Origin of the sequence: Dactylosporangium sp. NPDC049742, from assembly GCF_040674675.1 — a bacterium.
Lineage (GTDB): Bacteria > Actinomycetota > Actinomycetes > Mycobacteriales > Micromonosporaceae > Dactylosporangium > Dactylosporangium maewongense.
Window position 1 is genome coordinate 1 of sequence record NZ_JBFANF010000030.1, and the last position, 57,671, is coordinate 57,671.

The 57,671-nt window shown below is 73.2% G+C and carries 49 protein-coding genes; 22 read left to right on the forward strand and 27 right to left on the reverse strand.

Translation table 11 applies throughout. From position 1 onward, the window contains the following. Window positions 1-1,420 (forward strand): BTAD domain-containing putative transcriptional regulator (locus AB0J72_RS31355; protein WP_363404842.1); only part of this gene is annotated, 1,420 nt, incomplete at its 5' end. Between the two features lie 54 nt (window positions 1,421-1,474). On the opposite strand, the gene AB0J72_RS31360 is transcribed toward AB0J72_RS31355, so the two are convergent. The 14 genes from AB0J72_RS31360 to AB0J72_RS31425 form a co-directional block, all read right to left on the reverse strand. After that, complete coding sequence (locus AB0J72_RS31360) at window positions 1,475-1,999, reverse strand: phage tail protein (RefSeq protein WP_363404844.1); 525 nt, start codon at window positions 1,997-1,999, stop codon at window positions 1,475-1,477. Continuing rightward, on the reverse strand, window positions 1,996-3,894 hold the full coding sequence (locus tag AB0J72_RS31365) for a putative baseplate assembly protein (RefSeq protein ID WP_363404846.1): 1,899 nt from the start codon (window positions 3,892-3,894) through the stop codon (window positions 1,996-1,998). The genes AB0J72_RS31360 and AB0J72_RS31365 overlap by 4 nt, the downstream gene beginning before the upstream one ends. 5 nt (window positions 3,895-3,899) lie before the next feature. Next, complete coding sequence (locus AB0J72_RS31370) at window positions 3,900-4,355, reverse strand: GPW/gp25 family protein (protein WP_363404848.1); 456 nt, start codon at window positions 4,353-4,355, stop codon at window positions 3,900-3,902. Further along, entirely contained in the window at window positions 4,352-4,627 is a 276-nt protein-coding gene (locus tag AB0J72_RS31375) for a PAAR domain-containing protein (protein ID WP_363404850.1), read from the reverse strand. Before AB0J72_RS31375 ends, AB0J72_RS31370 begins: the two co-directional genes overlap by 4 nt. Before the next feature lie 20 nt (window positions 4,628-4,647). After that, complete coding sequence (locus AB0J72_RS31380; RefSeq protein ID WP_363404852.1) at window positions 4,648-6,222, reverse strand: VgrG-related protein; 1,575 nt, start codon at window positions 6,220-6,222, stop codon at window positions 4,648-4,650. Next, entirely contained in the window at window positions 6,219-6,968 is a 750-nt protein-coding gene (locus AB0J72_RS31385; RefSeq protein ID WP_344506885.1) for a LysM peptidoglycan-binding domain-containing protein, read from the reverse strand. The genes AB0J72_RS31380 and AB0J72_RS31385 overlap by 4 nt, the downstream gene beginning before the upstream one ends. A gap of 27 nt (window positions 6,969-6,995) precedes the next feature. Next, complete coding sequence (locus AB0J72_RS31390; RefSeq protein ID WP_363404853.1) at window positions 6,996-7,430, reverse strand: phage tail protein; 435 nt, start codon at window positions 7,428-7,430, stop codon at window positions 6,996-6,998. Continuing rightward, the gene (locus AB0J72_RS31395) at window positions 7,427-7,882 is read right to left on the reverse strand and encodes a hypothetical protein (RefSeq protein WP_363404855.1); all 456 of its coding nucleotides are present in this window, start codon (window positions 7,880-7,882) and stop codon (window positions 7,427-7,429) included. The genes AB0J72_RS31390 and AB0J72_RS31395 overlap by 4 nt, the downstream gene beginning before the upstream one ends. After that, window positions 7,879-8,043, reverse strand: coding sequence for a DUF6760 family protein (locus AB0J72_RS31400; protein ID WP_363404857.1), 165 nt, complete (start codon window positions 8,041-8,043; stop codon window positions 7,879-7,881). The genes AB0J72_RS31395 and AB0J72_RS31400 overlap by 4 nt, the downstream gene beginning before the upstream one ends. Further along, window positions 8,040-8,426: a hypothetical protein gene (locus AB0J72_RS31405; protein ID WP_354903375.1), complete on the reverse strand. Its 387-nt coding sequence runs from the start codon at window positions 8,424-8,426 to the stop codon at window positions 8,040-8,042. Before AB0J72_RS31405 ends, AB0J72_RS31400 begins: the two co-directional genes overlap by 4 nt. Beyond that, entirely contained in the window at window positions 8,423-8,866 is a 444-nt protein-coding gene (locus AB0J72_RS31410) for a phage tail protein (protein WP_363404859.1), read from the reverse strand. The genes AB0J72_RS31405 and AB0J72_RS31410 overlap by 4 nt, the downstream gene beginning before the upstream one ends. A 9-nt stretch (window positions 8,867-8,875) precedes the next feature. Continuing rightward, on the reverse strand, window positions 8,876-10,303 hold the full coding sequence (locus AB0J72_RS31415; protein WP_363404860.1) for a phage tail sheath family protein: 1,428 nt from the start codon (window positions 10,301-10,303) through the stop codon (window positions 8,876-8,878). A 1-nt stretch (window position 10,304) separates the two neighbouring features. Further along, window positions 10,305-10,853: a Pvc16 family protein gene (locus tag AB0J72_RS31420; protein ID WP_363404862.1), complete on the reverse strand. Its 549-nt coding sequence runs from the start codon at window positions 10,851-10,853 to the stop codon at window positions 10,305-10,307. An 80-nt stretch (window positions 10,854-10,933) separates the two neighbouring features. After that, on the reverse strand, window positions 10,934-13,240 hold the full coding sequence (locus tag AB0J72_RS31425) for a transglycosylase domain-containing protein (RefSeq protein WP_363404864.1): 2,307 nt from the start codon (window positions 13,238-13,240) through the stop codon (window positions 10,934-10,936). A gap of 510 nt (window positions 13,241-13,750) precedes the next feature. Between AB0J72_RS31425 and AB0J72_RS31430 the strand changes: the two genes are divergently transcribed. Beyond that, the gene (locus AB0J72_RS31430; RefSeq protein WP_363404866.1) at window positions 13,751-14,233 is read left to right on the forward strand and encodes a hypothetical protein; all 483 of its coding nucleotides are present in this window, start codon (window positions 13,751-13,753) and stop codon (window positions 14,231-14,233) included. Between the two features lie 145 nt (window positions 14,234-14,378). Further along, window positions 14,379-14,885: a hypothetical protein gene (locus tag AB0J72_RS31435; protein WP_363404868.1), complete on the forward strand. Its 507-nt coding sequence runs from the start codon at window positions 14,379-14,381 to the stop codon at window positions 14,883-14,885. A 176-nt stretch (window positions 14,886-15,061) separates the two neighbouring features. Here the strand turns inward: AB0J72_RS31435 and AB0J72_RS31440 are convergent, their stop codons facing one another. Continuing rightward, window positions 15,062-16,150, reverse strand: coding sequence for a hypothetical protein (locus tag AB0J72_RS31440; protein WP_363404870.1), 1,089 nt, complete (start codon window positions 16,148-16,150; stop codon window positions 15,062-15,064). 71 nt (window positions 16,151-16,221) lie between these two features. Further along, the gene (locus tag AB0J72_RS31445; protein WP_363404872.1) at window positions 16,222-16,440 is read right to left on the reverse strand and encodes a hypothetical protein; all 219 of its coding nucleotides are present in this window, start codon (window positions 16,438-16,440) and stop codon (window positions 16,222-16,224) included. Between the two features lie 237 nt (window positions 16,441-16,677). On the opposite strand from AB0J72_RS31445, the gene AB0J72_RS31450 reads away from it, so the two are divergent. Next, window positions 16,678-17,847, forward strand: coding sequence for a lysylphosphatidylglycerol synthase transmembrane domain-containing protein (locus tag AB0J72_RS31450; RefSeq protein ID WP_363404874.1), 1,170 nt, complete (start codon window positions 16,678-16,680; stop codon window positions 17,845-17,847). Window positions 17,848-17,883: 36 nt separating this feature from the next. Here the strand turns inward: AB0J72_RS31450 and AB0J72_RS31455 are convergent, their stop codons facing one another. The 5 genes from AB0J72_RS31455 to AB0J72_RS31475 form a co-directional block, all read right to left on the reverse strand. After that, window positions 17,884-19,146, reverse strand: coding sequence for a hypothetical protein (locus AB0J72_RS31455; RefSeq protein ID WP_363404876.1), 1,263 nt, complete (start codon window positions 19,144-19,146; stop codon window positions 17,884-17,886). After that, on the reverse strand, window positions 19,134-19,673 hold the full coding sequence (locus tag AB0J72_RS31460) for a SigE family RNA polymerase sigma factor (protein ID WP_363404878.1): 540 nt from the start codon (window positions 19,671-19,673) through the stop codon (window positions 19,134-19,136). Before AB0J72_RS31460 ends, AB0J72_RS31455 begins: the two co-directional genes overlap by 13 nt. A 125-nt stretch (window positions 19,674-19,798) precedes the next feature. Continuing rightward, entirely contained in the window at window positions 19,799-21,391 is a 1,593-nt protein-coding gene (locus AB0J72_RS31465; RefSeq protein WP_363404880.1) for a family 10 glycosylhydrolase, read from the reverse strand. 11 nt (window positions 21,392-21,402) lie between these two features. Further along, entirely contained in the window at window positions 21,403-22,695 is a 1,293-nt protein-coding gene (locus AB0J72_RS31470) for a C39 family peptidase (protein WP_363404882.1), read from the reverse strand. A gap of 8 nt (window positions 22,696-22,703) precedes the next feature. Beyond that, the gene (locus tag AB0J72_RS31475) at window positions 22,704-24,656 is read right to left on the reverse strand and encodes an N-acetylmuramoyl-L-alanine amidase (protein WP_363404884.1); all 1,953 of its coding nucleotides are present in this window, start codon (window positions 24,654-24,656) and stop codon (window positions 22,704-22,706) included. 285 nt (window positions 24,657-24,941) lie between these two features. Here AB0J72_RS31475 and AB0J72_RS31480 point away from each other — a divergent pair, with 285 nt between their 5' ends. The 9 genes from AB0J72_RS31480 to AB0J72_RS31520 all read left to right on the forward strand — a co-directional run bounded on the left by AB0J72_RS31480 (window position 24,942) and on the right by AB0J72_RS31520 (window position 38,512). Beyond that, window positions 24,942-25,937 (forward strand): ABC transporter permease, encoded by a 996-nt coding sequence (locus AB0J72_RS31480; protein WP_363404886.1) that lies wholly within the window; start codon window positions 24,942-24,944, stop codon window positions 25,935-25,937. A gap of 7 nt (window positions 25,938-25,944) precedes the next feature. Next, complete coding sequence (locus AB0J72_RS31485) at window positions 25,945-26,931, forward strand: ABC transporter permease (protein ID WP_363404887.1); 987 nt, start codon at window positions 25,945-25,947, stop codon at window positions 26,929-26,931. A 19-nt stretch (window positions 26,932-26,950) separates the two neighbouring features. After that, window positions 26,951-28,699 carry an ABC transporter substrate-binding protein gene (locus tag AB0J72_RS31490; RefSeq protein ID WP_363404889.1) on the forward strand — a complete coding sequence of 583 codons (1,749 nt, stop codon included), beginning with the start codon at window positions 26,951-26,953 and terminating at the stop codon, window positions 28,697-28,699. Continuing rightward, window positions 28,696-29,439: a serine hydrolase gene (locus tag AB0J72_RS31495; protein ID WP_363404891.1), complete on the forward strand. Its 744-nt coding sequence runs from the start codon at window positions 28,696-28,698 to the stop codon at window positions 29,437-29,439. The genes AB0J72_RS31490 and AB0J72_RS31495 overlap by 4 nt, the downstream gene beginning before the upstream one ends. Further along, a complete protein-coding gene (locus AB0J72_RS31500) occupies window positions 29,436-30,497 on the forward strand; it encodes a dipeptide epimerase (RefSeq protein ID WP_363404893.1) in 1,062 nt (353 codons plus the stop codon). The genes AB0J72_RS31495 and AB0J72_RS31500 overlap by 4 nt, the downstream gene beginning before the upstream one ends. Window positions 30,498-30,499: 2 nt before the next feature. Then, window positions 30,500-31,174, forward strand: a complete 675-nt coding sequence (locus AB0J72_RS31505; RefSeq protein WP_363405057.1) for an NlpC/P60 family protein — start codon at window positions 30,500-30,502, stop codon at window positions 31,172-31,174. Window positions 31,175-31,196: 22 nt separating this feature from the next. Continuing rightward, the gene (locus AB0J72_RS31510; RefSeq protein ID WP_363404894.1) at window positions 31,197-33,356 is read left to right on the forward strand and encodes an MMPL family transporter; all 2,160 of its coding nucleotides are present in this window, start codon (window positions 31,197-31,199) and stop codon (window positions 33,354-33,356) included. Between the two features lie 4 nt (window positions 33,357-33,360). Beyond that, window positions 33,361-35,952, forward strand: coding sequence for a LuxR C-terminal-related transcriptional regulator (locus tag AB0J72_RS31515; RefSeq protein WP_363404896.1), 2,592 nt, complete (start codon window positions 33,361-33,363; stop codon window positions 35,950-35,952). 130 nt (window positions 35,953-36,082) lie between these two features. Then, on the forward strand, window positions 36,083-38,512 hold the full coding sequence (locus AB0J72_RS31520) for a tetratricopeptide repeat protein (RefSeq protein ID WP_363404898.1): 2,430 nt from the start codon (window positions 36,083-36,085) through the stop codon (window positions 38,510-38,512). A gap of 48 nt (window positions 38,513-38,560) precedes the next feature. Here the strand turns inward: AB0J72_RS31520 and AB0J72_RS31525 are convergent, their stop codons facing one another. Together AB0J72_RS31525 and AB0J72_RS31530 are read right to left on the reverse strand one after the other, a co-directional pair. Beyond that, window positions 38,561-40,516, reverse strand: a complete 1,956-nt coding sequence (locus tag AB0J72_RS31525; RefSeq protein ID WP_363404900.1) for a hypothetical protein — start codon at window positions 40,514-40,516, stop codon at window positions 38,561-38,563. Between the two features lie 10 nt (window positions 40,517-40,526). Continuing rightward, entirely contained in the window at window positions 40,527-41,408 is an 882-nt protein-coding gene (locus AB0J72_RS31530) for a hypothetical protein (protein ID WP_363404902.1), read from the reverse strand. 276 nt (window positions 41,409-41,684) lie between these two features. Between AB0J72_RS31530 and AB0J72_RS31535 the strand changes: the two genes are divergently transcribed. Further along, window positions 41,685-43,514: a CBM35 domain-containing protein gene (locus AB0J72_RS31535; RefSeq protein ID WP_363404904.1), complete on the forward strand. Its 1,830-nt coding sequence runs from the start codon at window positions 41,685-41,687 to the stop codon at window positions 43,512-43,514. 61 nt (window positions 43,515-43,575) lie between these two features. On the opposite strand, the gene AB0J72_RS31540 is transcribed toward AB0J72_RS31535, so the two are convergent. After that, window positions 43,576-44,796, reverse strand: a complete 1,221-nt coding sequence (locus AB0J72_RS31540; RefSeq protein WP_363404906.1) for a pectate lyase — start codon at window positions 44,794-44,796, stop codon at window positions 43,576-43,578. Between the two features lie 360 nt (window positions 44,797-45,156). Between AB0J72_RS31540 and AB0J72_RS31545 the strand changes: the two genes are divergently transcribed. The 3 genes from AB0J72_RS31545 to AB0J72_RS31555 all read left to right on the forward strand — a co-directional run bounded on the left by AB0J72_RS31545 (window position 45,157) and on the right by AB0J72_RS31555 (window position 48,649). Continuing rightward, window positions 45,157-46,260, forward strand: a complete 1,104-nt coding sequence (locus tag AB0J72_RS31545) for a hypothetical protein (protein ID WP_363404907.1) — start codon at window positions 45,157-45,159, stop codon at window positions 46,258-46,260. 195 nt (window positions 46,261-46,455) lie between these two features. Then, complete coding sequence (locus AB0J72_RS31550; protein ID WP_363405059.1) at window positions 46,456-46,842, forward strand: hypothetical protein; 387 nt, start codon at window positions 46,456-46,458, stop codon at window positions 46,840-46,842. Window position 46,843: 1 nt separating this feature from the next. Next, on the forward strand, window positions 46,844-48,649 hold the full coding sequence (locus AB0J72_RS31555) for a caspase family protein (RefSeq protein ID WP_363404909.1): 1,806 nt from the start codon (window positions 46,844-46,846) through the stop codon (window positions 48,647-48,649). A gap of 34 nt (window positions 48,650-48,683) precedes the next feature. Here the strand turns inward: AB0J72_RS31555 and AB0J72_RS31560 are convergent, their stop codons facing one another. Together AB0J72_RS31560 and AB0J72_RS31565 are read right to left on the reverse strand one after the other, a co-directional pair. Beyond that, window positions 48,684-49,484 (reverse strand): leucine-rich repeat domain-containing protein, encoded by an 801-nt coding sequence (locus tag AB0J72_RS31560; protein WP_363404910.1) that lies wholly within the window; start codon window positions 49,482-49,484, stop codon window positions 48,684-48,686. Between the two features lie 110 nt (window positions 49,485-49,594). Continuing rightward, the gene (locus AB0J72_RS31565) at window positions 49,595-51,865 is read right to left on the reverse strand and encodes a cellulose binding domain-containing protein (protein WP_363404912.1); all 2,271 of its coding nucleotides are present in this window, start codon (window positions 51,863-51,865) and stop codon (window positions 49,595-49,597) included. A gap of 230 nt (window positions 51,866-52,095) precedes the next feature. On the opposite strand from AB0J72_RS31565, the gene AB0J72_RS31570 reads away from it, so the two are divergent. From AB0J72_RS31570 to AB0J72_RS31590, 5 genes are all read left to right on the forward strand, one after another. After that, on the forward strand, window positions 52,096-52,425 hold the full coding sequence (locus AB0J72_RS31570) for a PadR family transcriptional regulator (protein ID WP_363404914.1): 330 nt from the start codon (window positions 52,096-52,098) through the stop codon (window positions 52,423-52,425). Continuing rightward, the gene (locus AB0J72_RS31575) at window positions 52,422-53,741 is read left to right on the forward strand and encodes a condensation domain-containing protein (protein ID WP_363404916.1); all 1,320 of its coding nucleotides are present in this window, start codon (window positions 52,422-52,424) and stop codon (window positions 53,739-53,741) included. The genes AB0J72_RS31570 and AB0J72_RS31575 overlap by 4 nt, the downstream gene beginning before the upstream one ends. A 79-nt stretch (window positions 53,742-53,820) precedes the next feature. Continuing rightward, complete coding sequence (locus tag AB0J72_RS31580; RefSeq protein ID WP_363404918.1) at window positions 53,821-54,765, forward strand: hypothetical protein; 945 nt, start codon at window positions 53,821-53,823, stop codon at window positions 54,763-54,765. After that, window positions 54,762-55,187 carry a hypothetical protein gene (locus AB0J72_RS31585; RefSeq protein WP_363404920.1) on the forward strand — a complete coding sequence of 142 codons (426 nt, stop codon included), beginning with the start codon at window positions 54,762-54,764 and terminating at the stop codon, window positions 55,185-55,187. The genes AB0J72_RS31580 and AB0J72_RS31585 overlap by 4 nt, the downstream gene beginning before the upstream one ends. Window positions 55,188-55,197: 10 nt before the next feature. After that, window positions 55,198-55,386, forward strand: coding sequence for a hypothetical protein (locus AB0J72_RS31590; protein ID WP_363404922.1), 189 nt, complete (start codon window positions 55,198-55,200; stop codon window positions 55,384-55,386). Between the two features lie 54 nt (window positions 55,387-55,440). Here AB0J72_RS31590 and katG read toward each other — a convergent pair whose 3' ends face one another. Then, window positions 55,441-57,663, reverse strand: a complete 2,223-nt coding sequence (katG, locus tag AB0J72_RS31595) for a catalase/peroxidase HPI (protein ID WP_363404924.1) — start codon at window positions 57,661-57,663, stop codon at window positions 55,441-55,443. Window positions 57,664-57,671 lie beyond the last annotated feature (8 nt).

Below are 57,671 nucleotides of genomic sequence, written 5' to 3' on the forward strand. Positions count from 1 at the left end.
GGCGCTGCCGCCCGACCCGCCGGCGGGCGTCGCCGTCGCCGACCTCGGGGTCCGGCTGTTGCACGCCTGCCTGGACGTCGCCGGCGCGTGGCCGACCGCCCGCGGCGAGCTCGACCGCCTGGCCGCCGACGCCGAGTGGGCCGGCCAGCCGTGGATCGTGCGGATGGCCCGGGCGCTGGGCGCGTTCGACGGCACCGCGCAGGGCCTGGCCGAGGCGCGCGCCGCCATCGCCGAGTGCGACCGCGACGGCGACCGCTGGGGCGCCGCCCTCGCGCAGGCGCTCGTCTGCCTGGTCGGCTCGCCGGTCCCGGGCACCGACGACGCCGCCGAGCTGCTGCGGCACTGCACGGCGCTGGACGCCCCGGTGCTGCGGGCGTGGGCGGAGTCGCTGCTGAGCGTGGCGCAGGCCGCGGCCGGCGACCCGGACGCCCCGGCGAGCGCGGCCCGCGCCGAACGCCTCGCCCGCGACGCCGGAGTTCCGGCCGCGGCCGCGCTCGCCACCGCGGCCGCCGCCCGCGCCAACACCGGCAGCGGCCCCGCGGAAACCGGTAACGACGAGCGCGACGCCGCCACCGGGCGCGGCGGGCGCGGCGGTGCAGGGCAGGAGGGTGCCGGGATCGCGCGGGTGGTCGAGGCGGGGCTGCCGGCCTCGGCGGTGCTGCGGTGGCTCGGGAAGCGACCCGGCGGCGACCCGGCCGGGGCGGTGCAGGCACCGCCGGTCGAGGTGTACTGCCTCGGCGGGTTCCAGCTGCGGCTGCACGGCCGGGAGCTCGACCTCGCCGGGGTGAAGCCGCGGACCCGGGTCGCGCTGCGGCTCCTCGCGATGCACGCCGGCCGGCCACTGCACCGGGAGACGATGCTGGAGGCGCTGTGGCCCGGCGTCGCGACCGCCTCGGCGACGCGGAGCCTGCACGTCACGCTGTCCAGCCTGCGGGCGGTCCTGCCGCCGGAGCCTCGGCTGCTGTCCCGCGACGGCGACGCGTACGAGCTGACGCTGCCGCCCGGCGGCTACAGCGACATCGGCAGCTTCGCCGCGGCGCTGCGCGAGGCGCGCCGGGCGGCCGTCGCCGGTGACGGCCACGCCCGGGCGGCGGCGCTGCACGAGGCGCTGTTCGCGTACGGCGGTGAGCTGCTGCCGGAGGACGGCCCGGCGGAGTGGGTGGTGCACGAGCGGGAGGTGCTGCGGCGGCGCGCCGCGGAGGCCGCCACGGAGCTCGCGACGGCGCTGCTGGCCGCGGGTGAGACCGCCGACGCGGTCGCCGCGGCCGAGCGGTGCGTGCAGATCGACCGGTACTGCGACGCCGGCTGGCGGCTCGTCGTGGACGGCTACCGGCAGCTGGGCAACCTCGCGGCGGCGGCCCGGGCCAGGCGCGAGTACGCCCACGTCCTCGCCTCCCTCGACGCCACCCCGGCCCACTGACCCGGCGGGCGCCCCGCGCACAGCCCCTCTACGACGCATCGACGGCCGGCCCGGCTACCACTCGCCGACGATCTCGATCGAGACGGCCGCCCGCAGGTGTGCCGGCACCTGGTCGCTCACGACCCGCTCGTACCAGGTGGTGTCCAGGCCCGCCGACGCCGGCACGAACACGCGGACCCGCACCGGGCCCGACCACTGACCGACCGCCTCCTCCTCAATGACGCAGCCGCCGTTGTCGTGCACCTCCACCCGGCCGCCGGTCGCGAGGGCGAGGAACCGTTCGAGACCCCACACAGTGCCCCGCCACCCGTACAGGTCGACGGCGTTCGCAAGCAGCTCCCGGCGCCGCTCGGCCGGAACCGCCGGGTCGCGCACGATCCCGAGCCAGGAGCCGAGCCAGTCCACGAAGTCGTCCGGCGCGAGCCGCGGGTCCAGGTACTCGGCCAGGGTGTCGATGCTCAGCAGAACCGGCGCGAGGAGGTCGTCGATGCCATGGGCGACGCCCGCCACGAACCGGTCCTCGGCGAGGACCGCCGGCAGGAAGGCGGCCACGGGATGCGGCGAGCCCGGCGATGTCACACGACCACCCGCACCTGGTGGGCGAAGGACAGCACCAGCGCGTTGCGCGGCACGTCGACCCGGTCCTGCGCCGCCAGCCGCTCGCCGGTGAGCACGTCGGCGGCATGCAGGGCCAGATGGTCCACGGTGTCCACGCCGGGCAGCGGCTGCAGCAGCGCGAACAGCTCGCCATGGCCGACGGCCCGGCCGAAGGGCCAGCCCGTGCCGGCGGGTCCGCCGCACAGCGGGTCCAGGTAGCGCTCCAGCGCCGCGACCGCCGCCGCCTGCAGCAGCTCCACATCCGTCGCGGGCAGGGCCCGGATCGCCGCGACAACCGTGACACCCACGTAGCTGGCCGACTCGATGGTGACCCGGGCGCCGATGCAGCGGCGCTGGTGCAGGTACTCCGCGATCCGCTGCGTGATGTCGCGGTCGACCCGCATGTCGTCGAGCCGCGGCGTGGTGCCGGCAGTGACCGCCGGCACGACGACGACGTGCACGAGACCCTGTTCGTCGCCGATGCACCGGACCCGGGCGATCTCCGGCGCGGCCTCCCGGGTGAGCACCTCGTAGTCCTCGGCGGTGACGGCGCGTCCCCTGGTCCGCAGGTGGATCTGCGTCCGCGCGGCGGCCTCGGCGACGCTCTCCGCGGGCACGCCACCGGCGGCCGGCCGGCGGTTCGTCACCCGGCTGACGAACGGGATCGCGTCGCGCAGGACGGTCAGCGTGCCGGCGGCGACGTTGCCGCGGCGACCCCCGCCACGGCGGTGCCCGGCGGCGCGGACCACCGCGCCCCGCCGCGGGACGGCGCCGAACTGCCGCATCGACCCGTCCGACTGGCGGATCGTCGGGCCGAACACCACCTCGTCGTGCTCGACGCGCACCGCCCGCTGCTCGGCGTCCAGGTCGGCGAACGTGGCGACCTCCGGCCACGCCTGCCACCCGTCGCCCTCGTCGACCTCGATCACGCCCGAGCCCGCCACGACCGGGCCGCGTTCGAGCCGGAAACGCTGGCCGGGCCGGCCCTCGCAGACACCGAGGGATTCGGGGTCCATGACGTCGGCGTGCGCGGCGGTCACGGTCACCCCGACCGCGACGGCGGAGCAGGCGCGGATCACCGGCGGATTGACGTAACCGGTCTCGTGGCCGAGGAGGCGGGCCCGCAGCCAGCTTGCGCGGCGGTCGATCAGGACCCGGTCGCGGTGCTTCGTCGGCACGTGCAGCAGCACGTCGCCGTCCCGGGTGAGCCCACCGGTGCCGTCGGCCTCCACGTCGCACGCGAGCCAGCCCTCGTCGGTGGACGCCTCCCACACGATCGGCGGCCGGTTGGGGTCGATGCCGTACCCGGGGGCGTCGAACCGGAGCTGCAGCAGCAGCGCCGCGTTCGCGGCCGGGGCCGCGAGCCCGAAGTAGAGCGCGTCGTCGGGCCGCGCAGGGTCGCCGAAGGCAGCCACGCCGACCCCGCTGGTCAGCTCGGCCGTCCGGTCGCTGAGCGGGCCGCCGGCGGCGGTCAGGACGTAGGCCAGCGCCGCCGGCAGGACCACGCCCTCGCGGGTCGTGGTGAAGACCGGCGGCCGCTCGTCGCCGGTGCGCACCGCGGTGACCTGCGTGCCGGTCGGGACCCGCACGGGCTGCCGCTGCGGCGCCGACAGCAGGAACGTCACCTCGGTCCGCGCCGCCTGAGCGGGGTACGGGACGATCCCGATGAGCTCCAGCAGCCGCCGCTCGTGCAGCTCCGGCACCCGGTTGAGCCGGTAGATCAGCTGGTCGACGAGGGTCGCCACGGCCTCCAGCAGCGTGACGCCCGGGTCGGACGGCTGGGTGGCCGTCCACTCGGGGCAGCGGGCGCGGACGTGCCGCAGCGCGTCGTCCAGCAGGCTCTCGAAGTCGCGGTCGTCGAGGTTGGGTGCGGGCATGGGCATCAGCGGCCCTCCGGTTCGGGCGCCGCCGCGGCGGGGGCCGGCGCGTCGGCGGGGAACAACTGGAACGGCACGGCCACGGCCTGCGGGTCGCGCTCGCCCACCACCGTGTACCGCAGCGTGATCGTCAACATGCCGGCCTCGGCGTGCTCGAAGCCGACGGTCACGTCGTGCAGCGCGATCCGCGGCTCCCAGCGTTCGATGCTGCGGCGCACCTCGTACGCGGCCCGGCCGGCGGTCGACGGGTCGGCGGGCGCGAACACCAGGTCGTGCAGCGCGCAGCCGAAGTCGGGGCGCATCGGCCGCTCGCCGGGCGCGGTGCCGAGGATGAGCCGGATGCTCTGCTCGATCTGCCGGTCGCCGCCGGCGAGCGCGACCGTGCCGAGCGCGTCGAGGCCCGCCGGGAACGCCCATCCGGCGCCGACATGCCTCTGCTGCCCCGCGTGCACGGCCCTCACCCGCCGATCAGGACGGTCGGGCAACCGAGCACGATCGGCGCGCCGCATGCCGTGATGTCGCCCATCCGGGCGGCCGGCTGGCCGCCGATCAACACCGTGGGCGCGCCCGTCGCCACCGGCGACGGCGGGTGCATCGCCGGCGGCGGGAACGAGCACACGTGCAGGTCGCCCTGGCGGGCGGCGGGCGCGCCGCCGATGAGGACGGTCGGCGCCCCGCTCACGAGCACGCCGGGGTGCCCGGTCGGGTCACCCATCCTTGCCGCGGGACGCATCGACCCTCTCCTTCCGATGGTCAGTTGAGCCTGATGACGGCCGCGCGCACGACGGCCTGCCCGTTCGCGGTGATCTCCGCTTCCGCTTCCGCCTCGACGCTGACCCGCCGGCCGCGCAGGGTCAGGTCGCCGGCGCCGGCGTCGAGGGTCACGCCGCGGCCGCTGACGTGGACGGCGCCGGTGGCGCTGTCCAGGCGCACTGTCGCGGCGCCGCCGGCGGTGGCGATCAGCACCCCGCCGTCCTCGATCAGCTCGACGCGGTGGCCGTGCCGGGACACGAACCCGCGGACCGCCACGGCGCCGCTGACCGGGTCGACCGGCTCCCGCGACAGCTGCGGCACGGGGTCGGTGCCGTTGTGCAGGCCGCCGACGACGTACGGCGCGTCGAGGTCGTCGCCCGCGAACCCGGCGAGGACCTCGTCGCCGACCTCCGGCAGGATCAGCGCGCCGCGGCCCGGGCCGGCGCCCGGCTGCACGGTGCGCGCCCAGCCGGTGGTGTAGCCGGGCGCGAGCCACGGCAGGATCAGCCGGACCCGGCCCAGGCCGAGCGGGTCGCGCACGTCGCCGACGACCGCCGGGACCAGGCCACGCACCGGGCCGGGCGGCCGCGGCGCCGGGGTGGGGCGGGCGACGGTGAAGGCGGTCGTGTACCCGGCCTGCGCGTCGAACGTGTGCCGCACGCCGGTCAGCACGTGCCGGCCCTCGAACGGCTCGCCCGCGTCGACGAGCTCGACCGCGACGCCGGGCCGCAGCGCCGGGTCGCCCTCGGCGAGGCCTTCCAGCTCGACGGCCGTGGCGGCGCGGGCCGCGGCCGCCTCCGCCGCCACGCGTACCAGGTCGGGCCGGTGCGCGACGCCGCCGACCCGCTGCTCGACGCCGCCGACGGTGCCAACGGTGCCCGGCACCGGCTCCGTCGCCTGCACGGCGCGCTTCGTCGTCAGGTCCCACGCGTGCGCGGCCACGGCACCGGCCGCCGGGCGGCCGCGGGTGGCCCGCAGCGCCAGCAGCGACCTGGCCGCCAGCGGCAGCGGCTCGGCGCCGTCGTCCGCGGGGGCGAACCGCAGCGCGCCGGCCACGACCGCCGGGCGCGCGCCGAACAGCTCGCCGAGGCGCAGCAGGAACTCCCAGTCGGTGACGTCGTCCTGGCTGAGCTGGCCGTCCCAGGCGGCGCGGGCGGCGGCGCCGGTCTCGGCGACCGGAACGGCGCGCAGCCCGGCCCGCCCGGCGATCGCGGCGACGATCTCCGACACGCTCATGCCGAGGTACGCGACGACCCGGCGGGCGCCCTGCAGCCGGTGGGTGGCGTCCAGCCCGCGCACCTCGGTGGTCGTGCCACCCGGCCCGAACTCGCGCTCGACGGAGGTCACCTCGCCGTCGGTGAGCGTGCGGGCGGGCCGCCCCGGCACCGGGACGCGGACGGAGACCTCGGCGCCGATGCGCAGGCCGGCCTTGTCGAGCGCGGCGTGCTGGGGGTCGCCGAACCGGAGGGTGAACATCGCCGGCAGCCCGGTGTCCTCGTCGACCCGCGCGTACGTCAGCATCGCCGCCACGTCGTCGGGCAGCGCGACCCCGTCGACCTCGATCAGGAACGTCACGGCGCACCGCCCCGCGGACCGGGGATCACCAGCCGCGTGCCCGGCGTGAGCCGCAGCGGGTCGTCGATCCCGCTGGCCTCGGCGATGCGCCGCCACGCCGCCGGGTCGCCGTACGCCTCGAACGCCACCGACGTGAGCGTGTCACCGGCGGCGACGACGTGGACGCGCTCGCCCGGCGGCGCGGCCCGCCGCAGCCCGGACGGCGCCTCCGTCGACAGTTCCTCCAGGGTCACCGCGCACGTGGCGCGCACCGGCGTCCCGTCCGGGGTGAAGAGGCTGTACCTGGCGGTGACGCTGCTGACGTACGCGGGGAAGCTCATCGTGCCGCCCCAGTGGAACAGCACCCACGGCGGGGATCCGCGCCGGCCCGCGCGGCTGCGCTCGGTCGGCACGCAGCACTCGAAGAGCCGCTCGACGGCCGCGACGACCCGGTCGTCCATCGTGTCGGTGGCGTCGAAGAACATCTCGACCTGCAGGCGGCTCGGCTCGGCGCCGGTGAACTGCGGCGGCCCGCTGCGCCGGGCGTCGCGCTGAGGGTCGCGGCGCCACCGCGTGTGCTTGGTGACGATCAGCTCGGTCGGGTTGAACTGGAACTCGATGACGCCGAGCACCGCGTCGCCGGGCGCGCCGGGGGTCCCGCCCGGCGCCGGCTCACGCAGCTCCAGGTAGGCCCGTTGCAGGCCGGCGGGCGCGGCGGCCGACGGGTGTCCGGAGTGGACGGTGCTCAGGCTGACGGGCGTCGTCACGCGCACCCACCTCCGGCCGTGGTCATCTCAGCCTGCCCAGGAGCCGATGAAGCCGTGGTGGGCGAACTCCACGGTCTCGGTGATGACGGCGGCGCGCCCCGGGTCCAGCCGCGGGCCGCTCCAGCGCACCGGCAGCACGTCGCGCAGCGCCCAGCGGGCGACGACCGCCCCCGACGCGCTGCGCGCCTCGATGACCGCGGTGGCCCGCCGCACGCCGCCGGGCGCGCCGGTGAACCACCGGGCCAGCTTCGCGCTGTCCGGCGTGACCGGGCGGGACAGCCGCACGTTGGAGTACCGCACCCCCGTCGGCAGCTGCCAGACCCAGCCGTTGTTGCCGCCCTCGGCCCGCTCCTCGACGACGACCTCCGCGCCGAGGCCCTCGCAGCTGTCGAAGGCGCCGAGGCTCTCGTCGTCGATGCTGACGACGAAGTACACCGCGTAGTCGTCGCTCCAGTCGCTCACCGGCGGCCGTGCCCGTCACGGCGGTCGCGTTCGGCCCGCTGCCGCGCGGTGATGCTGCGCAGCAACGGATCCAGCAGCCGGGCGGCGAGCGCGTCGAGGTCCGGCGGCGGGACCGGCGGCGCGGCGGCGGCCGGCGACGGAGGCGGGGCGGCCGGCGCCGGGAAGACCACGACCCGCTCGGCGGGCGCGGGGGCCGCCGGGAACGCCGCCGGCGGCGGGAACACCGCGGTGCGCGTGACGGGTACGACGCCCGCGGGCTCGAACACCACCGGCCGCGGCTGGGGCGGCGGCGCGGGCACGGCCAGGGGCAGCGGGATGCGGCGGCTGCCGCCGGGCGTCACCCGTACCCGGGCCGCCGGGACGGCCAGGACGGCCGGTGGCCGCGGGTCGACGACCGCCGGCCCGGCGCCGGCGAGCGCCCTCGGGTCCCGGTGCGTGGCGGGGCCGGTCACCGCACGCCGCCCGCGCTCAGCCGGGTGTTGATCCGCGCGATCTCGGTCGCGTAGCGGCGCCGGTCGGCGTGCTCCAGGTCCAGGATCGCGTCCAGGGACCAGTGGAAGTGGTAGGCGAGGTACGCGGTCTCCTCGTGGAGCCGGTCGGCCGCGTACGTCACGATTCCCCCAGGCGGCTGCCGGACAGGTCGACGGCGATCCCGGTGCCGCAGCCGGGGCAGGTCACCGAGGCGGTCGGCGGGCCGTCGGTGTTGAGCCGCCGGTACAGGTCCTGCAGGTGGGCGACGTCGACGGCGAACAGGTCCTCGACCAGCCCCGCGTGGATGTCGGTCACCGTGCCGATCCGCACGACGACCCGGGCCAGCAGCACCACCGTCAGGTACGCCGGGTTCTCCCGCACCCGGTCGTCGCGCAACGGCACCAGCTCGTCCCGCGCGGTGGCCAGCCGCATCACGCCGTCGCGGTGCACCACGCCGGCCGGGTCCACGTAGCCGCGCGGCAGCTCGAAGGGGAACTCGGTCCGCAGGCCGGCGGGCGCGCTCACTCGACCTCCATCTGCTCGTAGGTGACGACGAGGGTCTCGGTGAGCACGCCGGGGTCCCCCGCCCGCAGCGCGCCGATCTCGAGGCTGCGCGGCCAGGCGCCGCTGATCCGGTACCGCTTCAGGGGGCTGCCCTCCTGGTCGTACACGATGACCGCGCCGCCGCGGCGGGCCTCGCCGATCCGGCCGAACCGGGCCGCCTGCAGCCACTTCTCGAAGCCGTTGTCGGCGGTGAGCGGGCGCACCAGCGTGAGCTCGCCGCCGTGGCTGCGGCCGGGCAGCTTGCGCACCACGTAACGCCCGTCGGCGGTGTGCTGCCTGACCTCGATGACGTCGTGCTCCATCTTCAGCCCGCGCACCTCGGAGATCTGCTTGATGACGATCCCGTCGATCTCCAGGCCGAACGAGTGCCCGAGCGCCGCGTCGTAGTCCGCCAGTGCCATGAACCGCGCCTACCCTTCGAGGAACGCCGCGCCGGACGCGGACTGGGCCAGCCGGAACACGATGAACTCCGCCGGCCGTACCGGCGCGACACCGACCTCGCAGATCACCGCGCCGCTGTCGACGGACTCGGCCGGGTTGTTGCTCGCGTCGCAGACGACGAAGAACGCCTCGTCGGGGGTGCGGCCGAAGAGCGCGCCCCGCCGCCACTGCTCCGTGAGGAACGCCGCGACCGTGCGCCGCACCTTGGCCCAGAGTTCCGCGTCGTTCGGCTCGAACACCGCCCACTGGGTGCCGTACAGGATCGAGCGTTCGAGGTGGTTGAACAGCCGGCGGACGTTCAGGTGCCGCCACGCCGGGTCCGACGACAGCGTGCGGGCGCCCCACACCCGGATGCCCCGGCCCGGCTGCGCCATGAGCGCGTTGACCCCGACCGGGTTGAGCAGGCTGACCTCGCTCGCCGACAGCCGCACGTCGAGGTCGACGGCGCCGCGGATCGCCTCGTTGGCGGGCGCCTTGTGCACCCCCCGGGTCGCGTCGGTGCGCGCCCAGACCCCGGCGATGTGCCCGCTCGGCGGCACCGACCGCGTGCGCCCCTCGGCCGGGTCGAACACACGGATCCAGGGGTAGTAGAGGGCGGCGTACTTCGAGTCGAACCCGGCGGCGTCCCGGCGCCACTCCAGCGCCTGCATCGGCGACAGCCCCGGCGGCGGGTCCAGGACCGCCATCCGGTCGCCCATCAGCTCGCAGTGCGCGATCATCGACAGCTGCACGGCCTTCACCGCCTCGAGGTCGAGGTCGCCGCGCTGGTACAGCGCCATCAGGTCGGGCACGACGACCGTCGACACGTCCTGCACGGACTCCAGGCCGCCGAGCCCGGTCCGGTCGGCGGCGTCGCCGACGAAGTCGTCGGCGTGCGGCGCGGGCGCGTCGGCGTGCAGCGGGTAGCGGCCGGGACGCGGCGTGACCCGCCGTGACGAGCCGGACTCGACGCGGACGAGGCGCGAGGCCTCGTTCACGTGCTGCGGGCCGATGATCGTCTCGGCGAGCCGGTCGTCGAGGTACACGCGCACCTCGTCGTCCGCGACCTCGACGGTGACGCGACCGGCGCTCAGCCCGTCGCGGGCGACGAACCGGACGTCGCCGGCGGTGGCGGACGGCAGCTCCATCCGGCCCGCGCCGACCCGCACGATGTAGCAGTCGCCGCCGCCGTTGAGGAACCAGCCGTAGACCGCGTGACCCAGGTAGGTGCCGGCGACGAAGTCGCCGAAGGTGCGCTGGAACGAGGCCCAGTCGGCGACCATCGTCGGCGTGTTGAACGGCCCGTGTTCGGCGAGGCCCACGAACGCGGGGACCGAGGTGCCGATCGCCGCCACCGGGCGGCTCCCGCCCTCGATCTCCTCGACGTACACGCCGGGCGCGAGATAGCTGGGTGCCACGTCATGCCTCCGTCAGAGCCGGTCGGTGCTGGGGGTCGGCGATGCTCAGCCGCAGCCCGGACCCGACCGGCGGGCCCACGGGCCGGGCCGTGTCGGGGGTGACCGGGACGGTGACGGCGAGGCACACGGCCGCTTTCAGCGGGATGCCCAGCCCGGCGCACAGCCCCGGCGGCGCGTCCCGCAGCGCCATGGTCACGGGATCCGCGATCGCCGCGAGGTGCTCCGCGGGCAGCACCGGATGGCGCAGCGCCATCTGCAGGACCGCGCCGAGCAGCGTGTGCGCGTCGAGTGGGTCGTAGGTCCAGGCCGTCACGGCGTAGGACAGCACGATGTACCGCGGCGGCGGCCGCATCCCGACGACCCGCCCGTCCTCGTCGTGCAGGCGGATCGCGCCGTGCTGCCGCCGCGTCACGTCCTCGGCGAGGTCGAACAGGGACACGTCGACCCGCGCCGACATGTCCCCCACGGGCGCGTCGAGCGACAGCTGGACGTCGCGGCCCAGCTCCTCGCGCAGCAGCGCGCGCAGGGCGCGCCCCACCTCGGCGATCACCGGCGCCACCGCCCGGACCTCGTCACGGGGTGAGCATGCACCCCACCCCTCATCGACGAGTCATCGCCGGCTTAACGCCGCTACGGTTTCACCCCCGTGCCGAGCACCTTGTCGCCGGTGTGTGTCGCCGGCGGGAACGTGGCGACCGGGACGTTCAGCGCGGTCAGCGCGCCGTCGAGGAAGTCGCGCCAGATCGCGCCGGGCAGCGTGCCGCCGATGATCGCCCGGCCGTCCCGGTCGACGAGCTTCCGCTCCTCGCCCTTGTTGCCGACCCACACGGCGACGGCGAGACCGTTGGACTTCTTGGCGGGGTCGGAGGCCGCGTAGCCGGCCATCCACGCGTGCGCGTTGTCGGTGGTCTGGGCCAGCTGCCACGCCCCGGCGGTGCCGGCGAGCTGGCGGTCGTCGTGGGTGCGCAGGCCGTACCGCTTCGGCACGCCCTGCAGGACGGCGTTCAGGTCGTCGGCCATGGCCTCGGTGAAGCCCGGGATCCGCACCGGCTTGACGACCTCGCCGTAGGTCTTCTTGCCGTCGGTCCACACCTCCTTGAGGAAGTGCGCCTTCGTGGCGACCCCGCGGTTGGCGAACGTGGCCATGCCGGCGGCGTGGTCGAGCACCGTCACCGGGTACTGGCCGAAGCCGACCTCCGTGTTGAAGTACTTCGGGAAGAGGTCCTTGCCCGGCGCCTTCGCCAGGTCGACCTTCTCGAACCTGCCGTCGATCGAGGCCCACATGCTCCCGATCCCCGCGGCGTGGGCCGTGTCGATCACCTTGGCGGGGCCGACCGCCTCGGCGAGCGCGAAGTACGGCGTGTTGAGCGCCATGACGGTGGCCTCGTCGAGCGTGCACCACTTCGGCGAGCCCGACCGGCACGCCGGCGCCGCCGCGGGGTTCTCGCCGGCGTTCCTGACGGGGTTGCGGCTCGTCCGGCCGCTGCCCGGGAACTCCTGCGGCGACTCGCCGTTCCAGTACGAGTCGATGGAGTATCCGGCGCTCAGGCCGGCCGCGAGGGTGTACACGTCGAACGACGCGCCGGCGGGGTGCCCGCCGCAGCAGCTGTTGGCGCCGTTGTCGAGCACCGGGTCGGCGTAGGAGCCGGCGAAGTCGCCGCCGCTGCCGGTGTCGCCGCCGTAGTAGGCCTTGACCGCGCCGGTGCCGGGCTCGATCGCGACGAGCGCGGCCTGCAGGTTGGTGGGCTGCTTGTCCATGTTGGACTCGGCGTTGCGGCCCGCCTCGCGCACCGCGATCTGCTGTGCGGTCCTGTCGATCGTGGTGACGATCTTCAGGCCGCCGTTGCGGAGCCGGTCGAAGTGCTTCCGGCCGTCGGGCGCGGCGTCCTCGTACAGCGGCTGCCCGGTCTTCGGGTCGGTCAGCGCCGCCACCTCGCCGAGCACGTGGTGGACGATCAGGCCCTCGGGCGCGTCCATGCCGCCCGCCACCTTGGTCGCGTCCGCGCGGGCCTGCGCCGCGGTCAGCACCTTCGCCGGGTAGGCCAGCTTCTGGTCCGCGTCGGCCGGCATCACGAAGCCGAGCTCGACCATCTGCCGTTTGATCTCGTCGAAGCGCCCGTGGGCCCGCTCGGCGTCGACGGTCGGGTCGAACGGGCTGCCCTTGCCGTCGCCCTCGGGGTTGTCGACGAGCCCGGCGAGCACGGCGCCCTCGGCGGCCGTCAGGTCCTTCACGGACTTGCCGAAGTACGCCTGCGCCGCCGCCTGCACCCCGTACGCGCCGCGGCCGAAGTACATGATGTTCAGGTACTGCTCGAGGATCTGGTCCTTGCTGTACTGCTGGTTGAGCTTGGTCGCGATGACCGCCTCGCGCGCCTTCCGCGCGAACGACGTGCCTTCGAGCTCGGCCCAGCGCCGCGCGTACTGCTGGCTGATCGTCGATCCGCCGTGCCTGCCGTCGCCGGCGACATGGTTCCACACCGCGCCGGCCGCCTCCCAGTAGTCGACGCCGCCGTTGGTGTAGAACGTCGGGTCCTGCGCCGCGACGAACGCGTGCTGCACGTCGACGGGGATGTCCCCGATCGTGACCAGCGTCCGGTTGACCGCGCCGATCCGCGCCATCGGCGTCGTGCCGTCGGCGTAGTAGATCGTCGTCACCCGATCCATTGAGATGTCGTCGGGCATGGCGACGCTGTCGTAGTAGTACGTGCCCCCGGCCAGCCCGAGCCCGGCGATGACGGCGAGCACGAGCGCCGACCGGAGCAGGAACTTCCGCCACCGCCTCCGCCGGCCCTTGCCCGTTCGTGTCTCGGCGGCTTCCGGTGTACCGGCAGCGCCGGGCGCACGCTCGACCGCCTCCGGCGCCCCGGCGACCTCGGCCGTCTCGGGTGTGTCCGGCGTTTTCGGCGCCGGCCGCTCGCTGCTCTGGTCGTCGTCCATGTCGTCTGCCCCGTCGTCGAATGGCCATCGATCGCCACAGATCGTACAGACAGTGAACGGATCCGGGGGATCCTGCGTGTATCCGGACCTGACCGTGACAGCCAGCAACGACGCCGGCCCGCGGCGCTACTTGAGGCCCTCCTCGGCGCGGGCCTCCGTGCAGCTCGGCGGGCTTGCCGGCGATCGCCCGCAGTTGGCATGCGGCTCAGGCTACGCGCCAGCGGTCGTAGGCAACCGCCAACGCAACGACACCAGGAATCGAACCCTCACTCCGAGAAACCCGCAACATTGCCTGGGAGGTAGCCCTGAGTCAGTGGCGCGGCGGCAGTACCGTTCGGTGCATGATCCTTCCCCCGCCACGTTCGCTGCGTGCTCGGCCGTGGCCTCGGCCTCGACCGGGTAGCGCACCTCGCGGCCGAGGCCCCCGCCGGACCGTCTCGCAACGGGCCGACGACCGCTGCCCGGACGAGGACTTCTTCTACGACCGTTCGGGATCTGGATGCTGAGCCAGTGGGTCACAGCATCACCGCGTTGATCGTGACCGGGGAGCCCGATCGGGCGGCCGCGGCCGAGTGGGGAGTCGAGCCGGTGCCGCTGGGCGAGGGGCGGTGGCTGGTGCCGATCACCCACTATTTCACGGCGTACCAGCAGGCACGGCTGGGCGAGACGGAAGCGCTCGACGTGTCGGCGAGCTTCCCCGCCGTCTTCCCGCGCGAAGGAGTCGTCCTGCGCCTCGCCGCCGCCTTGACCGCAAACCCGTTCGCGCTCGTCATGACGGACTACTTCGGTGGCATGGGCGGCCAGTGGGCATGTGTGTTCGCCGGCGGGCGGCGGGTCGGCGGCATCGAGCGGATCAACGCAGCGCTGCGGGAGCTCGGCGTCGAACGCCGGGGTGAGCTCGACGAGTTCGACACCGTCGGGCTGGGTGCATACCGGCATCCGCCCGACGAGCTCGACCGCTATGAGGCGCTCTGCGACGAGCTCGGCGTCTGACCGAGGCGGCCGCGCCACGGCGGCCGACGAGTGGCCCACTCCCACTCCGGCGAGTTCGGCAGCATCCCGCCCGGGTCCATGGGCAGCAGATGCCGGTCCGGGGAGCCGGGTCCGGGTTCATCCCGCGAGGCGTATTCTCGGCGGGATGATCAGCGTCAACCCACGCCTCGTCCGAGACGACAAGCCGGTCGAGCGGGCGACGTCCCTCGCTCTTCCCGGCGAGTTGACCGCGCTCATCGTCGCGATCCATGGTGGTGCCGAGGCGGTCGAGATCCCCGCCGACTACGCCGAATTCGTCCGCACCGATGGTGGCGGCCTGTGGACCCTGGACCGGGACGGCGCTCCGGACCCGTACGGCTGGGAGGTCCACCGGTTCTCCACGGCGCTCGCGGCCACCGCGGGGCTGTACGAGCGGGCCGTCGCGGAGCGGGAGGACGCTCCGGACTGGGAGCACGACGCGTCGATCGCGGCGATGCGCAAGGCCGGCTTCTGGCTCGAGATCGGTGGGTACGGCTGGCGGCACCTGCACTACCTGTGCTGCGATCGGTCCCGGGAGCAGTTCGGCAAGGTCTACGACCTCAACGACGGCGACCTCACCACCGGCATGGTCCCCGATGCGGTCTGGGGCAGCTTCAGCGAGTACATCAGCTGACACCGAGCGCGCATCGTCAGTGAGCGCACAATCGTGCGGCTGGTCGAGTTGAGAGGTCTCGAACCCTGGACCCTCAACGGTCGCGCCGAGCACGACCCACGCGGCGCGACCGGGGTCGCCACCTGACCCCCTCTCCGGTGGCGGCTCCGGTCGCGCGCGCGTGCCCCCGTTGTGGGTCAGGTCTGGCGGAGCGGGGGCATTGGGATGGGGATCTGGTACGCGGTGGCGCCGGCGCCGATGCCCGCCTCGCAGGTGTTCGGGGGGACGGTGCCGATGCCGCGGGTGGCTGGGCGTTCGGCGGCCCAGAACATGTAGCCGAGCAGGCCGGCGGTGGTGCCGGCGCCATTGGGCGCGGCTGACTGCACGAACGTGCCGGTGGAGCGTTGCAGCGACGTCGAATAGCTGGTGCACTCGGGCAAGGGGCGGCTGCCCTGGGCGACGTACAGGCCGCCGGTGAACTTGGCCGGAGCGAGGGGCGGGACCACCGGGTTGTAGGTGGGTTTTCCGTCGATGTGTTCCTGCCAGTTGGCGATCGCCGCGCTCGCTGAGGGTTGCTTCGAGGGGACCATGGCGTTGGCGTAGTCGAGGACCGGGCGGTCGGTGCGCAGCCAGTCGGCGGTGGCCTTGCGGTTGAGGGCGATGAGCCACCGGTCGCCGGCCGCGACGTCGATGGTCAGGCGGGCCGCCGGGTCGGCGCCGGACGCGTCGTAGGGCAGGGCCGCGCGGTACGCGTCGATGAAGGCCTGCAGTCCGGTCAGGTTGGGGGCGGTGTTCTCCTCGTAGTCGATCTCGATGCCGACGCCGAGGCGGCGGGCTACGGCGGCGGCGTTGCGGCCGAGCTGGGCGGCGTTCGAGGCGAGGGCCGCGTTCCACGCGTCGGTGTACGTGATGCCGCCGATCGACAGCATGACGCGGATGCCGCGGCCGGTGAAGTAGCCGACGATCTCCGGGGTCATGCCGCGTGGGACGCCGGCCACCGTCGTGGCGTCGTCGGTGAGGTTCAGCAGCTTCCCCGGGTCGACGAAGCTCAGCACCACGACGTTGACCGACGGGCGGCCGTCGCCGCGGTCGACCAGCCAGTGGTTCTGGGCGTCGAACGCCGCCACGGTCCGGGCGGTGCCCCAGGTGCAGAAGTCGTTGCCGCAGTGCCACGCGCCGTAGATCTGCGGTGGCGTGACCGCCGCGGCCGCGGGCCGGGCGAGCGCGACGAGCACGGCGGTGACCAGGATGGGTAGCGCGGCGAGCACAGCGAGTATCCGACGCATGCAAAGAAGGTAATCACTGGATCGACGGCTGTACACGGCCGCGACCGGTAGCGATATACGGAGAGAATGCGTTACACCGCGGGGAGTCGCGCCGCGCGGACGAGGACCTGGAGCCGGCCCACCTCGGTGCCGTCGCGGCGCAGACGGACGCCGCGGACCTGGAGCCATGGCTCGCCGTCGAACTCGATGGGTCCGGCGCGGTCAATGGACTCGACCCGGAGGCGCAGCTCACCGGTGCCGTACCGGTAGTCCTGCTCGTCCAGCACGACGACGAAGACGCGTGCCGTCATGGCACCGGTAGGCCGCGTTCGGGTGCTGTCATGTGCATGGCGCCGAGCCTATGCCGGCGTCGTGCCCGGCGACCTCAGCTAAATCGATGCAACACTCGGCTTCTCGACAGGGCCGTGGTCGCCCGCGGGCAGTGGGCGGCTGCCTGATCGGACACATCCGCGCGACGATCGTGGCCGCCGGTGCTGCTCAGCGGGGGTGCGGGCAGGTCCGGCCGGACCGTTTGCAAAGATCGGATCATGCCGTCGTCACCGCCCGAGGAAGCAACACCGCCCGAGGAACTGGCGGCACCCGACGAGGAGGCGGCCCGCAGCGACGCTGCGACACCCGGCCAGAAGACGGCGCGCAGCGCCGTGACGGCGCCCGAGCAGAAGAACGACGTGGCGGCGGCCGAGAAGGTGGCGGCCGGGACCTGGCGGAGCCGGTGGCTGCGGCTGCTGCTCGTCGTCGTCTCCGTGGTGGTGCTGGCGGCGATCGGCCTGCGTGGGCGGCTCCCCGACCCGCAGGACCTGCTCGCCTCCCTGACCGGCGCCTCGTGGGGCTGGGTCGCCCTGGCCGCGCTGCTGCAGGCCGGGTCGGTCGCCGCGTTCGCGGGGCAGCAGCAGTACCTGTTCTCGGCGCTCGGCGTCCGGATCCGCCGCCGCCGGGTGCTGGCGATCACCCTGGCCCGCACCGCGATCTCGATCTCGGTCCCGGCCGGCGCCGCGGTCTCCACCGGCTACGCCATCCGCGAGTACGAGCGCGCCGGCGCCCCCAAGGAGCTCGGCGCGGTCACCGCGATCGTGTCCGGGCTCGCCTCGATCGGCGGCCTCGCGCTCATGTACGTCGCCGGCGGCGCCGCCCTGGCCGCGTACGGCACCACGACCTCCCTGACCTGGCGTCCTCTGGCGATCGTGGCCGGGATCGTCGCCCTGACGGCCGCCGTCGTCGTCCTCGGCCGGCGCCTCATCGACGCCAAGCCCGCCGACCCGCGGCGGCCCCCGCCGAAGGGCCGGATCCGCCGGTACGTGCAGCGCCTCCTCGCCTCGGCCCGGGAGGCGTGGCGGGCGGGTGCCGGCCTGCGCGCCCGCGACTGGTGGGCCGTCATCGCGTACGCCGCCGCGAACTGGCTGACCGACCTGTGCTGCCTGGCCGCCTGCACGTACGCGCTGGGCCTGCCGGTGACGCTGCCCGCGCTGGCCGGCATCTACCTCGGCGTCCAGATCGTCCGGCAGGTGCCGCTGTCCCCGGGCGGCATCGGCGTGATCGAGACCGCCCTGGTCGCGGGCCTGACCGCGTCGGGCGCGACCGCCATCGCCGCGACCGCCGCCGTCCTGCTCTACCGCCTGCTGTCGTGCTGGCTGCTCATCCCCCTCGGCGGCGCCGCCGCGGTCGTCCTGCGCCGCCCCCGACCAGAGCGGTCACCGTGAAGCGGCGCCGCCGGCAGCAACCCACCGGCACGTGACCTACCCCAGCGGGAACGGGGAGAAGTGCCGGCCGTCGGCCGACTGGAACAGCACCCCGCTGGGCTGGTCGAACGCGGAGAACACGCCGCCCACGGACCGGCGGACCGGCATCGCGGTCGCCGGCAGCCCGTCGAGGGCCACGGGCTCGTAGGCGCCCGCGCGCAGCCCCACGTACCGCAGCCGCGGCGGCGCGTCCCAGGGCACGCTCTGCAGGCCCATGAGGTGGGTGTTGTCCGCGGTGACGAACGAGCGGTAGAAGGACTCGGACGGGTCCAGGCCGATCGCGGCGCCGGCGCGCGCCCAGCCGTCGCCGGCCAGCAGGAAGTACACGTACGCCCGCCGCTCCTTGGTGTCGACGACCACCGCGAAGCCGGTCGTGCCGTCCGCGCGGGCCTGCACCGACACCACCGGCAGGTCCCTGCCGCAGTCCTGCGGCTCCGGGCACGGCAGGTCGGTGAACACGTGGGTGGACCAGGTCCGGCCCCGGTCGCCGGAGACCGCGACGGCCGGCCGCCCGGTCCGCCGGTCGGCGCCGGCGACCATGATCCGGTCGCCGGCCAGCTGGATCTGGCCGGCGGGGTCGACGACGTTGTACGCGGTCGCCATGATCAGGTCCGGTTGGTGGGTGAGCGGCGCGATCCGCCGGGACTGCGGGTCGACCGCCGACAGCTTGCAGCTCTGCCGCATGTCCGGCGTCCGGCACACCACCGCGCCACCGGCCGGCACGGCCGACACCGGCGCCGAGCCGTCCGGTAGGTCCGCCCAGTGCCGGCCGCCGTCGGTGCTCAGCCGCATCGGGGCCTCGCCGTCGCCGGCCAGGAGCGTGTCCCGGCCCAGCGCGGTGAGCACCTGCCGCGCGCTCACCACGCCACGGTCGGTCCAGGTGCGGCCGCCGTCGTCGGTGCCGCGCAGGATCGACTCCCGCGCCGAGCAGGTCCGCTCCCCCGGGTCGCACACGGGGACCGTGGCATACGCGTGGGCGGCGTCGACGACGGCGGCCCACGACAGGGCCGCGCCGGCCCGGGGCGCGGCGACGGACGACGCGCCGACGACCGGCGTGCCGCCCGAGGGGCGCCACCGCGCCGCGCCCGCCAGCACGAGCGCCAGCACCACCACCACGGCCAGAGCCGCGCCGGTGACCGCGCCGGCCCGGCGGCGCCGCCGGCGACGGCGGCCGAGGGTGAAGAGGTCGTCGGCGCGCAGGCCGTGCGGCGGGGCCGGCCGGGCCGCCAGGGCGTCCAGCAGGTCGGTCAGCTCAGCCATGACCCCTCCTTCGCGGCGGTGCCCGCCGTCAGCGCGGGCACGGCGTCGCCGAGCGCCACCCGCAGCGCCGCGAGGGCCTTGGCGGTCTGGCTCTTCACGGTCCCCTCGGAGCAGCCCAGCGCCGCCGCCGTCGCCGCGACGTCCATGCCCTGGTAGTACCGGCAGATGATGGTCGCCCGGCGGCGCGGCGGCAGCTGGCTGAGCGCGGCGGCGAACAGCATCCGCTCCGTGCCGTCGTCGTCGAAGGGCGTGTCCGGCGGCTCGGCGTACGGACGCTCCCGCCGCCGCCAGACCCGGCGCGTCTCGGACAGGTAGGTGCGCAACAGGCACGTGCGCGTGTAGGCGTCGAGCGCCTGCTGGTCCCGGACCCGCTGCCAGCCGGCGGCGACCTTGATGAAGGTCGCCTGGGTCAGGTCGTCGGCCCAGTGCCAGTCGCCGCACAGCAGGTACGCGGTGCGCCGCACCACGATGTGCCGGGCCGCGAAGTACTCACCGAACTGCCGACGGTCGTCGTCATCCAGGCGCATGGCACCTCCTCGCCCGCTTAGGTGCACCGGACCGCACCCAGGGGTTGCCCGCCGCCGGGAGATTGTCGCAAAGCGTCAGGCCCGCACCCGGTCCAGCGACCGGGTACGGGCCTGACGGCGTGCGGTCAGATCCAGCGGGGCGGGCTCGCGGGGCTCTCGTGCCAGCGGCGGTCCAGCGCCGTCACCACGTACGTGTAGTGCTTGCCGGGTTCGGCGGTGGTGTCGGTGAACGAGGTGCCGCGGACCGTGGCGATCAGGTTCGTGGCGTCGGCCAGGTCGCAGGCGCGGGCCGCGGTCGTGCCGTCGAGGCGGTACACCCCGTACGACGTGACCTCGGCGAACGGGCCGGCGCCGTTCGCGGTGGGGCGCCACCGCAGCTCCGCGCCGGCCGAGGTGCGCCGGGCGCCGGTGATGACCGGGAAGAGCAGCGGCTTGGCGGGACCCCAGGCCGGCGGGAACGCCGGGCGGGTGTGGTGCTCGGCGGCGAGGATGGTCTCGGACCCCAGCCGGTTCGCCCGGACCTGGACGGCGCTGAAGTGCACGTCGCCGAGGACCTGCGGGTACTGGCGGTTGAACGTGAGGTGGTTGGACAGCTCGTTGGGGTCGAACCAGGCGGCGGGCTGGCCCGCGGTGGCGACCTTGTAGTCGGCCTGGCCGATGTAGAGCTGCACGTCGGTGCCGGCGACGACGTCCGCCCACCATGGCACCAGCTTCGCGTAGTCGGCGACGGCGAAGCCGATGTTCCAGTACACCTGCGGCACGATGTAGTCGACCCAGCCTTCCTTCACCCACTTGCGGGTGTCGGCGGAGTTGGCGTCGTAGGACTGGGTGCCGTTCGTGTCGGAGCCGAGCGGGTCGGCGGCCTTGTTGCGCCAGATGCCGAACGGGCTGACACCGAAGCGGACCCACGGCTTGGCGGCGTGGATGCGGCCGTCGAGCTCCCGGATGAGCTGGTCGATGTTGTCGCGGCGCCAGTCGGCCTTCGTGGCGAAGCCGGCGCCGTACTGGGCGAACGTCGCATCGTCGCCGAAGTCCTGACCGGCGGCGGGGTACGGGTAGAAGTAGTCGTCGAAGTGCACGCCGTCGAGGTCGTACTTCGTGACGGCGTCCATGACGGCGTCCTCGACGAAGGCGCGCGCCTCGGGGATGCCGGGGTTGAAGTAGAGCCGGCCGGCGGCGTTGTTCACCGGGTAGGCCACGGCCCAGTCGGGGTGGACCCGCAGCGGGCTGTTCGCCGGCAGCTTCGACACGTCGGTGCCGGCGCCGCCGGGTGCGGGCATGCTCGCCCGGTACGGGTTGAACCAGGCGTGGAACTCCAGGTTGCGCGCGTGCGCCTCGGACACCAGGTACGCGAGCGGGTCCCAGCCGGGGTCCTGGCCGGCGACGCCGGTGAGGTACTGCGACCACGGCTCCAGCGGCGACGGCCAGAACGCGTCGGCGTGCGGGCGGACCTGCACGATGACGGTGTTGTAGTTGAGCGACTCGGCGAGGTCGAGCCAGCCGTCGTACTCGGCCTTCAGCTCGGCCTCGGTCTTGCCCTGCGCGGAGGGCCAGTCGATGTTGACGACGCTGGCGATCCACATGGCCCGCATCTGGTGCTTCGGCGTGGCCGGGTTTGTCACGCACACCACGGGTTCGGTGGCCACCGCGGCGGACGGCGGTGCGGTCGCCACGAACGCGGCGGCCAGGCAGAGTAAGGCGGAGAAACGGGCGAACATCACGGTCACCTTCACGAGAGCCAGTTGGAGGAGCCCGGGACCCGCGGCCAGTGCGCGGTGGACGGGGCGATCAGGTAGGCGATACCGCCGCTGCCGGAGGCGACGGTGCCGTTCGCGCGGTAGCGCTTCGTGCGCAGCCACACCTGCTCGAACTCGGTGCGGCTGTAGACGTTGCGGACCGCGTCGTTCGACGAGGACGCCGGGTCGTTGACGATCACGTCACCGGTGGCGGTGAAGCCGACGATGACGAACAGGTGCCCGGACGTGGAGTAGTTCGCGCCGGTCAGCTCGGTGGCGAGGAACGACTGCGAGGTGACGACGGGGATGCCGGCCGCGATGAAGCGCTCGGCCTCGTCGAGGGAGTGCAGCCGGGTCACGATGCCGGTCAGGCCGTAGGTCGCCGCGTAGGCGGTGTTGAACGGCCAGTTGCCGGCGCCCTCGTAGGTGTAGTCGTAGGTGCTGCGGGCCGCGTTGTCGACCTGCGGGTCCGGGTCGGTGGGGTCGACCCAGGCGAGGTCCTCCGGGCGGGGGTGCTTGCCCCAGTACTCGACGACCATCTCCGTGGACGTCGGTGAGCACCAGGCCTCGCCGCCGTTGTCGTACTCGGGGTAGTGGCCCTCGTGGATGTTCTGCGAGTAGCGCGGGACCGCCAGCTCCCTGCCCCAGGCGATGTGCCCGGCGCTGGCCGGCACGGTGAAGCGGTCCGGCACGTTGGAGGCCATGGCCCCGGCGAGGTAGACGCGCGGCGCCGCGGTCGTGCCCGCCTTGCGGTACAGGGTGAGCCGCAGCCGGTAGGACTGCAGCAGCACGCCGGCCGAGGCGTCGTCGATGGAGAAGGTGTCGGTCCAGATCGACGAGACGCCGTCGCTCTGGCCGTCGACGGTGGCGCGGTGGATGTCCTGGTCACCGCTCGCCCACTTGCCCATGACGTACCGCGGGGTCGCCCGGCCGTCGGTGTAGGTGCCCTCCAGCTCCACCTGCAGCCAGGTCCCGGCGGGGGTGTCGGCGTTCCAGGACGCGACGAGCTCGCTGGCGCCGAAGCCGACGCGCTGCACCGGCGAGGTCCAGGTCGCGTAGTCCCAGCCGTCGGCGGTCCCCGCGGCACCGCCGATGGTGAGGAACGGCTTGCGGCCCGGCACCGCCCGGGTGCCCTCGCTCCTGCCGCTGAGCCACTGCGGGAAGCTCTGCCAGGCGTGGAACGTGATCTGCTCGTCGTGGACCGGACTGCCCGGGTGTGCCACCGCGGGCGCCGCCGGGAACAGCGACGCGGCGGCGAGCACGACGACGGCGACAATGCGTCTCATGACCGCTCCTACGGGAGGAACGACGGCAGGATCTGCACGTCGTCCAGGTTGACGAACATGACTCGGTGTCCGAACTGGACCTGCGCGTACCGGTTCTGGCCGCGGATGACGGTCCAGTCGCCGGGCGAGGAGCCGTCGAAGGTCGTGGCGCGGTAGTACTCGCCGGGCACGATGCCGCCGAGGGTGTAGCGCTGGCCGGCCGAGAAGGTGTACTGCAGCGGCGTGATCGCCTGGACCGGCACGCCGGCCGGGTAGGCGGCCGCCTCCGGGTAGGCGCGCCCGTACACCGGGATGGTCGCCTTGCCGGCCTTGGGGGTGACGACGAGGCCGGTCGACCACTTCGCCGCGGGGTGCGCCGGCGGGTTGAGGAACCAACCCTTCTGGCCGAGGTACCAGATCGCGGTCCAGTCGCCCTGCCGGTCGGCGACGGCGTAGGTCTGGCCGGCGGCGGCGCGGGCGCCGTGGTCGGAGACCTGCATCGTGGCCGGTCCGCCGGTGGGGCGCAGGCCGATGTCGCTGAGCAGCGGCGCGTCCGCGGCGGGCGCGGTGCGCAGCAGCACCGACGAGGAGCCGTGCGGCGGGCAGGGGGTGTCCGGCGTGCCCGTGCAGCCGGTGAACGGCAGCTGGTTCTGCCCGTAGTCCGGGTCGATCGTGACGAGGCCGGTGCGCGGCGTGCCGAACTGGACGAACGGCGCGTGCAGCAGGTCGAAGTAGTGGCTCCAGTCCCAGTACGGGCCCGGGTCCCAGTGCATGCCCTTCACCGTCGACGGCACGGTCCCCGGCACGTTGTCGTGGCCGATGATGTGCTGCCGGTCGAGCGGGATGGCCAGGCGCGCCGCGAGGTAGCGCACGAGCTTCGCCGACGAGCGGTACATCGCCTCCGTGTACCAGGCGCCCTGCTGCGCGGCGTAGCCCTCGTGCTCCAGCCCGACGGACTTGGCGTTGACGTACCAGTTGCCGGCGTGCCAAGCGACGTCCTTGGTCTTCACGTGCTGGGCGACGTGCCCGTCGACGGAGCGCAGCGTGTAGTGCCAGCTGACGTACGTCGGGTCCTGCACGAGCTTCAGCGTGGTGTCGTAGCTGGCCTCGGTGTCGTGGATGACGATGTACTCGATCCGCTGCCGGGCCGGGCGGTCGCTCAGGTCGTGGTTGCCGTAGTCGCCGTCGCCGAACTGCTCGTACGGTGCGGGGATCCACTCGCACGAGATGTCCACGGGGCACTCGAGGCCGTCCGGGCGGGCCGGCGGCCGGCGCAGGCCGAGCCGGTCCAGCCACGCCGTGACGGGGCTGATCCTGGGCTGCGCGGCGAGCGTCACGAGCTGGCCGTCGTCGGTGGTGCGGCTGGCGCCGTCGCGCAGCGTCGCGTACACCTCGTCGGCGAACGCGGCCGCGGCGTCGGTGCTGTCGGCGCCGCTGTACTTCGCGACCGCGCCGTACCAGGCGGCCGGGTCGCTGGCAGCGCCTCCGGGTGCGCCGGCGTCGCGCTGGTACTGGGCGAGCAGCGCGGCCCCGCCGTTGATGTTGGCGGCCGGGTCGGTGCGCAGCGCCGTCTCCGACGCGCCGGTGAGCTCGGCGGCCCGGTCGAGGGTCTGCAGCGCCGGGCCGCCCGCGTCGGTGGTGACGGCCGGGACGGTCTTCGGGGCGCGGGAGTCGTCGCCGCGCGCGTCACCGGTGTCGTGGTGCGGCTGGGCGGTCGCGGCGAGCGCCGCGGCGTCGGTGAGGTGCATCGGGCCGTACCCGGCGCTGGTGCTGGGCGCGCCGTGGTTGGTGTCCCACCGGGACTCCAGATAGGACACGGCGAGCAGGACGCCGGCCGGGACGCCCCAGGTGGCGGAGGCGTCGGCGTATGCGGCCTGGCGAGTGGCCGGCGCGGCGGCGGCGGGGGCGGCGGGCACCGCGGTGGCGGTGGACACCAGGGCGACCGCGGCGCCGAGCATGAAGGACCTGCGGCGAAGGCGCATCGAACCTCCTGACTGCGGATGGCTGGGCACAGCGTGACGCATAGCAATCTTTGACGTCAATCCCTAACGGCGAGTTGCCTCGAAGCGTAGGGAACCTACGGGATCTCGAAGCGATCTCAACCGATTTGTCCGGAACAGTATGAACAAGAACGGACAGCAAGGTATGCAGATCCGTTACAGCGGACCAGTGACGGCGGGGGGTTTGTAGATTACCTTCACTGGTACGTCGCACGTCGACGGTTACCTACAGTCGATGTCGTCGATGCCGGGGAGGTGGGTGGCGTCATGAGCGTCGTACCACTGGAATCGGAGCGGGTGGACCCGCCGGCCGTGGACCGCGAGCCGGCCGGCGGGATCGCCGCGCGGTCGCTCACGCAGGCGGTCTGGCTGCGCCTGCGCCGCGACCGCACCGCCCTGGCCAGCGGCGTCGTGTCGGCGCTGCTCGTCGTCGTCGGCCTCGCCGCGCCGCTGATCGAGAAGGTGTACGGGATCGGCCCGCTGGACTCGTTCAAGGACGACCTGGACCGCTTCGGCATGCCGTACGGGGTGGCCGGCGGCGTCACGGGCACCCACTGGTTCGGCCTCGAGCCCGGCCTAGGCCGGGACCTGTTCATCCAGATGGTCTACGGGATGCGCACCTCGCTGGGCATCGCGTTCGCCGCGGCGCTGGTCACCACCACGCTCGGCGTGCTCACCGGGATCATCTCCGGCTACCTCGGCGGCTGGGTCGACGCGATCATCAACTGGATCACCGACGTCGCCCTCGCGCTGCCGTTCCTCATCTTCACCCTCGCCCTGATCCGGCCCCTGGAGCTCGCCTTCTACGGCCCGCGCGAGGCGGTGCCGGGCTGGTTCCGGGTCGTCGTGCTGATCGGGCTGTTCGCCGCGTTCGGCTGGACCAGCACCGCCCGTCTCGTGCGCGGCCAGGTGCTGTCGCTGCGGGAGCGCGAGTTCGTCGAGGCCGCCCGGGCCACCGGCGCCCGGACCTCGCGGATCCTGTTCAAGGAGCTGCTGCCGAACCTGTGGGCGCCGATCATCGTCGTGTTCTCGCTGTCGATCCCGGCGTACATCACCAGCGAGGCGGCCCTGTCCTTCCTCGGCATCGGGATGCTGGAGCCGACGCCCGACTTCGGGCGCACCATCTTCCGCAGCCTCAACTACCTGCAGACCGACCCGGCGTACGTGTTCTTCCCGGGCGTGACGATCTTCGTGCTGGTCCTCGCCTTCAACCTGTTCGGCGACGCCGTCCGCGACGCGCTCGACCCGAGATCGACCCGGTAGGCCCGCGATGCTCAACTTCCTGATCCGGCGGATCCTGCTCGCGGTGCTCACGCTGTTCGCGGTGAGCGTGCTGACGTTCCTGATGTTCTTCGCGCTCCCCCGCGACCCGGCGACCGCGATGTGCCCGAAGAACTGCGACGCGGCCCGCCTCGAGCGCGTCCGCGACGAGCTCGGGCTCAACGACCCCAAGCACGTGCAGTACCTGCACTACGTGAAGGGGATCTTCGTCGGCCGCGACCTCGGCGCCGCCCAGGGCGGGCACTGCGCGGCGCCGTGCCTCGGCTACTCGTACGTCAACAGCGAACCGGTCACCGAGACGATCGTGCGGGTCATCCCGGTGACGCTCAGCATCGTGGTCCCCGCGTCGGTGCTGTGGCTCGCCGTCGGCATCGGCCTGGGCATGCTGTCGGCGCTGCGGCTCGGCACCGTGTTCGACCGGCTCGCCATCGGCGTGTCCCTGACCGGCGCCTCGCTGCAGCTGTACTTCGTCGGCGGGGTCCTGCTGCTCGTCTTCGTCTACACGCTGAAGATCCTGCCGTATCCGCGGTACACACCGATCCTGGACAACCCGTGGGACTGGGCGACGGCGCTGATCCTGCCGTGGTGCGCCCTGGCGTTCCTGTTCTCCGCCGTCTACGCCCGGCTGTCGCGCGCGCAGATGCTGGAGACGCTGTCGGAGGACTACGTCCGCACCGCGCACGCCAAGGGCCTGCCGTCCCGCACCGTCATCCGCCGGCACGCGCTGCGGGCCGCGATCACGCCGCTGGTCACCACCGCCGGCGTCGAGATCGGCGCCGCGCTCGGCGGCACGGTGATCACCGAGACCACGTTCGGGCTCCGCGGGCTCGGACGCACCGCGATCGACGCGGTCAAGGACGGCGACCTGCCGACGATCATGGGCACCGTCCTGCTCGCGGCGGCGTTCATCGTCGTCGCCAACGTCGTCGTCGACGTGCTCTACACCTTCATCGACCCACGGGTCCGGTTGCGGTGAAACGACCAGGGAGGCCACCATGCCACGCAAACCTTTGACAGCGTTGGTACTGCTCACGCTCATCGCCGGGCTCGGCGCGTGCAGCAACAACAAGCGGACCGACGACGACGCCCAGCCCGACACCGACCGGCAGGCGAGCGGCTCGATCGCCACCGACCCGAAGGACTCCAAGGGCCCGGCGGCGGAGATCCCCGGCGCCGGCAAGGGCGGCACCGTCACCGTCCTGCGGCAGAGCAAGGTCTCCCACCTCGACCCGCAGCGCGTGTACTCCTTCGTCGGCCTCACCGCGTCGCAGCTGTACGCGCGGCGGCTCACCACGTACAAGGACGACGGCAAGGGCAAGGTCGTCCTCGTCGGCGACCTGGCGGAGACGCCCGGCACCGACGTCGACAAGAACTGCAAGACCTGGGAGTTCAAGATCAAGGACGGGGTGAAGTTCGAGGACGGCAGCGCCATCACGTCCAAGGAGATCGCCTACGGCATCGCCCGCTCCTTCGACCTCGCGCTGACCGGCGGCCCCACCTACATCCAGGAGTGGCTCGCCGACTCGCCCCAGTTCGACACCAAGTTCAACTTCGCCGCGGACAAGACCGCGCTGCCGCCCGGCCTCACCACCCCGGACCCTAAGACGCTGCGGCTCACCTTCGCCAAGCCGCACTGCGACCTGCCGTTCGCGGCGTCGCTGCCGGCGACCGCGCCCGTGCCGCCGGCCAAGGACACCGGCACCGACTACGACAAGCAGCCGTTCTCCTCCGGCCCCTACAAGCTGACGAAGAACGAGGCCGGCACCCGGCTCACGTTCGAGCGCAACACGTTCTGGGACCCGGCGACCGACGCGATGCGCCACCAGTACCCGGACAGCTACGTCTACGAGTTCGGCGCCAACATCGTCACCCAGACCAACCGCATCATCGCCGACAGCGGCGCCGACTCGGCCGCCGTGTCGTTCAACGGCGTCGACGCCTCGCTGGTGTCCAAGGTGGTCGGCGACCCCACGCTGAAGGCCCGCACCCTGCAGGAGCCGACGCCCAGCGAGTACACGCTGACCATCAACAACAACCGGGTCACCGACCTGAAGGTCCGCCAGGCGCTCAACACCGTCATCGACCGCGACGGCATCGTCAAGACCCTCGGCGGCGACACCGTCGCGCGGGCCGTCACCACGCTCATGCCGCCGGCGACGATCGGCTGGAAGAACTACGAGGCCTACCCGGCCGGCAAGAGCGGCAACCCGGAGAAGGCGAAGGAGCTGCTCGGCGGCAAGAGCGTCGAGCTGGTCCTGGGCTTCCCCGACGACTCCCGCAACCAGGAGCTCAGCACCACCCTGAAGAGCAACCTGGAGAAGGCCGGCTTCAAGATCACGCTGAAGCCGATCGCCGCCGACACGTTCCTCGACGAGACCAAGAAGAAGGACAACCCGTGGGACCTGTACATCGGCTCGTGGGGCGCTGACTGGCCCAGCGGCGCGTCGATCCTGCCGGTGCTCTACGACGGCCGCGCCATCAAGGACGGCGGCAGCAACAACGGCGCGTCCTACCTCAACGCGCCCGCGCTCAACGCCGAGTTCGACCGCATCCTGGCGATGCCCGTCGGTGAGCAGGGCGCCGAGTGGGGCAAGCTCGACGAGAAGATCATGCTGGAGCACGCGCCGGTCGTGCCGCTGTACGTCGACGTCATGTTCACCATCCACGGCTCCAAGGTCGGCGGCCTGTTCATCGACTCGATCTGGGGCAGCGTCGCGGTCACCAACGCCTACGTGAAGCAGTGACCGGTCTTCTGTCGGTTACAAGGCCCGGTGCGGCACGCTTGGCGGACGTGCCGCACTACGCGGCCAGCATGATGAAGGTGCCGGTGTTCGTCGCCCTCCACCGGGCGGCGGACGCCGGCACCCTCGACCTCGACGCGCCGGTGCCGGTCGTCAACGCCTTCGCGTCGGCGACCGGCTCCCGGTTCTCCTGCGACCCCGGCTACGACAACGAGCACGACGTCTGGGACCGCCTCGGCAGCGCGGCACCGGCCCGCTGGCTGGCCCGCCGCATGATCGTGCGGTCCAGCAACCTCGCGACCAACCTCCTGCTCGCCCTCGTCGGCCTGCCGGCGGTCGCTTCGGCGTGGCGGGCGGCGGGGGCGACCCGCAGCGTGGTCGGCCGTGGCATCGAGGACTCCGCCGCTGAGGCGGCCGGGATCACCAACGCGGTCACGGCGGCCGACCTCGCCCTGCTGTTCGGCGGTCTCCTCGCCGGGACGGTCGCCTCACCCGCGGCGTGCGCGGAGATGCTCGACGTGCTCGCCGAGCAGGAGCTCCGGGAGGATGTCGCGCTCGGCGTGCCCGCGGGGGTCCGGGTCGCGTACAAGAGCGGCTGGGTCGACGGGGTGCGGCACAGCGCGGGCGTGGTGCTGCCGCCCGACGCGCCGCCCTACGTGGTCGCCGTCTGCACCACCGGCGTGCCCGACGCGGCGGCCGTCATCGCTCACGTGTCGAGAACCGCCTGGGAGGAGCGCCAGTGACGATCAAGGAGGTGCGCACGCACCGGGTGTCGGCGCCGTTCCACACGCCGTTCGTCACCGCGCTGCGCCGCGCCACCGCCGCCGAGTCGCTGATCGTCGAGGTCGTCGACGGCGACGGGCGCAGCGGCTACGGCGAAGCGCCGCAGGTGTGGCAGGTGACCGGCGGGTCCGTCGCGGGCGCCGAGGCGTGCGTGCGGCAGCTGCTGGGGCCGCTGATCACCGGCCGCGACGCCGACGACCTGACGGGCAACGCGCGGCTCGTACACCGTGCGGCCCAGCGCAACGAGGGCGCCAAGGCGGCCGTCGACGTCGCCCTGCACGACCTCGCCGCGCGCCGCCTCGGCCTGCCCCTCGTCCGGTTCCTCGGGGGCACCGCCACGTCGGTGCCGACCGACGTCACCCTCTCCGCCGGTTCGTTGGTGGACGCCGCCCGCGCCCGGGTCGCCGAAGGCTTCCACGTGCTGAAGGTCAAGGTCGGCGTCGGCGGGGACCTCGCCCGCGTCCGGGAGCTGCGCGAGGCGGTCGGTCCGGACGTGGTGCTGCGCCTGGACGCCAACCAGGGCTGGACCCCGCGCGAGGCCGTCACCGTCATCCGCGGCATCGAGGACGCCGGCCTCGACGTCGAGCTCGTCGAGCAGCCCGTCTCCCGGCACGACCTCGACGGGCTCGCCTGGGTCAGCGACCGCGTCGGCGTGCCGATCCTCGCCGACGAGGCCGTGTTCGGCGTCCGCGACCTCGTCGAGGTGATCCGCCGCCGCGCCGCCGACCTCGTCAACGTGAAGCTCGCGAAGTGCGGCGGCATCGGCCCCGCCCGCACCCTGCTCGACCTCGCCGCCGCCCACGACATGGGCACGCTGGTCGGCTCGATGATGGAGACCCAGGTCGGCGTCGGCGCGGCCGCGAGCCTCGTTGCCGCCTACGGCACCACCGCCGTCTCCGACCTCGACGCCGCCTGGTGGCTGTCGTCCTCTCCCGTCCAGGGCGGCCCCGTCTACGAGCGGGACCGCGTCCACCTCCCCGACGCCCCCGGCCTCGGCGTGTCCTTGGAGCAGCGTTGAACGTGGTACGCGTGCCGGTCGCCACCCTGTGGGCCGCGCCATCGAAGACCCGCCCCTGCGACGCACCTGCCCTGCGCGACGAGCCCGACCTCGCCGCCTGGGTCGCCGCGATGACCCCCGACGAGCAGACCAGCAGCGACGTCGTGACCCAGGCCCTCCTCGGCGACCGGGTCGTCGTCGAGGAGAGCCGCCCAGACGGCTGGTCCAGGGTGACGCTCCCCGGCCAGCACGACTACCCCGGCTGGATCCGCACCGCCCACCTGACCACCGCACCCGCCCCGGACGACCAGCCCCCCGCTCCGGCGGCGGGCCCCCCGACCGGCGAGGAGGTCCTCGCCGAGGCCCGGCGCCTGCTCGGCGTCACCTACGTGTGGGGCGGCCTGTCCGCGCACGGCATCGACTGCTCCGGCCTCGTCCACCTCGTCTGGCGCCGCCTCGGCGTCACCCTCCCCCGCGACGCCCACCAGCAGCAGGCCGCCACGGTCGCGGTGCCCGCCGGCGAGGAGCGCCCCGGCGACCTCTACTTCTTCGCCCGCGACGGCAAACCCGCCCACCACGTCGGCATCGTCGTCACGCCCGGCCACCTGATCCACGCGTCGCAGGGGCGGCACGCGGTCGTCGAGGAGCCGATGCCACCGGAACGCGCCGAGACCCTGGCCGGCGCCCACCGCGTGTGATCCGCCTATTGCGGTTCGGTCGATGTCGATGTTGGATGGCGGGCAGCGCAAGGAGGCTGCGGTGCTCGCACTGCTCGGCCGGTGGACCGCCAACCATCGGATGCTCGTCCTCGCCGGCTGGGCCGTGATCGCCCTGGCCGGTGCGGTGTTCGGGGGCACGGTCTACGACCGGACCCAGTCGGTGGACGGGCTGCGCCCCGACGTCGAGTCGTCGGTCGCGCGGGAACGCATCGACCGGCTCGCGCCGGAGGGTGAGCGGGTCGTCGCGGTCATCTCGGGGCGGGACTTCAACGCGACCGCGCTCGTCGACAACGCCAGCCGGGTCATGTTCGACATCCGGGCCATCCCCGGGGTCGCGAAGGTCACCGACGCCTACACCGCGGGGTCGGGGCAGGTGTCGAGCGACAACCAGAGCTCCCTCGTCACCGTCGAGCTGAAACCCGGCCTCAGCGACGAGGAGGCGCTCGCCGTCGCGGACAAGGTCAAGGCCGCGCTGCGCCGCATCGACGCGCCGCGGGTGCTCGTCGGCGGGGAGCTGCTCGCCGAGCGGACGTTCGGCGAGCAGGCAATCAAGGACGCCGCGATCGGCGAAGGCGTCGCGCTCGTCGTGCTGTGCGGAGTCCTCGCCGTCATCCTCCGCGGGATCGTGGCGGGCAGCCTGCCGCTGGTCGCCGCGCTCGGCACGGTCGCCGCGACGCTGCTCGCGCTGGCCGGGCTCGCCGGCGCGGTGCCGGTCAGCGAGTACGCGGTCAACGTCGTCACCCTCCTCGGGCTCGGCCTCGCCGTCGACTACAGCCTGCTGATCCTCACCAGGTTCCGGGAGGAGCGCGCCGCGCACCGCAAGGCGGCGCTGCCGGACCTCCTCGCCACCACCGTCGCGACCGCCGGGCGGGCCGTGCTCGTCTCCGGGCTCGCCGTGGGCGCCGCGCTCGCCGGGCTGTTCGCGTTCGCGGAGCCGCTGCTCGCCGCGATGGCGCTCGGCGGCGCGCTCGTCGTCTGTCTCGCCACCGCCGCCGGCCTCACGCTGGTCCCGGCGCTGATCGCGGTCGCGCACCAGAGGATCCCGGCGCCGGCGGTACCGACGCGGAACCAGCGACCCGGAATCCTGGCCCGGCTCGCCGCATCCGCGCAGCGCCGCCCTGCGGCCGTGGCCCTCGGCGTGACCGCCGGGCTGGTCCTGCTGAGCCTGCCCCTGCTGCACCTCACCCTCGCCAACTCCGACGCCCGGTCGCTGCCCACGAGCAGCGAGGAGCGGCTCGCGTACGAGGCGGTCGAGCGCGACTTCGCCAAGTGGACGACCCAGCCGGTCACCGTCCTCATCGAGGGCGGCGCCGGCGCCGCGGCGGTGGTGCCGGTGCTGGAGCGGATCCGTGCCCTGACCGGCGAGGCCGAGCTCGACCTGCGCACCGGCCTGCCCGCCGGCGTCACCGTGGTCGACCTGCACCCGGCCGGGTCCGGCGAGCGCCTCGTCGGCCAGGTGCGCGCCATCGACACGCAGGTGCCGGTGCTCGTGGCCGGTCCCGCCGCCGAGCTCATCGACGCGCGGGAGTCGACCCGGTCCAGGCTGCCGATCGCGATCGCGGTCATCGTCGTCGCCACCGCGATCCTGCTGTTCGCGCTCACCCGCTCGGTCGTGGTGCCGGTGAAGGCGCTGTGCATGAACGTGCTCACGCTCGTCGCCACCCTCGGCGTGCTCGTCGCCGTCTTCCAGTGGGGCTGGGGGTCGGCGCTGCTCGGGTTCGAGCCGTGGGGCGCGCTGGACATCACCACGCCGCTGCTGCTGTTCGTGTTCATCTTCGGCCTGTCGATGGACTACGAGGTGTTCCTCCTCGCCCGCATCAAGGAGGAGTGGGACGCCCGCACCAGCGACGACCGGGCCGCGAACGACCGGGCGGTGCTCGCCGGCATCACCGCCACCGGTCCCGTCGTCACCACGGCCGCCCTGGCGATCGGCATCGTCTTCCTCGGCTTCGCGCTCGGCGACCTGATCGCGGTGAAGGAGATCGGCGTCGGCATGACCGTCGCGGTGCTGCTGGACGTCACCGTGGTCCGCGGGCTGCTGCTGCCCGCCACCATGTCGCTGCTCGGCACCGCGAACTGGTGGCGGCCGGGCTTGAAGCCGGGTGGCACACTTCGCTCACGGGGGAGCTTGCCTCACAGGGAAGTGAGAAGCGGGAGGTAGGACGATGCGCCGGCCGTTCGTGGCCCGCGACCCGGAGCGGGCCGTCGTCGAACGCACGATCACCGGCGTGGAGCCCGGCGGGGCGCTGCTCATCGGCCCGGCGGGCATCGGCAAGAGCCGGCTCGCCGACGAGGTCGTCACCGCCGCCGGCCGGCAGGGGCACCACGCCATGCGGGTGCACGCGTCGGAGGCGGCGCGGGAGCTGCCGCTCGGCGCGCTCGGCCCGCTGCTGCCGGCGCAGCCGCCGAAGGACGTCGCGGCCGTGCTGCGGGCGCTGGTCCCCGGGCACGGGCGGGGGCTGCTGTTCGTCGACGACGTCGACCTGCTCGACCCGATGTCGGCGGCCGCGGTGCACCAGATCGTCGCCAACGGTCTCCTCGACGTCGTCGCCACCGTCCGCGCCGGCGTCGAGCTGCCCGCGTTCGTCACCGCGCTCATGCGCACCGGGCGGCTGGAGCGCGTCGACCTCGGCCCGCTGACCGCGGCGGGCGTCGCCGAGCTGGTCGCCGCCGTCCTCGACGGGCCCGTCTCCAGCATCACCGTCGCGCACGTGCAGCGGCTGTCGGCGGGCAACCCGCTGTACGTCCACGAGCTGCTGACCGACGCGGTGGAGTCGGGCGCGCTCGCCGTCGTCGACGGCCTGTGGCACCTGCGGCAGCTGCCGGCCGCGTCGCCGCGGCTGACGGACCTGCTCAACGCCCGGCTGCGCAGCACGAGCCGGCAGGAGCGGCTGGCCCTGGAGCTGCTGGCGATCGCCGGACAGCTCGGTCTTTCGCAGGTGTACGGGCTGAGCGACCACGACGCCGTCGAAGGGCTCGAACGGCGCGGGCTGATCACCGTCCGGCAGGACGGCCGGCGCACGCACGCCGCGCTCGCGCACCCGCTGTACGGGGAGATCCTGCGCACGACCCTGCCCGTGTCGGTCCGTCTGCGGCACAGCCGCACCCTCGCCGACCTGTGGGAGCGCACCGGCGCGCGGCGCCGCGAGGACCTGCTGCGCTGGGCGGTGTGGCGGCTCACCGGCGGCGGGCCGGTCAACGCGGCGTGGATGACCGAGGCGGCCCGCCTCGCCACCCTGCTGCGGGCCCGGGTCGCCGTCCGGGAGCGCCTGGCCAGGCACGCGTGGCGGGCGACCGGCGCGGCGGAGGCCGGGCTGCTGCTGGCGGCGGCGCAGTTCGACGCGGGGCGGTCCGGCGACGGCTACGCGGTCCTCGACCGGATCGCCGCGACCGCCGACACCGACGAGGACCGGGCCGGCGCCGCGCTCGCCCGGGCGTTCTACCTCGGGTGGGGCGCCGGCCGGCTCGACGATGCCCTCGCCACCCTGGAGCGGGCCGGGACGGTGGTGGCCGAACCCGAGTGGCGGGCGGCGCTCACCACGCAGCGCAGCATGCTCCTCGCCGCGTCGGGCGCCCCGGACGACGCGCTGGCCCTGCTGGAGCCGGTCCTCGGCGCCGACGGTGCCCTCTCCCTGCAGGCGTCGGCGGCCGGGGGTCTGGCGTACATGCTGGCCGGCCGGTTCCCGGAGGCGATCCGCCTGGCCCGCCGCGCGCACCGGCTCGCGACCAGCGCCGAGCGCGCGCACCAGGACATCGGCGTCCTCCCCGGCCTCGCCGGGCTGTGCGTGCGGGTGACGACCGACGCCGGCCACGCCGCCGACGCGCGGCGCTTCGGCGAGACGGTCCTGCGGACCGCCGCGGGCAAGGGCGACGCGCACGGCCTCGCCTGGATCACGGCGGGCCTGGCGAGCCTCGAGCTGCCGGCCGGTGACCTCGAGGCCGCCCGCGGCCACGCGATCGAGGCCGCCGCCTACTTCCGGCAGGTCAGCTCGCCGATCGGGCTCGGCTGGGTGCTCGCCATCGGGCTGCTCGTCGCCGTCCACGAGGGCGACCCGGCCCGGGCGGCGACGATCGCGGCGGAGCTGGCCGCGACCCGGCCCGAGCAGCGGCAGGTGCAGCTGTACCACTACGAGATCGACCGGGCGCTCGCCTGGCACGAGACGCTGACCGGCGACCCGGAACGGGCCCGGCACCGGCTCGCCGCGCGGGCCAGGCACTGGTGGGACCGGGGCGCGCTGCTGCCCGGCGTCGTGCTCTGCAACGACCTGGCCAGGCTCGGCGGCGCCCGGCAGGCCGCGGCGATCCTCGGCGACATTCCGCCCGGGTGGCCGCTCGGCGAGGCCGTCGCGGCGTTCGTGCGGGCGATGGCCGGCGGCGACGGCCCCGGGCTGGAGGCGGCGGCCCGGCGCTTCGACGAGCTCGGGTTCACCGTGTACGCGGCGGACGCGGCGGCGGCCGCGTGGGCGGTGAAGGGCTCCGTCCGGGACGTCAACCGGCTCGCCGCCGCCGTCGCCGCCTACACGGCCCGCTGCCCGGGGCTGCGCACCCCGCTGCTGGCCGCGGTCGACGCCGAGCACCGGCTCACCCCGCGGGAGCGGGAGATCGCCTCGCTGGCCGCCGCCGGGTTCAGCAACCGGGACATCGCGGAGCGGCTGACCCTGTCCTTCCGCACGGTCGAGAACCACCTGGCCCGCGTGTATCTCAAGCTCGGCCTGCACGGCCGCAACGAACTGAGTGGTGCGCCGCCACGAATCTGAGTGGCCGCCACTCATGACGCTGCGCATACCGCCCAGCCACTGTGTGCCGAACATGTTTCGTCGTGCTGCCCGACCGCGCCACCGCGGGCCGGCCGCGCGGCGACGACACGATGACATCTGGGGGCGGACGGTGACCGTCGACGCGACGTTCGGGCAGCTCGTGAAGACCCGGCGGCGCGCGCTCGACCTGACCCAGCAGGACCTCGCCAGCCAGGTCGGCTACTCGGTCATCACCATCCGGAAGGTGGAGACCGACGAGCGCCGGCCGTCGCGCGAGCTGGCCGAGCGGCTCGCGAAGTGCCTGCACATCGCGCCCGAGCGGCAGGGCGCGTTCATCGGGCTGGCCCGCCGCCAGGCCGACTGGGTCGACGACCGCGACACCCCCACCAACCTGCCGACGCCGCCGACCCGCCTCATCGGCCGCGGCCACGAGCAGGCCGCGGTGCGCACCGAGCTGCTGCGGCAGGACAGCCGGATGCTGACGCTCGTCGGCCCGCCCGGGATCGGCAAGAGCCGGCTCAGCGTCGAGGTCGCCGCGGAGGTACGGCCGCTGTTCCCCGACGGCGTGCACTTCGTGGCGCTCGCCCCGCTCGGCGACGAGGCGCTGCTGGTGCCGAGCATCGCCACCGCCCTCGGCGTCCGTGAGGTGCCCGGCACCCCGCTCGGCATGGCACTGCTGGACCACCTGCGGACCCGGCGGCTGCTGCTCCTGCTCGACGACTGCGAGCACCTGCCGGGCGCGGCGCGGCTGGTCGCGGAGATGCTGTCGGCCGGCCCGCAGCTGCGCGTCCTCGCCACCAGCCGGGCACCGCTGCACCTGCGGGGCGAGCGGCTGTTTCCCGTGCCGCCGCTGCGGCTGGCGGACGACGGGCCGGCGCTGACCGCGGAGACGGCCGCCCGCGCCGCCGCCGTCGAGCTGTTCGTCGAACGCGCCCACGCCGTCGACCCGCACTTCGCCCTCACCGACGCCAACGCCGCCGACGTCGCCGCGATCTGCGCCGGCGTCGACGGGCTGCCCCTCGCGATCGAGCTGGTCGCGGCGCGGATCACGCTGCTGAGCCCGCCGGCGATCCTGTCCCGCCTCTCCGACCGCCTCGCCCTGCTCACCGACGGGCCGCGGGACCTGCCGGAGCGGCAGCAGACGCTGCGCCGGACGATCGACTGGAGCTACGACCTGCTCGACCCGGCGGAGCAGCGGCTCTTCGCGCGGCTGGCGGTCTTCACCGGCGGCTGCACCGTCGCCAGCGCCGAACAGGTCGCCGGCCTCGACGGCGAGCGGCCCGGGGCGATCCTGCACGGGCTCACCGGCCTCGCCGACAAGAACCTCGTCCGGCAGGAGGTCCGCGGCGACGGCGAACGCTACGCCGTCTTCTTCGACATGATCCGCGAGTACGCCCTGGAGCGGCTCGTCGCGTCCGGCGAGGAGGACCGGATCCGCGCCGCGCACGCCCGCTACTTCCTCGACCTGGCCGAGATCGCGTACGGGCAGCTCGGCGGCGCCGCGCAGGAGCAGTGGCTGAGCCGCCTGGACGCCGAGCACAACAACCTGCGCGCCGCCCTGGAGTGGCACGTGCAGAGCGACGACGCCGAGGGTGGGCTGCGGCTCGTGGCGGCGCTGTGGAAGTTCTGGCACATCCGCTCGCACCACACCGAGGCGGGCCGGTGGACGACCCTGGCGCTGCACCTGACCGGCGAGCACGACCCGGCGGTCCGCGCGCGCGTGCTCTACGGCGCCGGCTGGATCGCCGTCGACCGCGGTGACCACCTCCTGGCCCGCGCCTGCTTCGGCGAGAGCCTCAACCTGTGCCGGCGGCTCGGCGACCCGCGCGGGATCGCGGAGGCGCTGCACGGCGTCGGCGTGATGCTGCAGGCGTCCGGCTCCGGCCGGCAGGCGCTCACCCTGTTCGAGGAGAGCCTGGAGCTGTACCGCGGGCTCGGCGACGACGAGGGCATCGCCTGGTCGCTGGACCATCTGGGTGAGGGCCGGCTCGCGCTCGACGACCCGGCCGGCGCGGAGGCGCTGTTCGAGGCGGCGCACACCATCTTCGGCCGCCTCGGCCACGCGTGGGGCGCCGTCATCACCCTCGACCACCTCGGCCTCGCCGGCCTGGTCCAGGGCGACCACGCGGCGGCCGAGGAGCGCTTCGCGCGGGCGCTGGAGCTGTTCGGCGAGCTCGGCAGCACGTGGGGCGTGGCGACCGCGGTCGCCCACCTCGGCCGGGCCGCGCTCGCCGACGGCGACCTGCGACGCGCCAGGGAGTGCTTCGGGCGCTGCCTGGCCCTCAACCGTGCGGAGGCCGACCGTGACGGGGTCGTGCGCTCGCTCGCCGGACTGGCGGGCGTGGCGATCGTGGAACACGACCTGGTGCGCGCGGCCGGCCTCTTCGGCGCGATCTCCGCGGTGTCACGCGTGCTCATGGACCCGGTGGAGCGGGCCTGCCAGGCGCGTGACCTCGCCGTGGTCCGGCGGCACCTGGGCGACGAACAAGTCGCCCGGGCGTGGGCCCGGGGCGCGGCGGGCGGACTGGACGCGCAGCACGAACCGGTGGGCACCGGCTGACCCGCCGGTGCCCACCGCCTTCACCCTGACGCTCGCGCGGTCGTCGCGTCAGACGATGAGGATCTCGACCTGCTGCGCCCACGCCTCGATCGCGAGCGACATCTGCTGTTCGAGATTGTCGACGACCTTGGCGCGCAGCATCTCCGCCTGTGCTGTCGCGTCGGCGGAGTCTGCCGATCCCGTCCGCGCGGGGGCCGCGGCCATCGCCCGCACGTTCAACTTCGTGAATCGGCTCACGGCGCGGGCGTGCGTCTTCGCGAGCAGCTCGGCCACCTCGTCCGGGTCGGTGGCGTGCCAGAGCCGCCCGCGGAGTTGCCGTTTGTCGAGCACCCGGTCGAACGTACGGTCAAGCCAGCGTTCAACCGGCGGGACCAGAATCGCACCCGTGATCCCGAAGGGAATCCCGATAGCCAGAAGGCCGGCGAACAGGACTACGAGTTCGGCGCGGGACTCGATCACTCCTTGCACGACGCCGGCGCGGAGGTCCACCACAGCTTCGTCGTCGATCTGCAGGCGGGCGGTTTCGCGGCGGATGTTGTACCGCGCCGCGATCGGGCCGACCAGTTCGGAAAGATCGCTGACGAGCTCGGACATCCACGGACCGAAGCATTCGACCCGTCGGGCCGTGACCTCGGGACGGCCCAAGCGCTGGCTGAACTCGCGCATCAGCGCCGCCTCGGCGACCCCGGGCGCTGTGGGGGTGGCGCCCCATTCGAGCCGGTACTTCGGCAGGATCTGATACACGATCTCGTGCGCCTGCCATCGGGCGAGCGCGGTGGCGAACCCCTCGAGCCGCTCGTCGGAGATCAGCTTCCGGAGTGTGCCGTCGTCGGCCAGCGCCCGGATCTCCCGGCGAAAGGAGTCGATGTTCAGGCGCACGAGTCCGGCCCAGGCCAGCCCGTTCGAGATCGCATGCTCCGGCTGCTTGCCGCGCACGACCATGGCGTGCGCGCCGAACATCTCGTTCACCATCGCCACGGCGAAGCCCATCCGCGCACCGCCACCCGTGACGACCACCACCCTGGGCGGCTTCGCGTCGAGCGAACCGGCCACGGTGGTCAGGTCCGAGCGCAGCCGGTCCCGCCATGAAACGCCGCCCAGCCCGGGCAGCGGGGTGCCGATGGCCGCGTCGTAGTCCTCCGGGGAGAGCCGCAGCTCCAGTCGCATCGTCGGGTCGCCGCCCAGGTCGACGGCGCGTACCGAGGCGAAACCGCCGGCCCGGATCGCCTGCTCGGCGGTGAAGTACTCCTCCTTGGCCTTGCGCAGCTCGACGATCGTGCGGACGCGTTCGCTGGGGTACTCCTCGAACCACCGCTCGATCTTGCCCCGGTTCGGCGAGCGGGACAGGCACCGTTCGAAGAGGAAGTCCTCGATCAGCCCGGCGCCGAGCGCGACGCCGTCGAAGTTCCCGCCGTCGTGCAGGGCGTCCCAGGTGTCGCCGCGGTCGGCGACGGTGAAGTCGGTGGTCGACGAGCCGAGGTCCACGATGAGGATCCGTTCGTGGATGTTGCGCTCGGTCACCGCCGACATGGGCTCATGGACGACCGTGAGGAAGGCCGCCCGCGACTCCGCCATGAGCAGCACGGGAGCCGGCCTGCACACCCGGGTGAGCAGAGCCCGGTAGGCGGCGACCGTGGCGGCGTCCCAGCCGGCTGGATGGCCGAAGACGATGAGGGTGCCCGGCCCCGGGACGGTGCCGGTTTCGATGAGCCGGCCGAGGATCGCCCGCACGAACTGGACCGTCGCGTGCGCGCCCGGCCCGGACGACAGGTCCGGTGTCTTGAACTTCGCGTTCAGGTCGACCACGTCCCGGCGGATCACCGCCTCGTCGCCGATCACGGTGTTGCCGTCCGGGTCGTTGCCGACGACGGTCCGCACGATGCGCGCCCCGGGAACGATCTCGCACACCCGCGGCTCGCGATCGCCGCCGACCGCCACGTAACTCACAGATGTCTCGGCGTGCCCGAGGTCGAACCCGATGATGCTCTCGATGCCGGGCAGCATAGCCTTCCCCTCAACGCTGGTGGATGCCCTTGCTCAGCAGCTCGGCCGGGTCGCCGGCACGGATCAGCGCCGGCCGGATCGTGCGCGGCCCGCCCGGACCGGCCGGTGTGATCTCGAACCAGTGCTCCTGGGTTTCACCGTGCTCGACGGCCACGATCCCCAGCGCGGCCAGCGCGCCGCGCAGCTGCTCGGCACCGAGCAGCGCCAGCTCCGCGTCCCGCATGGTCGTGGCGGCGACGAGCTCCCGGTACGCCGACAGCAGGCTGTCAGGCCAGCGCTCGTCCGACGTCGGGGCGGCGGCCGGTCGCAGGCCGGCAACAAGGCGGTCGGCCGCGGCGATCGCGTCGTCCACGCACGCGAGGACGGCATCGACGTCGACCCGGTACCGCAGACTGACGTCGTCGGCGGACGCCCGCGCCGTCGACCGGCGGCGGCCCACCAGCATCCGGAGCCGCCACGGCAGTTTGTTGCGGAGGCTGCCGGCCTGCGCCGAGGCGAGCCACTCGCCGGCCGACCCGGCCAGGGCGAGCACTCCCAGGACCGCCACGAACGCCAGCGCCAGACCACCGGCGAGGTCCGCCGTGAGGAACATGATCGCGGCGAGCACGGCAGCGGTGAGCGTCATCAGCGACAGTCCGGGCCGCGGGACGAGTGCCGCCCGGCGCCCGCCGCCGCGATCGACGCCGGCGACCGCGCCGGTGGCGGTGAGCAGCTGGGCCGCCGACGTCACGACGGCCAGCGCGTGCGCGGCACCGATGCGCTGCAGGTCGCCGGTCGTGTACGCCTGCCCGAGATCGCGTAGTGCCCCGGCCAGAATCCGGGCCGCATCGGCAGGTTCCGCGTTCTTGAGCCGTTCCCGCAGCGAGTCACGCCGTCCCGTCCACAACTCCATGAGCGACACGCGCACCTCCCGCGCCCAAGTTTCGAGTCACGCGTCAACCCGGTCATCCCACCGATGCACAGCCCGTCCTGTCGAATCAGCCAGAGTCTCGTGATCGATAGGTTGACGGTCGGGGCTGCCCGGGACGTTCGTGCCGATCGTCGGCAGGGGTTTCGAAAACGGTCGACGGTGGTGTGGGTACCGGAGAACCATCGGACAACTTGGGAGCGCTCCCAAGCGCCGGTCCGACCTGGGCCGGTTTCCCACCTCCGCCAAGGTGAGGTTCACATGCGCATTCCCCGATGGGATCCGCGCCGCACAGCGGTGACCTCGGCCGTCCTGGTGGGTGCGGTCGTGGCGACGGTCGGGGTGGCGCAGCTGCGCACCGCCGACGCCGCTGTGGCCGCATCCACCATCACCGTGGACACCGACCGCCAGTTCGGCAACCTGCGCAAGGCCGGGCTCGGGACGCTCTTCGGGGTGGCCGCCGCGCCGGACACGCCGCGCGAGCTGATGATCGCGTCGCAGCGGTACCTCAGCCAGCACCAGAGCGCCCAGGGCGACGCCTCCTACCCGACGTCGACCGAGGCGGTCGCGGGCAAGCTGCGGGGCACCGACGTCAAGATGATCGGGCGCTACAACGATCTCATGGGCGGCTGGCCGTACGACTGGAAAGGCACCGCCGACTGGTACGCCAAAGTGGACAGTGCGACCCGCTCCATCCAGTCGTACAAGGACATCCTGCTCGCCGTCGCGCCGTTCAACGAGCCGGACAACAAGCTGCAGGGCGGGTTCGCGCAGGACGCCGCCGTGCCCGTCGATCACGCGATGATGGGCATCTACACGAACCCGGGGCTGCTGGGCAACACGCTGCGGCGCACCTCGGCCGGGCTCAAGCCGAACGCCGGCTGGCAGATGATGGCCTGGTACAAGGCGATGACCGGCACCCGCGTCGACGTGAGCCGGTGGGACACGCGGCGGTACCTGGCCTCCGACGGCGTCGCCAGCTGGGACGACGAGCTCCGGACCGTGCAGGTCCTCGTCGGCGGCGAGGACAACGACGTCGACGTGCGGGTGCTGGGCCTGGCCCGGCGCGGGCTGACCGGCAACGTCCGGGTGCGCGTCGACTCGGCGGTGTGGACGGTCGACCCGCTCGCCGCCGACCGCAACGTCCAGGCCGGCGGCGACTGGCAGAGCGCACCGCTCAACCTCGTCGACAAGACCATGACGGTCGACTCCTCGGGTGCGCTGACCGTGCCGATCCACCGGATGGAGGGCTACAACGGCTACCGGCTCCTCATCTCGCCGGCCGCCGGACCCGCCGCGTACCCCACGAAGTACGAGGCGGAGAATGCCCAGCGGGTCAACGCGGCGGCGCGGACCGGCAGCGTCGTCGCGTCCGGCAACGGCTGGGTCGGTGGCATCGACTTCGCCGACAGCGCCGTCACCTTCAACGTCACGGTGCCGGCGGCGGGCATCCACACGATGACGGTCCGCTACGCCAACGGCACCACGGCCGCGAACGCCACCCACACGGTGCGCGTCAACGGCCAGCCGCAGGGCTCCGTCACCTACCCGGCCCGCACGAGCGGCTGGGCGAACTCGGAGCTGCGCACCACCACGAAACGGGTGGCGCTGCGGGCCGGCGCCAACACCATCACCCTCGGCAAGGGCAACGGCTACGCGGAGATCGACTTCATCGACGTACGCCCCGACACCCACCGCTACGAGGCCGAGCTGGCCGCAGTGACCAACGCCCGCATCGGCGGCTTCCGCTGGAACGAGTTCCCCGACAAGGTCGGCGGCATCGACTTCCCGGACAGCGCCGTCGAGTTCGCGGTCGAGGCGCCGATGACGGGCACCTACCGCCTCGAGGTCGGCTACGCCAACGGCACCACCACGACGTCCACCCACCAGGTGTACGTCAACGGCGCCGCCGCGGGCACCGTCTCCTACCCGAGCACCGGCGCGTGGTTCGACGGCCCGAGCCAGGACCGTGCCGGCCGCGTCGCTCCGGTGACGGTCCAGCTCAACGCCGGCACCAACCGGATCCGCCTGCAGAAGGGCGTCGGCTACGCCGAGCTCGACTACGTCGAACTCAAGAAGACCGACGCCTGACCAGCCGTCGACGGCGAAGGGGCGCCCCCTGGATCCGGTGGGCGCCCCTGGGCCGGTCAGGTCACTTGTAGGTGATGTCGCTCTTGTTCACCTTGCAGTTGGCGTCGTTCCAGCCCTCGCCGAGGTAGGTCGGCTCGGAACCCTTGCTGACGCCCTTGTACTTGCCGCACACCGTGGTGCTGGAGCCGTTGTAGACCGTGACCCGCGTGATCGTCGCGGTGTCGCCCCAGTTGGAGTTGATGCCGGCGACCATGTCCACGTCGTCGACGATCACGTTGTCGATCCGCACGTGCCGCTGGTACGAGCTGGAGCAGTTCCCGCACGCCCGGTACAGCTTGCCGGTGCCCTTGAGGTAGAAGCCGCTGATGCTCACGGTGCCGTTGCCGTTGTGCTGGAACGTCTTGTCGGAGCCCGACCGGGCGCCGCCGCCGATCACGTACGAGGTGCCGCCGCCGGTGCCCTTGAACGTGGCGGCGTCCTCACCGATGTCGTTCCACCACACGTTCCTGAGCGTGCAGGTGCCTTCGCAGTGCACACCGTCGCCGGCGGGCGAACCCAGGATCACGTTCTGCAGGGTGCCACCGTTGGCGATCTTGAACATCGGGTCCTGGCTCTCCGACTGGCCACCGTCACCGATGCAGCAGTACGTCTTCATGCCGCCGTCGAACGTGCCGGAGACGTTGACCGTGCCGGAGATCTTCACGTTGCCCTGCGACGCCGGCCACGACGTGGTCGGGTTGCCGCCACCGCCACCGCCACCGCCACCGGTCGAGGTGGGCGTCGGGTTGCCGGTGGGGTTCGACGTCGGGTTCGAGCCGCCGCCGGCGTACGTCTCGAACTCGGCGATCCGCGGCGCGCCGGACGCGCTCGTGATCTCGAAGGTGAGCTTCTTCAGCGAGACCGAGGAGAAGTTGATCGTGCTCGGGCTGCCGCTGCCGCTGGCCAGGACGGCACTCGTGTCGTGGTTGAGGACCCGCCAGGCGCCGATGGACCCACCGCCCGAGGCCTGCCGGATGACCGCCGAGGACACCGTCGTCGCGCTGCCCCACTTGATCGAGATCGAGCCGGTCGAGCCGTCCGGCGACCAGTAGGTGCCGGTGTTGCCGTCTTTGACATTGCCGTAGCTGGTGCCGCTGGCCTTACTGGAGCCGTCGGCGCCGGCGCCGAGGCTCAGGTTGTCGGCTGCCGCGGCTTGGGGCATCTGCAGCGTCAGCGTGACCCCGGCGGCTGCGACCGCGGCGGCTCCCGCAGCTAGCCACCGTACGGCGACTGGTCGTCTCATCCGTGTCTCACCTTCCGAGAGTGGGCCGCTCCCCGACCATGGCGGGAAAGCGCTTTCCTGGGAACGTAGAGACGGGTCGATGCCGAGGCAATCGGGTGTCCGGTATCACCCGTTTATCGGCGCGACCAACCGTGAAAATTGCAGGGTCCCCGACTCCGACCGACTGGCGCACCGAAAGCAGGGCCGTTCCTTGCCGGCGGTCATCCTGGCGGTCTTGCAGCTCACCGCTGCCTGAGTAGAGTTCGTGGCCGTGCGAGCCCTGTCCGCGCATGCGGTCAGCGTCCTGCGCGCCGGCGGCCGCACGGTCGCCGGGGCCGTCCGGGGCGCACCGCGTCCCGGCCTGCGTCAGAGCGAGGCGTCATGAGTCCGATCCTGTTCGTCTTCGTGGTGGGTGTCGCCGTGGCCCTGGTCCGGCGCCGCTTCCTGGTCGCTCCGGACGGCCGGACGGGCGGGGACCCGCCGGCCCGGCTGCTGGGCTGGGCGACCGGCCTGCTGGCCGAGCAGCGGCAGGAGTGGGGGCAGGCGATGATCGGCGAACTGGACCGCCTCGACGGGCGGGCCCGGCGCTGGCGCTTCGCCCTCGGCTGCGCCGCCGCCGCGGTGGTCGTGCCGCCCTGGGGACCCGCGGCCGTGGCCCTCGCGGCCATGACGGCCGTCGCGGCCGGCGCCGGCGGGCTGTACGTCGCCACACACGTGCACTACCGGCTGCACACCGACGGCTGGACCTGGGCCGGGGCGTTGATCCTGCTGCTGCTCCTGGTCGGCTACGTCCTCGGCGGGGGCGTGTTGCTGCGCCGCCCGGGTGTGGCCGGCCCCGGGCTGGTCGGCGCCCTGCTCGTCACCGCGGCCTGGCTGACGGTCGGTGGGTTCACGTTCGAGGAGTGGCTCAAACCGATCCCGCACCACCCGTGGTTGATCGTCCTGACGCCCGTCCTGGTCGGCGCGGGCGCCACGCTGTGGGGCGGCGGCGCCGCTGTCGGCCGGCGCGCCGCACGCCTGGCCACCGTCACCGCCGCCCTGGCCGTCTACCTGTACGGGGTCCTCGCGGTCGCGGTCGTCGGCGCCACTGGGCACGATCCCAGCGACGGATGGACGACCGCCCAGATCGTCGCCGACGACCTCGGCAACCAGGCCGTCTTCTACCTTGTGGCGCTGCCGCTGGTGACCTCGACCATCGGGTGGGCCGCTGCCGCCGCCACCGCCCGCCTGCGCTTCGGCGGTTCGGTGCCCGCGCCGGCGTACCTCGCTGTCCGGACCGCGGGCCCCGGGCCGGCGGCGGATCCCGCACCGGTAACCACACAGCCGCAGTCCCGCCCGGCACGAGAAGCCGGCGACGGCACGCCCGGTGCGATCCCCGCCGCATCGGCCCGCCGGAGCCGAGCCTGGTTCCTCCTGCTGCTGTCCGCCGCCCTGGCAGCAGCGGCGTTCCTCGTCCTGTTCACCATGCTGAGCCCCCACGCGTAACCTCGCCCTTCGGCACGCTCGCGCGGCGCGGTGCACCCCGCCTTCGTCTCCCGCACTACGCACAATCGCCTATTTCCCGCTCGCGCCAAGGGTCATCGGTACGCGCGGAACGTATTCTGCCGACAATGCGAAGCCGCAATGTTCGCTGCCAGATCTGACGTTCCGCCGCAATCGCCCCCGACCGCGAGGAATCAGATGGATCTACAAATCAACATTGTCGAAGGGCCCGAAAACGGGCTCGAGGATCTCCTCGCGTGGTTACGCGACGAGAGCGCCCTGCGTGGACGGATTCGGCCGGTCCTGACCCCCGCCGACAGCGGTCGCATGGGTGGGGCGCTGGAGGCGGTGCTGATCGCCGTGGCCGGCGGTGGGGTCGCCGCGCTGTTCAACGCGATCGGCCTGTACCTGTCCCGGGTGCGCGAGGTCACCACGCTGGAGCTGACCCACCGCTCCGGCGACGCGGTGAAGATCAGCGGGCCCGGCGTCACGCCCGCCGACATCGACCGCGCCGTCGAAGCGCTCCGCGAGCTCGACCGGCGCGACGGGACGGACGACCAGCAGCCTGCCGGCGCGGCGGGCTGAGATGGCGCGCCTCGCGAGCCCGGACGACAGCCGGGTGGTCCTGGTCGGCAACGCGCACTACGCGCATCCCGACATCAGCGACCTGCCAACCGTCTCGGCCGGTGTCGCGGCACTGGCGGAGGCGTTCACCGCGCCCGCCCTCGGCGGTCTCAAGACGGGCAACTGCCAGGTGCTGATCAACCCGCAACGGCCGGGTGACGTGACCGGCCCGGTGCGGAGGGCCGCGGACGAGGCCCAGGACGTCCTGGTGGTCTACTTCTCGGGGCACGGCCAGCGCGACCCCCGGCTGCGGGGTCTCTACCTGCAGGTCGGTGACACCGACCCCGACGACCTGCCGGCGACCGCCATCGACGTGCAACACATCCGGAGCCTGATCCTGGAGAGCCGGGCACGGTACCGGATCCTGATCCTCGACTGCTGTTACAGCGGCGCGGCGCTGCCGCTGATGGGCGACGGCGACAACGAGTCCGACCTGCAGGAGGCCGACGGGGTGGCCATCCTGTCGTCCGGTGACGCCAACTTCCACGCCAACCCGGTCGACATCGAGGGCCGGTTCACGCTCTTCACCGGGGCGCTGATCCGCGCCGTCCGCCAGGGCCTCGACAACGGCGAGCCGACCCTGACCATCACCGCCGTGTTCCAGCACCTCCGCGCGCAGCTCGGGCAGCCGCGGATCAACCAGAGCGGCGCCATCGACCGGGTCGGGTTGTTCCGCAACGCCCGCTACGAGGGCACCGTCGAGCCCGACCAGCTCGCCAGCGGCGGCACGACGTTCCGGGCGCCGGCCGAGCTGCTCCGCGAGCGGGTGCGGCAGGTCGCCTGGACGGTGCTGCTGACCTTCGCGTGCGCCGTGGCACTGTCCGAAGGTGATCGCGACACCGGCATCGCCGGGCTGGTCATCGCCATGATCGGGGTTCTCGTCGCGCTCTACCGGCTGTTCTGGATCACCACGCAGCTGCGCATCACGCCGAACGGCATCGCCCACCGCAGCCTGCTGTGGGACCGCCAGCACAGCTGGGACGAGATCCTCGGCGTCCGCCTGCGGAGATCCCGGTCGATGCTGCTGTTCCCTCGGTACGACGTGGAGATCCGGACGGAGACGACCGAGACCACGACCACGTCGAGCACCATCACCACGGGCAAGGACGACCGGCCGACGACGTCGAAGTCGACCACGGTCAAGGCGTGGGACACGTTGTGCTCGCTCAACGACGTGGACGCCCCGGCCGCTCAGGTCGCGCACGCGCTGAGCGCCGCCGCGGGCCGGAAGGTGCTGACCGTCGACGAGATCGACGACCGGGTCAAGCGGTTCCCGGCGCCGGTGGACCGGCTCGGCGGCCGCCTGTTCACGATCGCGGTGGGGGCGCTGCTGGCCGCCACGGTCGACGTGTTCACCGGCGTGCTGGTGGCCGTGGCCGTCGCGGTACTGTTCGCCCGCCTGGTGTTCGAGAAGCCCTGGCGCACCATCGGCGTCGGCGCCGACGGCATCGAGATCGCCGGCCCGTTCCGCACCACCAAGTACCCGTGGGCAGGCATGCGATACGTGGCGGTGCTGCCGTGGCGCACCCGGCTGCCGGGCCGGCGCATCCTGTACATCGCCGACCGGCTGGCACCCGAAAGCCAGGTCCACTCACCATGGCTGATGACGGCCCGCGACAGCAGCATCGTGGTCCGCAACCTCGCCCTGTCGGTGTGGAGCCCCCGCCGGCTGATGGCCGCCCTGGAACAGTTCGGCGGCGACAGCTGGCGCCCGAACATGCGCACCCTCGACGTCCGCGACCACCGCCCGGACCGCACCCGCCCCTGACCGGCGCATCCGGGCGGTGGTCGCGGGCGTCACCTCACCACTCGGCAGCGGGCTGCACGACGTCGGGGCCGCCGGTGTGCGGGGTCGGGACGTGGCCGCTGTCCGGCTCCGGCAGCGCCGCCACACACCTCGCAGAGCAGGCATTGACCAGCAACGGCAGCACGTCGGTGCCGACCCAGCGAGAGATCCAGACCTGGCGCAGCTCACGGTCGACCGGCCCGTCACAGACGCTGCAGGTCCGCACCGCGTCGGCACCCCACACACCCGGGTCGAGTGCTGCGAGGTCCACATCCCCGGCGCCGGTCAGCGGCCGCAGCGCCGGAAACGGCGACCGGTACTTGAAGTTGCCGTACAGGGCCCGCGTGCTCACCGTGCTGTCGGCAAGCTTCGCGCATCTGGTCAGCTCGTACGGGTACCAGTGCAATCGGTGCGACGTGTAGGGCTCGAACATCTCAAGACTCGCCATGGCCCCGATCTCCGGTGGGATGCGCACCAGGTTCGTGCCGTACAGCACCAGATGTCTGACCGCGGTCAGCTTCGCGATCGCCGGCGGCAGCGTGACGATCTGCCGCCGCTCGGGAGCGCTCAGCTCCACGAACGGCTTGAACACCGTCCGCCCGTCCGCCGCCGCCTCATCGATCAGCGCCAGCAGATGCCGCCAGCCGGCCGCCGAGGTGTCCTGCCGATCCCCATGGAAGGAGACGGTCGCCGGCAGCGTATCGGCGGAGTAGCCGACGCACTGGCACCTGTCCCGGTCGGGCCCACCCGCCGCGGTTCCGACCGCGTCCGCGAACCGGTTGGAGAACACGTGCGGCGTGACCTCGTCTGCACCCATCAGGAGAGCATATCGACGGCACCGGCGTCCTGACCGGCGGCTGGGGGCGCGTTCAGCGGGCGGGGCGGGCCCGTGCCTCGGGGTGAGGGACGGGCCCGCATCTGTCTGCGTTACGGGCCGGTGCAGAAGCCGACGTCGTTCGTCGTCTGGCCGGGTTGGAGGATCTTGTTCCAGGGGTTGGCCGGGTCGGCGTGGGCGTTGACGGCGGTCGCGCCCTGCTGGGTCAGGACCATGTTCCAGGTCTGGCTGATGTGCTGGCCGGCCGGGATCGCGAAGGTCGCGAACCACTCCTTCGCCACGCCGGTGTTGTTGGTGACGTACACGTCGGCGCAGTAGCCGCCCTGGCTGATCGGGCGGACGCCGGGCGGGCGGACGACGACGGTGGCGGGCAGCGTGGACTGCTCACCGCAGTACATCGTCAGGTCCAGGTTCGTCACCGGCGGCAGGTTCGCCGACACCTGCTTGGCGGGCGACTCCACGAACGTCTGCGAGCTGCCGGGCGCGGTGCACCCGGCCTTCGTCACCCGCACCTTGTACCAGCCGGGCGAGACGTCCCACCGGTAGAAGCCGTAGCCGTTGGTGAGCGACGGGTTCGCCCGGTTGCGCGGCGACATGATCGTGGTGCTGCCGTTGGGGACCGCGGTGTACGTGCCGGTCTGCGTCGCCGAGCGGTACAGGGTCACCGTCGCCCCGCTGATCGGCGCACCGGCCGTGTTGGACACCTTCCCGCTCGGGTCGATGAAGAGGTTGCCGGTGCTGGTGAACGTGACGCCGTTGCAGACGATCGTGATGATGACCTGCGCCTCGTCGTGCAGGACGTAGCCGGCGGCCGGGTTGCGCAGCGGGCCGACGCCGGTCGCCGTGTAGTTGCCGGATCCGACGTGGGTGAGGGTGCCGTTGAGCCGGAACCCTTCCGTCGGCGGGGTCGTGTTGTAGTTGCGCCCGACGATCGTCCACGTGGCGCTCGTGGCCGGGGTGCAGCCGGTCGCGTTGATGGTGAACACGTCGTCCCAGTGCACGAGCGGCGTGCCGTCCGGGGTGGCCCGGCCGCCGGTGTTGATGCCGCCGCTGACCGCGACCGGGTTCACGCTGAACTTGGTCGTGGCGAGCGTCGAGGTCTGCGGCAGGTTCCAGATCTCGAAGCCGGCCTGCACCGAGGTGACCCACCACTTCGGCTCCAGGCAGATCGTCTGCTCGGGGGTGATCGGCGAGCCGGGGTCGGTCGAGCAGTAGATGCCCATGTCGTCGAGGCTGGCGGCGTACTTGGTGAAGATGTGGCTGTCGAAGCCGCCGTTGGCCGGGACGGTGCCGGGCACGGCCGGGTCACCGACCAGCCCGGTGCCCTTCGTACGGGCGACGAACGAGATGACGTTCCACCGCACGCCGTTGTCGAAGCTGCGGACGCGGCCGCCCCACACGTCGAACGTGGTGTCGGTCGCGACGCCGTTCACCGTGGTACGGATGCCGGGGATCTTCACGTCGACGAGGAGCGGCATGCCGGCCGGCTGGATCTTGCCGGCGTGGGCGGCGTACGCCGTCGGGTTCTGCGCGTCGCCGGGCTGGGCGTTCACGTAGCCCTGGTTGTTCACCCAGATCATGATCTCGGCGCCGTCGTTCTGGCCCGGGTTGTTCAGCAGCTGCGGGTTCGTCGGCAGCGTGCTGCCCTGCGTCGCGCAGGTGGTCGGCTGCGGGCGGCAGTTGGAGTCGAACCAGATGTCGTAGGACGCGTCCCAGGCCTCGTTGCCGCCGGGGGTCGCCGGGACGGTGATGTTCCAGACCGAGTCCATCCGGGCCACGCCGGCGGTCTGCTTCGGAAACGGCGCACCGGCCGGGGTCGTGCCCGACGGCGAGCAGGTGCCCCAGTGGCAGCCGGAGATGATGCTCGGGTACGCGGCCGGCGCGTGGATCTGGTGGCTGAACTCGTTGGCGGTGCCGGTGGTGTGGTTGACGCCGTCATTCGGCGGCTGCTGCGCCACGAACGGCGCGGTGCCGCCGGTCGTCGCGTACTGGTCGCGCACGCCGGAGTTGGGGTTGACCCACGGGTCGCCGGTGCCGGCCCAGTCGCAGTTCGGGTCGAGCGGGTCGGTCCCGTTGGTGCAGGCCGGGCCGGTGTTCGGGTCGGTGCCGAAGTACGAGTTGGCGGTGTAGTTGGTGACCGAGAACCCGGTGGTGGCGGTGTCGTAGTTCATCGTGAACCCGCCGCTGACGGCCGGGTTCCACAGGTTCGTCGCCACCTGGTACTGGCCCTCGGGGGCGGTGACCTGGGTGCTGAGGTAGCGGGTGCCACCGCCGTTGTACGTGGCGGCGGGGGTGAAGGTGGACGGTGCGGCGTGCGCGGCCGCGGCGGGCACAAGGGCGGCGACCAGCCCGGCCACCGCCACGAGTGCTCGACGCTTTCCGGTTCCCACGTGCATGCGATGCCTCCAGTATGTGGATGTGCATCTATTGGTTCAGCGGCGGCGTTTGTACCGCGAGGTGAACCGGCGATACGGCCGGCGCTACGGGCCGCGATACGGCCGCGCGCTGTATCGGTTTTTGTATCGGCCGCGCTCGCATCGACGGTGTTAGCGTCGGGCAGCTCCCCCGTTCCCGCTGAAAGGTGTTGCCGGTCATGCCGCTGCGTGAACCGACGTTCCTGATCCTGGCCGCGCTGGCGGGCGAGCCGCAGCACGGGTACAGCGTCCTGGAGGACGTGCGGCGCATCTCGGAGGACCGGGTCCACCTGCAGCCCGGCACCCTGTACGGCATCCTCGACCGGCTCCGCGGCGACGGGCTCATCGAGGTGGACCACGAGGAGGTCGTCGCCTCGCGGCTGCGGCGCTACTACCGCCTCACCACGCCGGGCCTCGACCTGCTCAGCGCCGAGACCGACCGCCTGCACCGCAACGCCGCCGCGGCCGACCGCCGGCTGCGGGCCCGCCTGGCGGTGAGCGCGCGATGACCGAGCTCGTGGCGGCGGAGCTGGTCCGGTTCGACTTCGCCGGCGAGGGGGCCGGCGAAGACGAGCTGTCGTGGGGGCAGCAGGAGATCTGGCTGGCGATGCAGCGGCAGCGCAGCTGGATCCCGATCGGCGGGCCGAGCACCCTGCGCCCCGGCACCACCGTCGACGACATCGTGGACGACCTGCGGTACACGATCGGGCGGTACCAGACGATGCGCACCCGGCTGCGCTTCCTGCCCGACGGGGCGGTGCGGCAGGAGGTGTCGGCGTCCGGCTCCTTCACGATCGAGGTCTTCGACGCGCCCGACGACGCGGATCCTGCGGAGTTCGCCGGCGCCGTCTTCGACTGGTTCCGGGCCTGGGACTTCGACTACGTCAAGGACTGGCCGCTGCGGGTCGGCGTCGTGCGGCACCGCGGGGCGCTCACCCACCAGGTCTCCGTCGTCACGCACCTCGTCACCGACGCGCTCGGCGGGGTCGTCATGATGGCCGAGGTGACCCGGCGGGAGCCCGCCCCGGTCGCCGGCATGCAGCCCCTCGAACAGGTGCGGCGGCAGCGCTCCCCCGCCGGCCGCCGGCAGAACGAGGCGGCGCTGCGCTACTGGCGGCGGACCCTGCTGACCGTGCCCGCCCGTACCGTGCCGGAGTCCGCCGACAGGTGCGAGCCGCGCTACCGCGAGGGGCTGCTGCACTCCCCCGCGCTCCGGCTGGCGCTGGGCACCCTGGCCGACCGGCACGGCGTCGACTCGGCGACCGTGCTGCTGGCGGTGTTCGCGGCCGCGACCGCCCGCGTCACCGGCGTCGACCCGGTCGTGATCCGCCCGATCGTCGGCAACCGCTTCTGGCCCGGCCTCGCCGACGTGGTGTGCCCCGTCAACCAGGCCGGCCTGCTCGTCGTCGACGCGCTCGGCGTCGCGTTCCCTTCGCTGCTGGACCGGGTCCGTGGCGCGGTCCTGTCGACCTACAAGTACGCCAGCTTCGACCCCCTGCAGCTCGCCGCCACCGTCGCCGGCGTGGAGCGGGAGCGCGGCACCGCCATCGACCTGTCGGTGCTCTTCAACGACCGCCGCACCGGCGACCGCGCCGCACCGCCCGCCGTGGTGACCCTGCCGCAGATGGCGTCCGCGCTGGCCGCGACCCGCTTCGACTGGCCGGTCGCCCGCGACGACCCGCACGAGCCGCTGATGGTGAACGTCGAGGACACCGAGGACGCCCTGCTGGTGCGGATCGTCTTCGACACCCACCACCTCGCCCCGGCCCTCGCGGAGTCCTGGGTCCGCGCCATGCAGACCATCGCCGTCGCCGCCGCCGTCTAGCTCGCGTCGGCATCATTGGTGCGCGCGATCGTGGCTGGGGTGTGGCCTGAACGTTGTCGGCCGCTGGGATTCTGTGTGGATGAACAGGCGGGGGCAAGTGCTGGTCGTCCTGCTCGGCGGCGTGCTGCTGTCGGGGCTGCTGTGGTCGTGCACGTCCGGGACCGCCGGGCAGCACGCGGACGAGCTCGGCGAGGTGACGGCGGTCCTGGACTCGGCGCCGGGCACCGTGGTGGTCCACGTGCTGCGGCGCGAGCGCACGACCGCGTGGCGGGTCGACGACTCCGGCGCGGCCGTCGAGTGGATCGAGGGCGAGGTCGCGGCCGGTACGCCGCAGGCCCGGCAATGCCAGCAGGACCTCTGCTACCGGGTGCCGGGTGACGCGCTGCGGGTCGAGCAGAGCACCGACGGCGGCACCACGTTCGGCACGGTGTGGGAGGTGAGCGGCGACGCGTACACCAGACTCGGCGCGAAGTATCCGCGGCTCGGCGACCCGGCCCAGCACCTGTCGTCGCGGTCGCTGGTCGTGCACGCCGTGCCGGGCGGGCACGTGGTCTTCGTCGCCGACGGGCGGGACGGGCTGCTCTACCGGGACGTGCGGGGCGCGTGGCACCGGCTCGGCTCGCCCGACTCCGGCGAGGGCTGCTGCTACTACGAGCCGCCGCCGTCGCTCGCCGGCCAGTCGCTCACCGGCCTGCCGCTGCTGGTCGGCGCCGGCGCGGCCGCGGTCATCCTCCTGCTCGGCCTGGTGCCGGCGGCTCGCCGGCGGTCCTGGCGGGGGCTGCCGGTCGTGGCGGCGATCGCGGCGCTGGGTGGCCTCAACGCGGGCATCGCGGCGACCCTGCAGGGCGTCGGTATGTTCCCCGGCCTGATGTACTCGGTGCCGCTGATCCTCGCCGTCACGGTCGGCGGCGCCGTCTTCGCACACCGGCTCGCCACCACCGACCGCACACCGTTCTCGCGGGCCGACGCTGGACAACCGGACGACGCGGCGGCACCGGTGGACGGATACGATCACCAGCCGTGAAGATCGGCAAGCGGGGGCGGGCGCGGCTGCTCGTCGTGGGCGGCGTCGTGCTGTTCTGCGGGCTGTCCGTCCTCGCCGTGCGGCTGGCCAACGCCAGGGAGGCCCGCGAGTCCGAGGCGGAGCTGCGCCGCTACCTGCTCCTCGGGCAGCAGGGCGAACGCGCACAGGCCGAGGCGATGCTCTGCGGCGGGGACGACACGAGCGGCTCCACCGACCTGCCCGGCATGTACGAATCGGGCTGGCGCATGCCGCCCATCGCCTCGTTCACCGTCGCCGGCTCCACGGACTGGTCGTCGTTCGACGGCCACGGCACGACGTACCAGGTCCGGCTCACCTTCACCGGCGCGGCACCCGCCACCATCACCGTGTCCGTCGAGGCCAAGGACGGCGGTCCGTGCATCGCGACCGACGTGCCGTTCTAGGCTGCGGACAGTGACCTACGACCTGTACTTCTGGCCCGCCGGCGCCGCGAAGAACGCTCGCCGGCTCGCCGACCGGCTCGCGGAGGGCAGGCCCGGGCGGCTCAGGCCCGACCCGCGGGTCCTGCGGTTCCGCGCCGAGCTGCTGCGCCGGTGGCCGGAGCTGGCGGAGCATTACCCGAACCACCTGCGCCGCCCATGAAAGCCGGGCCCGGCCGCACGCGGCGACCGGGCCCGACAAGGGTTCAGAACAGGATCAGGACAGGTCGAAGCGGTCCAGCTCCATGACCTTCGTCCAGGCCGCGACGAAGTCGGTGACGAACTTGTCGCGGGCGTCGGCGCTGGCGTAGACCTCGGCGAGGGCGCGCAGCTGCGAGTTGGAGCCGAAGATGAGGTCGACCGCGGTGGCGGTCCACTTCACGTCGCCGGTCGCCACGTCCTGGATCTCGTAGACGTGCTCCTGCGACTCCGACGCCTTCCACTTGGTGCCCGGGGAGAGCAGGTTGGCGAAGTAGTCGTTGGTGAGCACGCCCGGGCGGTCGGTGAGGACACCGTGCGCGGCGCCGCCGACGTTGTTGCCCAGCGCCCGCAGGCCGCCGACGAGGACGGTCATCTCGGGTGCGGTGAGGTCCAGCATGTACGCGCGGTCGACGAGCAGGATCTCCGGCTGGGTCTTCTCGCCGGGGCGCAGGTAGTTGCGGAAGCCGTCGGCGCGGGGCTCCAGGACGCGGAACGACTCGACGTCGGTCTCCTCCTGGGCGGCGTCGGTGCGGCCCGCCCGGAACGGCACGGTCACCTCGACGCCCGCGTCGCGGGCCGCCTTCTCCACCGCGGCCGAGCCGGCCAGCACGATGAGGTCGGCGAGGGAGATCTGCGCGCCGCCCGCGGCGTTGAACTCCTGCTGGATGCCCTCGAGCTTGCCGAGGACCTCGGCGAGCTGCGCCGGCTGGTTGATCTCCCAGCTGCGCTGCGGCTCCAGGCGGATGCGGGCGCCGTTGGCGCCGCCGCGCTTGTCGGTGGAGCGGAAGCTCGCCGCCGACGCCCACGCGGTGGAGACCAGCTGCGCGACGCTGAGGCCGGAGTCCAGGACCTTCGCCTTGAGCGCGGCGACGTCGGCGTCGCCGACGAGCTGGCCCGAGACGGCCGGGACCGGGTCCTGCCACAGCTGCGGCTCGGCGACCCACGGGCCGAGGAAGCGGCTGACCGGGCCCATGTCGCGGTGCAGCAGCTTGTACCAGGCCTTGGCGAAGGCGAGCGCGAACTCCTCGGGGTTCTCGAGGAAGCGGCGGGAGATCTTCTCGTACGCCGGATCCACCCGCAGCGAGAGGTCGGTGGTGAGCATGGTGGGCTTGTGCTTCTTGGACGGGTCGTGCGCGTCCGGGATGATCGCCTCGGCGTCCTTGGCGACCCACTGCTTGGCGCCGGCGGGGCTCGTGGTGAGCTCCCACTCGTAGCCGAACAGGATCTCGAAGAAGCGGTTGCTCCACTCGGTGGGCTTGTCGGTCCAGGTGACCTCGAGGCCGCTGGTGATCGTGTCACCGGCCTTGCCGCTGCCGTGGGTGCTCAGCCAGCCGAGGCCCTGCGACTCCAGCGGGGCGCCCTCGGGCTCCGGGCCCACGTGCTCGTCGGCGTTGCCGGCGCCGTGCGCCTTGCCGAAGGTGTGGCCGCCGGCGATGAGGGCGACGGTCTCCTCGTCGTTCATCGCCATCCGGGCGAACGTCTCCCGGATGAAGTACGCCGCGTTGAGCGGGTCGGCGTTGCCGCGGGGACCCTGCGGGTTGACGTAGATGAGGCCCATCTCGGCCGCGCCGACCTCGGAGGCCATCTCGGCCTCGCCGACGTAGCGCTCGTCGCCGAGCCAGGTGTCCTCGGGGCCCCAGAAGATCTCCTCGGGCTCCCAGACGTCCGCGCGGCCGAAGCCGAAGCCGAAGGTCTTGAAGCCCATCGACTCCAGGGCCACGTTGCCGGCGAGCACGAGCAGGTCGGCCCACGAGATCTTCTGGCCGTACTTGGCCTTCACCGGCCACAGCAGCCGGCGGGCCTTGTCGAGGTTGGCGTTGTCGGGCCAGCTGTTGAGCGGGGCGAAGCGCTGCCCGCCGTCGCCGGCGCCGCCGCGGCCGTCGTGGATCCGGTACGTGCCGGCGGCGTGCCAGCTCATCCGGATCATGAGGCCGCCGTAGTGCCCGAAGTCGGCCGGCCACCAGTCCTGCGACGTGGTCAGCACCTCGGTGATGTCACGCTTGAGGGCCTCGACGTCGAGCTTCTGGAACTCCTTCGCGTAGCTGAAGTCCGCCCCGAGCGGGTTGCCCTTGGACGAGTGGGCGTGCAGCACGGAAAGGTCGAGCTGGTTGGGCCACCAGTCGCGGTTGGTGCGCGGACGTCCACCGGTCTTCGGGGTCGGCGAGTCGATCGCCGGGTTCTCGCTTTCGCTGCCGTGCGCGACTGGGCAGCCGCCTGCCGTGGCCTGGGTGTCGCTCATGGTCTTCC

Excerpts from the sequence above, each read along its gene's own strand:
- AB0J72_RS31365 (WP_363404846.1), bottom strand. The coding sequence starts at position 3,894 with ATGCCCGCACCCAACCTCGACGACCGCGACTTCGAGAGCCTGCTGGAC.
- AB0J72_RS31375 (WP_363404850.1), bottom strand. The coding sequence starts at position 4,627 with ATGCGTCCCGCGGCAAGGATGGGTGACCCGACCGGGCACCCCGGCGTG.
- AB0J72_RS31410 (WP_363404859.1), bottom strand. The coding sequence starts at position 8,866 with ATGGCACTGGCGGACTACGACGCGGCGCTCGGGCACTCGTTCGGCCTG.
- AB0J72_RS31425 (WP_363404864.1), bottom strand. The coding sequence starts at position 13,240 with ATGGACGACGACCAGAGCAGCGAGCGGCCGGCGCCGAAAACGCCGGAC.
- AB0J72_RS31435 (WP_363404868.1), top strand. The coding sequence starts at position 14,379 with ATGATCAGCGTCAACCCACGCCTCGTCCGAGACGACAAGCCGGTCGAG.
- AB0J72_RS31440 (WP_363404870.1), bottom strand. The coding sequence starts at position 16,150 with ATGCGTCGGATACTCGCTGTGCTCGCCGCGCTACCCATCCTGGTCACC.
- AB0J72_RS31445 (WP_363404872.1), bottom strand. The coding sequence starts at position 16,440 with ATGACGGCACGCGTCTTCGTCGTCGTGCTGGACGAGCAGGACTACCGG.
- AB0J72_RS31450 (WP_363404874.1), top strand. The coding sequence starts at position 16,678 with ATGCCGTCGTCACCGCCCGAGGAAGCAACACCGCCCGAGGAACTGGCG.
- AB0J72_RS31455 (WP_363404876.1), bottom strand. The coding sequence starts at position 19,146 with ATGGCTGAGCTGACCGACCTGCTGGACGCCCTGGCGGCCCGGCCGGCC.
- AB0J72_RS31460 (WP_363404878.1), bottom strand. The coding sequence starts at position 19,673 with ATGCGCCTGGATGACGACGACCGTCGGCAGTTCGGTGAGTACTTCGCG.
- AB0J72_RS31465 (WP_363404880.1), bottom strand. The coding sequence starts at position 21,391 with ATGTTCGCCCGTTTCTCCGCCTTACTCTGCCTGGCCGCCGCGTTCGTG.
- AB0J72_RS31470 (WP_363404882.1), bottom strand. The coding sequence starts at position 22,695 with ATGAGACGCATTGTCGCCGTCGTCGTGCTCGCCGCCGCGTCGCTGTTC.
- AB0J72_RS31475 (WP_363404884.1), bottom strand. The coding sequence starts at position 24,656 with ATGCGCCTTCGCCGCAGGTCCTTCATGCTCGGCGCCGCGGTCGCCCTG.
- AB0J72_RS31480 (WP_363404886.1), top strand. The coding sequence starts at position 24,942 with ATGAGCGTCGTACCACTGGAATCGGAGCGGGTGGACCCGCCGGCCGTG.
- AB0J72_RS31485 (WP_363404887.1), top strand. The coding sequence starts at position 25,945 with ATGCTCAACTTCCTGATCCGGCGGATCCTGCTCGCGGTGCTCACGCTG.
- AB0J72_RS31490 (WP_363404889.1), top strand. The coding sequence starts at position 26,951 with ATGCCACGCAAACCTTTGACAGCGTTGGTACTGCTCACGCTCATCGCC.
- AB0J72_RS31510 (WP_363404894.1), top strand. The coding sequence starts at position 31,197 with ATGTCGATGTTGGATGGCGGGCAGCGCAAGGAGGCTGCGGTGCTCGCA.
- AB0J72_RS31515 (WP_363404896.1), top strand. The coding sequence starts at position 33,361 with ATGCGCCGGCCGTTCGTGGCCCGCGACCCGGAGCGGGCCGTCGTCGAA.
- AB0J72_RS31525 (WP_363404900.1), bottom strand. The coding sequence starts at position 40,516 with ATGCTGCCCGGCATCGAGAGCATCATCGGGTTCGACCTCGGGCACGCC.
- AB0J72_RS31530 (WP_363404902.1), bottom strand. The coding sequence starts at position 41,408 with ATGGAGTTGTGGACGGGACGGCGTGACTCGCTGCGGGAACGGCTCAAG.
- AB0J72_RS31535 (WP_363404904.1), top strand. The coding sequence starts at position 41,685 with ATGCGCATTCCCCGATGGGATCCGCGCCGCACAGCGGTGACCTCGGCC.
- AB0J72_RS31540 (WP_363404906.1), bottom strand. The coding sequence starts at position 44,796 with ATGAGACGACCAGTCGCCGTACGGTGGCTAGCTGCGGGAGCCGCCGCG.
- AB0J72_RS31545 (WP_363404907.1), top strand. The coding sequence starts at position 45,157 with ATGAGTCCGATCCTGTTCGTCTTCGTGGTGGGTGTCGCCGTGGCCCTG.
- AB0J72_RS31550 (WP_363405059.1), top strand. The coding sequence starts at position 46,456 with ATGGATCTACAAATCAACATTGTCGAAGGGCCCGAAAACGGGCTCGAG.
- AB0J72_RS31555 (WP_363404909.1), top strand. The coding sequence starts at position 46,844 with ATGGCGCGCCTCGCGAGCCCGGACGACAGCCGGGTGGTCCTGGTCGGC.
- AB0J72_RS31560 (WP_363404910.1), bottom strand. The coding sequence starts at position 49,484 with ATGGGTGCAGACGAGGTCACGCCGCACGTGTTCTCCAACCGGTTCGCG.
- AB0J72_RS31570 (WP_363404914.1), top strand. The coding sequence starts at position 52,096 with ATGCCGCTGCGTGAACCGACGTTCCTGATCCTGGCCGCGCTGGCGGGC.
- AB0J72_RS31575 (WP_363404916.1), top strand. The coding sequence starts at position 52,422 with ATGACCGAGCTCGTGGCGGCGGAGCTGGTCCGGTTCGACTTCGCCGGC.
- AB0J72_RS31580 (WP_363404918.1), top strand. The coding sequence starts at position 53,821 with ATGAACAGGCGGGGGCAAGTGCTGGTCGTCCTGCTCGGCGGCGTGCTG.
- katG (WP_363404924.1), bottom strand. The coding sequence starts at position 57,663 with ATGAGCGACACCCAGGCCACGGCAGGCGGCTGCCCAGTCGCGCACGGC.